Below are 57,671 nucleotides of genomic sequence, written 5' to 3' on the forward strand. Positions count from 1 at the left end.
GACTTGATGCAGTGCGTGACAATGTGGCAAAGGTAAAGAAAGATGCTTATGAGAAAGAACTCGAGGCAGAGAAGAAGATAAACGAAGCTGTAGCGAAGAAAGTGGCGGAAAAGAAAGCTGCCATTGCTGCTGCAAAAGCAGAGGAAGAGGCACAGAAAGCAGCGGAAGCTGCCGCTCCTGCTGAAGGTGAGGCTACAGAAGCACCTGTTGCAGAATAAGTCTTTAGGAGGGATTAGAGTTAAAATTCCCCTGAATAGATTTAGTATAAAACAAGGCAAACATTTGTTGCGTGGAATAATATTCTTAAGGCAGCAGTTGTTTGCCTTTTATTATGGTTCCCGTGAATTTATTGCATATTTGTTTATATTGCATCTGTAATAATTGAATTTATCTTCCAGCGCATTCCGGACACAGTCCCTTGATTACAAATGATGCGGAATGTGGAATAAAACCTTGTGGGAGTTCTATGTCGTGCATTGGTATGTCTTTCATGCAGAATGATTTATGGCATAGCTTACAGTAAAAGTGGATGTGCGCTTCTGAATTATTGCATATTCCTTTTTGAGTGCATAGTTCATAGTTTATAATTCCGCGTCCGTCTTCAAAAGAGTGTACGATGTCGTTTTTCAGAAACAGCGAAAGTACTCTGAATATGCTTGATTTATCCATTGTGGGTAAGGTTTCCTCAATATCGGACAGACTCATCGGACGTGCTTCTTTTATTAGGGTTTTCATTATAAGGATTCTGTTTGATGTCGGTTTCACACCTTTTTCCTCCATACGTTCTGTGATATTGTTTTCTCCCATGTTTTAATTTAAAGTCTGTTATTATTCAAGTAAAAGATAGAACAGGAAACATTATTCTCTTATCTGAGAAATCTTATTGCCGGATATGGCTACAGGCGGGATATCCGGCAATATGATGTGTTGTATGTTTTCAGTTGAAATAATATAAGAAAGTGGCGATACCTTCCAACGCTTTTTTCTTTTGGTCTTTTATTTCTATTGAAAACTTTATTTCAGCCTTCACTGTTCCTCTGAGGTTTGTGATTGAATGCAGGTCTGCCACAAGGCGTATTGATTCTCCTGATTTTACAGCCTGTCCGAATTTCATTTTATCCATGCCGTAGTTCACCATCATTTTCAAGTTGTTCACTTCTATAATCTGATTCCATAGGTAAGGAAGCATGGATAGTGTCAAGTATCCGTGGGCAATTGTCGTTTTGAACGGACTTTCAACTGCCGCACGTTCCGTATCCACGTGAATCCACTGGTGGTCAAGAGTTGCGTCGGCAAAAAGGCTTATACGCTCCTGGGTGAGTTCCACATAGTCTGACACACCTATGTTCTTGCCTAAAAGTGCGGCAAACTCATCATAACTGTTAATTATTACTTTACTCATTTTATGGTTATTATTTAGTTATACCTTAATATTATTGCAAAGTTACGACAAATCTCCGGAATAACCGAGAAAAACGGTAGAAATGACGCTAACCGGCTTGCCGTCAATGCCGTTGCCGGTTGAGCCGGCATTGTAATTAACATCTATTTTCCATGTTTCTGTCTATGTCTCGTTTTTTTGAAGTAATTTTGCATCATATTTATTGTGGCCATATAACAGTTTCTATAAATATTGATTGTTTTTGGTTTGCATAATTATTGTGATATTAAGTTTCAGGAATAAAAAAGCGAGAACGGAAATGCCTCTAAATAATAAAGAAAGCGAATTGCTTGATTACATACGTGAAGGGCGTGAGATGACGCGTGGTCAAAGGCTTAGGCTTATAATCCAGCTTAGCATACCGTCTATACTTTCACAGATGTCGGCTATAATGATGTTCTTTATTGACGCCTCGATGGTGGGCAGCCTTGGTGAAAGACAGGCTGCTTCGGTTGGTCTTGTCGAGTCTACCACATGGTTGTTTGGAGGTCTTACCAGTGCGGCGTCCATGGGCTTTTCCGTTCAGGTGGCACATTTCATAGGTGCCAACGATTTTGACGCTGCACGCCGTGTGTTGCGGCAGGGTATCGTCTGTACATTGATATTCAGTTCCGTCATTTCCCTTACAGCCTTTCTCATACACTCGCGTCTGCCTTTCTGGCTTGGCGGCGGAGAGGATATTGCCCATGACGCATCAATGTATTTTCTTGTGTTTTCAATGGCTGTTCCGTTGCTTCAGTTGTCGAGCCTGTCGGCAAGTATGTTGAAATGTAGCGGCAACATGAAGATTCCGAGCATGTTGAATATTCTTATGTGTATATTGGATGTGGTTTTCAACTATATATTGATATTCGTTGTCGGGCTCGGGGTGATGGGGGCGGCCATGGGAACGTTGCTTGCCCTGCTGACTACAGCCTCGTTGATGTTCTATTTTCTTGTATACCGTTCCAGGCATTTGTCTATAAGCCGTCATGGCGGTTCGTTCATCCCCACCTCTGATTGTGTCAGGACAGCACTTAGGATAGGGGCGCCGATGGGACTTCAGCAGATATTGATGGGAGGTGCACAAATTGTCAGTACGGCGATTGTTGCCCCACTTGGTAATATATCTATTGCCGCGAATACATTTGCGATAACGGTTGAGAGTATCTGCTATATGCCGGGTTATGGTATAGCTGAGGCTGCGACAACTCTTGTCGGGCAGGGGCTTGGAGCAGGGCAGAAAGTTCTGACAAGGAGCTTTGCGCATCTTTCTGTTATGTTGGGTGTGGTCGTGATGACAGTCATGGCAGTTTTGATGTATGTCTTTTCCTACGGACTTATTTCCGTTATGACCCCTGTTGAGGCTATCCGTGAACTTGGTTCTGCCGTTTTGCGCATAGAGGCTTTTGCCGAGCCGATGTTCGCTGCAGCCATAGTGTGTTATGGCGTATTTGTAGGTGCGGGTGATACAGTAAAGCCTGCGGCCATGAATCTTGTCAGTATGTGGGCTGTCCGTTTGTCGCTTGCCGCTGCCTTGGCTCCTGCTTACGGATTGAAAGGTGTCTGGACGGCTATGGCCGTCGAGTTGACATTCAGAGGAGTCATTTTCATTTACAGGCTTTTAAGGGGAAACTGGGCTGATGGAATCATGGCGGATAAAAAGAAATAATAATTTAAAGATAATCGTTATATGAGAGCATTTATTGTAGCATTGGTGTTTGCGATTGCACCGTTGTGTGTCATGTCGCAGGAGAAGGAAGTGTTGTTTGAGACTACGGCAGGTGATATACGTATAATGCTGTATGATGATACACCGCAGCATAGGGATAATTTCCTGAAGTTGGTAAGGATGCACTTTTATGACAGTTTGCTTTTTCATCGTGTCATACCAAATTTTATGATACAGGCAGGTGATCCGAAGAGCAAGACGGCAGAACCTGGTGCGCATCTTGGCACGGGAACACTTGATTATAATATCCCCGCAGAAATACGTTTCCCTAAATATTATCATAAGCGCGGGGCGGTGGCAATGGCGCGTGAAGGCGACAAGACCAATCCTGAGTATAAGTCAGATGCATGTCAGTTTTATATCGTTATAGGTAAGAGAATGTCTTCTGAGGCTGTGCTAAGAACCCAGGAGCATCTTGATACGGTAGCGGCAAGCCCGATAACTCTTACTCCCGGGATAATTGAGACCTATCGTAAGGTTGGCGGAACTCCACATCTTGACGGTACATATACAGTTTTTGGTGAAGTTTTGGAAGGAATGGATGTGGCGGAACGTATTCAGAAAGCCTTTACGGATGATTATGACCGGCCTGTGGATGATATAAGGATATTAAGGGCTACGGTGATCAATGATGATGCCCCGAAGAAATAGAGGGGCGGGGGTAAAATAAAAAGCGGTGAGACATAAATGGTCTTACCGCTTTTTATCGTGGGCAAAGATGGATTCGAACCACCGAAGTCGAGAGACAGCAGATTTACAGTCTGCCCCATTTGGCCACTCTGGAATTTGCCCTTGCCTTTAAAGCGAGTGCAAAGGTATGAATAAAAAAACAGAATACCAAATTTTGTCAGTTGTTTTTTTATTTGACGTTTCATTTTATGTAAAAAAGAGGCATATATTCTTTGATTGGTATGGACGTCAGCTCTAAGTCTGACGTCCATACCAATCAAAGGAGAGATTTCCGCAATGAGGTGTTCTATGTTACAATGAAGAAATTTTATTATTAATATTTTGAACATATATGATGGTGGATATGAGGATAAAAATAATCAATAAAAGGGGAAAATAAAACAAAAATGCCGGTTAGACGGTTAAAAGTAAGTTTAAAATATTCTTTTATATAGAAAAACAATTAACTTTGCAGTCATTTAAAAATAAGGACTAAAATATAACTATCGATTTATTTACTAATATTTTTTTACTAACTAAAATGGCAAAAAGATTTTTGAGTTTTGTTATCCTGTTGGTATGTCTTGGCGGTGTGATACCTGCCAATGCCGCATTCAGGGATATCAAGATTGATTTGACGGACGCTAATTTCCTGACCTCAGACGAGGCTGTTGAAGGGGCGTCATTATCATTTGGTGTTGCTGTCGCAGATGATGGCACACAGACGAGAGTATTAGCCGACGACGCTTCGGCTAATATTGTGCTTACCGGTAATTTCCATACAAGAGAACATGGATGGGGGAATTTCTCGTCCACGGTAGATGTGGAAGGCCCTGTAAGGATATCTATGGGTACTTGTGCGTGGGGCGGTGATGTGACTGTGAAGAATGCCGCCGGAGAAGTGGTTGCGAAATTCAACACTAATACCGGTGCGTGCTATCACAATGACAAGAATGCCAATATCGCCTCTGCATACTACAAAGGCACGGATGCGACCACATTGACAATTTCCGGTGGTAGCTACACTCCTTATATTGCAGTGGAAAAGGTCGATCCGTCGGACCTGGTTGACGAGGCGACTGTGACATTCTCCCTTGGAGATATGACGGCTGAAGGCGATTTGTTGCCGGAAGCTCAGAAAGTGGAGGTCGGCTCAAAGGTTGTGGTTCCGGCCAACCGCACGTTGTATATAGAGGGCAAGACACTTACGGGATGGACTGACGGCACGGCTACATACGCCATAGGAGAAGAACTTACAGTGAGCGAGGATATAACCCTTACGCCTGTGTTTACCGACAATACCGTGTCTGTTGCAGACCGTACGGATGCTGTAACGTTGAAATGGGATTTCCAGAGACAGAACGGTGCGCCGTTGATGAGTTATCAGAACAAGACCGGAATATACGTTACTCAGGCCGTGGTAAATGGCCGGACAATAGACGTTAAGCTCGACTTTGACACCAATAACGGCGGAAAGATAGCCAATGGCAACTGGACAGACTGGTGCCAGATGAATAACGGAACCAAACTTTCCGTTCCTTCGTGCAAGGGTGCGGCCGTATCTCTTGAAGCGTATGAGACAATAACAACCACTACGATAGACGGCCAGAATGATTACACACAGGCCAATACCATAAGCTATATTATTGGCAATACGGCGGAAATAGTCGATATTGTTATTGGCAACGGTTCTTATTATAGATATGTAAGCGTTGTGTTGCCGGTGTTGGCCTCAGGCGGTAAAACATATACGGATGAATATGCAGGCGCGGTATGGAATTTCAATGCAGACAAGGATTTTGTTGCGGCCAATACTGTTGCCCCAGCAGACGGATTCTCTTCTGCCGTAGCTAATATAGGCGATCTTGAAGTGACAGGAACAGGAACCGGTCAGGCGAAGGATGCGGACGGAAATTTAGTGAGATTCCTTAAATTAAAACCGTCAGGCTCTACGAAAGCTGCGGAATGGACCGTGAAGCCGTCCAAGGGACTTGTTTTCACACCTACAAAAGTCAGTGCATATATCCAGCGTTTCGGAACGGATGCCGAGAATGGAGTGACGGTCAGCGCTATTCTTGCTGACGGCACCCAGGAAACATTGGGAACTTTCACCGCACCGCGTGCAAATAAAGACAAGGATAGTGATAAATTTGGCAACAGAGACAATTATACCAATCAGTTTGTTATAGAACTCACAAAAGAGCAGCAGGCAAAGTTTGCTTCTGCCGATGGGTTCACAATGTCTGCCACAGTCGGTGTGGGAAGTACAAAGGAAGGCGGATTCAGCGATGTGCGCATCGAAGGCGTTTTGAACGGAACGGTTGAGAATGTGGCAAGATATACTCTTGCAACTGCTGTGAGTCCAGAGAATGCAGGAACGGTAAACGTTTATCCCGCAGGTACAGAGTTTGAGGACGGTACGGAGATAAGACTTACAGCTAAAAAGAATTTTGGATATAAGTTCGTGAATTGGACTGACGCTTCCGGAAATGTGGTGTCGGAGTCGGAACAGTTTACACATACCTTGAATGCCGATGAAGTGTTTACGGCAAATTTCCAAAAACTCAACACCTATTCATTAGACATAACCGTGTTGAAGCCTGCCAATGGCTATATGGTGACTGCAACTCCTGAACCGGCAATCGTTGACGGAAAGAAAATGTATGAGGAAGGAACTAATGTCACTCTCACGGCTACAGGAAACAAGATAATGACATTCACTAACTGGAGTAACGGTGAGACGTCAAATACCATTTCCGTTCTTATGGATCAGGATATAGCCCTTACTGCGAATTTCTCTGCAATAGACTTTATTGTCGGTTGGGATTTCATTCTAAGGGGTAACGACGGACGTGTGGCTGACTTTGCCGCTGCAGAAAACGATGCCGCATCTTTGATTCTGAGGAATGAGGCTGGCGAGACCAGCGGATGGCTTGACAAGAGTTATGAGGCTGACAATAGCGGTTATGAAGGCGGCCACTGTGCCGTGAACTGGAGAACGACAGGCTTGGGAGACTACTATTGGCAGACGATGGTGAATGCAGAGGCGTTCACGGATATTAAGGTAAGCAGTGCCATGCTTTATAACTATAATGCCTATACGACCTATAATGTTGAGTATTCGCTTGACGGCAATGAGTGGAAACGTATTGGCAGTATAAATATTGAGGGTAGAAAGAACTGGAAAGAGGAAGAGTTCGCACTGCCGAAGGATGCGGACAATAAAAAGTCTGTATACATCCGTTGGATAGCAGACAAGACATCGGATATTGACGGTACTACATCGGATAATGACGGTATTGCAATAAGCAAGATATTTATCACCGGAGCAGAGAACCACATTAATGACGGAAAGGCTCCTGTACTTGTATCCACCGTGCCGGAAAACGGAAACGCTAATGCTTCCGCAAACGGAAAGATCATCCTTACATTTGACGAGAAGGTAGTGGTGGCTGAAGGCGTGAAGGCAACACTTGCTTCTGCGACAGGTTCCGCTAAGATGGAATTAAGCCCTGTGGTATCCGGCAAGACAGTCATATTTGAGTATAAGGGATTGGAATACTCCACGGAATACATCTTCTCACTTCCTTCAAAGAGTGTCTCAGACCTTACGGAGAATTTCAATGAGAATGAGATTACGATTTCGTTCAGCACGAAAACACGTCCGGCCGTAACAAAAGCCATGTATGACTTCATCGTTCCTGACAACGGAGATTTCAAGGCAGCGATAGCGGCGGCAGCAAAGCGTGCCGACACTTCGGTGCGTTTCAGAATATTCATCAAACAGGGGGCATATACAATTCCGGCAAGTGAGACAGAGACCGTCACCGGTTGTGACGGTGTGGCTTATCCGAGTCCTATCACATATATAACTTCGCCTAACATTTCAATTATAGGTGAGGGAATGGATAACACGTCTGTTGTCAATACATTGCCTGATGTTGAAGTTCCCGGGGATAATGGACCTAAGAATCCTATAGAGGGACTTCATAATAATCAGACCATTGACCTTGGCAAGGCTGCGGTAAATACATATATACAGGATATAACCGTCAAGAACGGTATGAAGGATTCACGCGGACGTAACGCGGCACTTGAGGACAACTCAAACAAGACTGTCTGCAAGAATGTATGTCTGCACGGCTATCAGGATACGTACCTGTCGAACAACCAGAACGGACGGTTCTATTTCGAGAACGGACGTCTGCGCGGACGCACTGACTTCCTTTGCGGCAAGGGTGACGTATATTATAATGGTGTGAACCTTGTGATATGCGACAACGGATATATTGCCGTTCCTTCCACACCGAAGCAGTATGGATATATATTCAAGGACTGTGAGATTAACGGCGAGAAGAACGATGTGAACGGCAAGTATACCCTTGGACGTCCATGGGGTGACGGAACTCCGATAGCGCTGTTTATCAATACCAAGATGAATGTCCAGCCGAGTGCGGTAGGATGGAATGAGATGGGAACAGGCTGGCCGAAGAGATTTGCGGAGTACAATTCCGTTACTTCCAACGGCACTGTTATCGACCTCAGCAACCGTAAGAAGACATTTGGCGACGGTCACGAGAACAATCCTGTTCTGAGTGCCGCAGAAGCTGCCCAGATGACAATCGCCACGGTGATGGGTGCTGACGATGATTGGGATCCTACGGCTGCCACAGAGCAGGCTTCGGCTCCGAAGAATGTCAGGCTGGCAGGTAATGAGCTTACATGGGACAACAGCGATTATGTTCTTTGCTGGGCAATTTGCGAGAACGGAAAAGTGATTGCGTTCACAACAGAAAACTCCTATAAGGTGGCTGATACCGAATCTAAGTATTCCGTGCGTGCCGCCAATGAGATGGGAGGCCTTGGCGAGGCGGCCGATGCAACCGTATTGTCCGGTATAAGCAATGTGGAGAATGCGGCCGGTGTTGTCAACACATTGTATTACAACATGCAGGGTATAAGAGTAGACGAGTCTTATAAAGGCACGGTTGTGAAAGTGCAGGTAATGAGCGACGGGGGCAGAACCGTAGTAAAGCAGAACAGGCAATAGAACCTGTTTGTATAATTATGGCAAAAAAGGCATTCGGATGAAAATTTCCGAATGCCTCTTTTTATTAGTTGAAGAACGGTGGTTCTTCCGTCCGCCGACAAATGTTATCGTTGAATACAATTCTTACAACCAGAAACAGACTAAAAACCTTAGAACATTCCTTTCATTAATACTATCCGGTTTTCATTTTTTTCCGAAGTTTGCCTCTGTTTCTATAACCTTATGTCTTTATAGGCCTTTCTCTCAAATTCTTCTTTGTTCTGTAATACGGTGTGTAAGTCGGATATCCGTATGCTGTTTCCTTATTATTATGCGGCAAAGGTAATGGTAATATCGGTATGTCGGGTTTTATGTGTATGGAAAAAGAAAGTAAAGGCCTTTGTTCTTGATGTATGTCAATGAGGACATGAGGGTTAAGGGCAGTCCTGTTGCAGGCATAGTTCTTTGTCAACCATATTGGTCAGTTCAACAAACTGGTTGATTGTAAGCTGTTCGGGACGCTTTGTCATAATGTCGTGAGCGAAGAAAGCGTCGGCTGACGGCTTTCCGGGGAATATCTGCCGCAGGCTCACGCGCAGCATCTTACGCCGTTGGTTGAAAACGGTTTTCACTACTCTTTTGAACAGACTTTCATTGCATCCGAGGTCGGTCACATCGTTGCGTGTCATTCTGATGACGGCGCTTTTTACTTTTGGCGGCGGATTAAATACATTTTCGTCAACGGTAAACAGATATTCCACATCATACCATGCCTGTATTAGTACGCTTAATATTCCGTATGCCTTGTTTCCCGGCTCCGATGCCATACGCAATGCCACTTCACGCTGTATCATTCCAGTACAGCATGGTATAAGTTCCTTATTGTCAAGCATCTTGAAGAATATCTGTGACGATATGTCATAAGGATAGTTTCCTGTAAGTACGAACCGGCGTCCTCCGAAAATGCCGCTAAGGTCCATACGCAGGAAATCTTCTCCGATTATATTGTCGTTGAGGCTTGGAAAGTTTTCACGCAGGTATTCCACCGATTCCGTGTCTATTTCTACCACTTTCACCTCGCGCTGTTTTTCTGTAAGATATTGTGTTAGCACGCCCATGCCCGGCCCAACTTCCAGTATGGGGATGTCCTTACATGCGTCTACGGTGTCTGCTATACGTTTTGCAATATTCAGGTCTGTCAGAAAATGCTGGCCTAAATTCTTCTTTGGTCTTACTTGTTTCATATTATTGATGATGCGGCTGTCGATTCCCGAATGCAGCTTAGCTTTTGCAAAGGTAAAAAAAGAAACCGATGCCGCCAAATTAATTATGTGCAAAAGCAAAGGGCGGTGGAATTGGCATCGGATTCATATATAAAAAGCGGACTGCCGTTCACCTTGCGGTTGCGGACAGTCCGGCTTCCTCTTTCTATTAATATTTGCTATTCTATAATTCTGGTCTTTTGGAACTTCACTATGTTTTGGTTGCGTTGCAGCAATGATACCTGTACATTGTGAATGCGCAGACCACCGCCCCATGCCGCTCCGTTCTTTACATTGTCCGTGACGTCTTGTTCTATGATGTTTATTCTTGTGCATTTCTCTGGTAACGGCGGATATATGTCGAAACTGCATATCCATTCTCCGGAAACGCCTTTTATGTTGTAGCTCATGTCCATCGGTAGTCCGTCATAAGTGCCTTTTACATAATATCTTTTGCCTGTTTCCGCATCTTCGATGTAATCGCCGGATGTTCTCTGGAAATAATGCATGTCCCATTGCAGTTGTGTGAGGCTGGCCACAACGGTGCATTCCTTTGTACACCAGATGGCGACAGGGTTCAAGGAACCGTTCCGGTTTACCACCGGTGGCGCCACAGCTGTCTCGTTGCCGTATATGGGAAAGGTGTATTTGTCTTCCTTGTTGTAATTTGCGGGATCTTTTATTACTGATACTTTTGGGATAACGGGCAGTGTCTTGTCATACTTGATTTTATCATTACTGATGGCTTTTGGAGTTGTGCATGAGGCCGCAATCAGACAGCCAAGCAGAAAAATGTTTTTTATTCTCATATCTCTTCAATGTCTTTAATATTTATAATCCTATATTCACTCCCGGTCCAATTGTCCAGGTGCCAGAATCTGATGTGTTTTACATTGTCGGGCAACGGAGGGAACTCCAGTGTCACCGCCCATCTCTTTCCTTTCATGTTGGTTACAACAAATCCGTCTCCTCCGAATACGGCAGTTTCGTCCTTGACGCGGCGTGCCTTGTAATGGTCGCCTGTTTCCACGTCTTCTATGAATGTCCTGTTTTCTTTTCCTCCAATCTTGTACAGTCCGACATTGTCGCGGCATGTGCAAATCAGCGTTACGTATGTGCAGTCATCGGTACGTTTGATTCTCACTCCGTTTTTTATTGATGACTGTCCGGTATATTCCGGCATGTCGTTGTATACAGGAATGTTTTTCTTTGTCTTCGTCTGTCTTACGTTCTTCACCGTTTCCATGTTCTTTGCCGTTTCCATATTCTTGGGCATGTCGGCATTCTTGCTCTCAGTCTGGCTCGCATCCTTTGCCATTGCTGGCTGTGCTTTGGTTTGTGGGATTTCTCTCTTGGCCTCTTTTTTGCTTTCCGGCACGAGCCTGCTCTCTACCGTGTGTTTCACGGTTCTTGTAATCTTCTCCTCTGCTGTTGTGATGGCATTCTCTACTTTTTCTATTGCCATAGGCTTGGCAAAGGCGGTTATGGCAAGTGCCGCCACAGGGATGGCGCACAGAGCCTTGAGCATCATCCATCTGTTTGTCTTCTTGTTGTACATCATTATTATTCTGCGTTTTAGTGAACTGTGGTTGAGACAGTTTGTGAACAGCTGCAGACGTTCACCAACGGCCTTCATCACAAGTAATTGTTGATATGTTTTTGCATCGATGCCTTTGTTTATTACAGCCTGGTCCGCTTCAAACTCATGAACAGCCCTGAGGTCACGGCCCAAGAACCAGATGAAGGGATTGAACCATTGCATTATCTTCATGACTCCGAGTAGCATCAGATCGTATGTATGCCCGAGGCGTATGTGTTCCTGCTCGTGGGTCAGGATATATGTGCGGTAGGTTTCATAATCATTTACCGACATTACAATATATTTCAGTACGCTGAACGAAGATATGTCGTTTGTCTTCAATATGATAGTGTTGCCGTAACAGTCTGTATGCCGCAACCCGCCGCGCATGTAGCGCAGGAGTGTCACAAACTGTATTGCCGCGATACACAGCATTATCACCACCCCTGCCAAATAAATTATGACAGCATAGACCGCCCATTCGTGATGTTCGGGTGTGTCTGCAATATCTTTGACGGATATGGCGGTATATGTGAAATCACGTTCTATTTGGTACAGTCCCTCGTTGACAACTGTAGGGGTCGTGGTTGTCAATTGTATGAGAGGTATTGTCAGTGCCGCCGCCATTATGCCGACAAGCATTATGCGGTTGAAACGGTGGAATGTCTCCTTACTCAGAAAAGTGAAGAAACAGCAGTATAGCATTGCCAGCGTGATGGCAGATTTGAATATGAATATCATAAGCGGTAAATAAATTAGTGTGATGTTGTCAGGAACGGCCGTTACTCCTTATCATATTCAGTATCTGTTCGATGTCCTCATCCGATATATCTTCGCTTTGTGCAAAGAAATGAAGCATGGCTTTCGCGGAGTTGCCGAAGAGTGTGCTTTTTGTCTCCTGCATAAACAGAGAGGTGTATCTCTGTCTTGTCAATAGCGGGTAAAAATAGAAAGTCTTGTTTCCTGCCTCGGCTTTCCTGTAATTGATGAATCCTTTTTTAGTAAGTATTTTAAGGAACGTGGCAATGGTGGAGTAGGCGGGTTTGGGGTCCGGATACTTCTCTATAATGCTGTGCGTACTCATTGCATCCTCACTGTTCCAAAGAATGTTCATGATTTCCATCTCGGCACGTGTCAGTGTCTTTTCCTCACTGTTTCGTTTCATATTATCTAAATTTTTAGTTTATGTATTTAATGTTTTAGATATTGTACTCCAAAGATACTATGAAAAATGAAACCTCTGCAAGAAATTTACTAAAAACAAACGGTAGTATGAAATCTTTTAACTTTTATTATTAGATATTCTTCATGCTTTCTTAGATATTAAGTTTTTGTGTTCCATATTCTGTTTATCGGAGGATCTGGTTGGTGATAAAGGAATGTGTGGCTTTACAGTGTCCGGTATGATGCGACAAGCCGGACAGGTGTGTGTCTTATTTAATATCGAAATGCAGTGCCGTTATGCTGATTCCATAAGACTGTCGGTGCAATAAAGTGTACAGCCGTGAAAAACCTTTGTTTTTATTTTGCTCTTATTATGATTTGCAGTATCTTTGCAGATGATATGGAATTGAAGAATCTTACGAATAACTTCGCCAAAGTTGTATTACCGTTAACGTTGGGAGGCGCGATACTGTATTGGATGTACCGTGGTTTCGACTTCAAGAGCGTAAGGAATGTTCTTTTCAATGAAATGGACTGGACATGGATGTTGCTGTCTTTCCCTTTCGGAATATTGGCACAGATTATAAGAGGATGGAGATGGAGACTAACACTGAATCCTGTCGGTGAGTATCCGCGCCTTTCGGTCAGTATCAATTCCATATTTCTTTCTTATGCGTCAAGTCTTGTCGTTCCGCGTATAGGCGAGTTCACGCGTTGCGGGATATTGAAGAGGTATGATGATGTTTCCTTCCCTAAATCCTTGGGAACTGTTGTCACAGAGAGAGCCATAGATTCTTTGCTTGTCATGGTTGTGGCCGGCATTACACTGTTGTTGCAGTTCAGGGTATTCGGTATATTCTTCGATGAGACAGGCACAAGCATAGACAGTCTTTTTTCCCGTTTCTCACCTGCCGGATATGCCGTGACCGCTCTTTGTGGAGCGGTGGCCTTAGGATTTTTTGCGTTCCTTCTTAAGAGGCTTTCTATATATAATAAGGTGAAGACCACCTTGAGCGGAATATGGCAAGGCGTGATGTCGCTGAGGAGAATGGACAATGTCCCGTTGTTTGTTCTGATGACGATAGGTATATGGGCATGCTATTTCCTGCATTATTATCTTGCGTTCTTTTGTTTCGGCTTTACAGAGAATCTCGGCATGGCGTGTGGCATGGTCACATTCGTCGTCGGGAGCATAGCCGTCCTGGTGCCGACGCCCAATGGCGCGGGGCCATGGCATTTTGCCGTTAAGACAATGCTCATACTGTATGGCGTGGCGGATGAGAAGGCGCTTTATTTCGTTTTGATAGTACATTCCGTGCAGACAATGCTTGTTGTCTTGCTTGGAATATGGGCATGGGTCGGTTTGATGTTTACCGGACGCCGTGTCGCAGCAAGAGATATGACCGTATCTTGATATGATATGATTTCAGGATACAGAATGATAAGAACACTATAAATATTAAGCTATGAGTGAAATTAAAAACTTAAAACCGGAGTGTATATGGCGCAATTTTCATGCGCTGACACAAGTTCCCCGTCCGTCGGGACACCTTGAAAAAGTACAGGACTTTCTTCTTGACTTCGCAAAAGGAGCAGGAGTAGAGGCCTTTAAGGATGAGGCTGGAAATATTGTTATGCGGAAGCCTGCGTCAGAAGGAATGGAAAACAGAAAGGGTGTGATACTTCAGGCCCACATGGACATGGTTCCGCAGAAGTCGAAGGCCAGCACACATAATTTTGAGACCGACCCGATAGAAACCTATATAGACGGCGAATGGGTAAAGGCAAAGGAAACCACACTTGGCGCGGATGACGGTATCGGTGTCGCTGCCATAATGGCTGTCATGGAAGACAGGACATTGAGGCATGGTCCCGTTGAGGCTCTTATCACCGCTGACGAGGAAACCGGAATGTATGGTGCCAACGACCTTCCCGAGAATGAGCTCAACGGAGATATTCTTCTTAACCTTGATTCCGAGACATGGGGAAAGTTCGTAATCGGAAGTGCCGGAGGTATTGATGTTACAGCCGAATTGGGCTATAAGGAGACAGAGACGGATGAGTCTGACGTGGCTGTGAAGATATCGTTGAAAGGCCTGCGCGGCGGACACTCCGGTCTTGAGATTCATGAGGGACGCGGAAACGCCAACAAGCTCATGGTGCGTATCGTGCGTGATGCCGTTGCCGGATGTGAGGCTCGCCTGGCCACATGGCACGGTGGCAATATGAGGAATGCTATTCCTTTTGAATGCGAGACGGTGCTGACGCTGCCGAAGGAGAATGTCGAGGACATAAAGGAGCTTGTTGCCGGTTATAAGAGCGTTTTTGACAATGAGTATAAGGGCATAGAGAGCGGCATGACCCTCACCGTGGAGGAGACAGAGGCGCCTAAGTGTCAGGTTCCGGAAGATATTCAGGATAATCTTATAGACGCTATTTACGGTTGCCACAACGGTGTGCTGCGTATGATACCAGCTATACCCGGTGTGGTCGAGACATCATCCAATCTTGCCATAATAGACATCGCCGATGGCAAGGCAGTGTTGAAGATACTTGCACGCTCTTCAAGCGAGAGCATGAAGGAATATATTGCAAACACGCTTGCCGGCTGCTTCAATATGGCCGGAATGAAGGTTACGCTCAGCGGAAGCTACAGCGGATGGGATCCGAATACAGACAGCGAGATACTGAAGCTTCTGGAGAAGGAGTATAAGGAGCTGTTCGGAAGCGATGCTGTAGAACAGGTGGACCATGCAGGTCTGGAGTGCTCTGTGATATTGGGAAAATATCCCGGACTCGACGTAGTCTCCTTAGGTCCTACGCTGCGTTCACCGCATACCACAACCGAGCGTTGCCATATCCCGACGGTAGAGCCGTTCTGGATGTTGCTGAAGAAGACACTTGAGGATATTCCTGTTAAGTAAAAGGTAATGTTATATACAGGATAAACGGTATACATCCCGGGAATATGAGGAATAACGGCTGTGGCCCTGTTCTTTATACCCGAATACATCATTATACGGGCGGATATGTTGTTAAGCACATGTCCGCCCGTATTTTATCATCAGCAGATTCAGAATGCTGAAACGACACGTTCCCAAACTTTAAAAGGCCCGTCCGCAAACTCGAAAGTGCCGGTTCATAAACCTTCCGACTTAAGTCGGAAGCTTTTCAGACAGGCACTTTGCGGTTTGCGGACGCGTCATTTCCGGGAATAGGTCGACATGCTTTTAGCTTTATTACTATATCGGTTCACAATATCACCATTTCAGGTTTACACTATTCCTGCCGTAGGTTTACTTCCTGTTTTAATTCCATACAGGTGATTGGTGCAGGTCGCAGACCAGAGGTTTTCTATGCATGTGAATAAGATGACTTACGTTTACACGACAATCCACGGCATTGTCCTTGTTGCGGTTGCAAATAAGGCAATAACTGTCGCTTAAATGTTGAAATCGAACATGATTGAAAGAATTTATCAATTATTTTTGCTCTTTTTGGTAAAATTTTAGTAAATTTGTCGCGGCTCTCAAGTCTGTGGGCAAAGTCGGGTTATCGATATTGGCAGACAGACAGCCTACGCCGGGCTGAAAGCAGAGAAGTCCGAACGACTTTCTCGGCATTAAGCGGGCTATGGGTGGGAGAGAGCCAAGACATATTGAAGGCGTTTACTCGACGCTGTGTTTGAGACACACTGAAATCTTCCAAAACAATCAGTATCAAAGTCTTGAACGTAGCAACGGTAGATGTCCCGGGTGTGATATATCCGACCCGTGGAGACCTTGTAAGCACGGATTGTACCCCGTTGGGAGTACGGTGATAATGTTTATATAGGTCTCTTAACGGTAGCGATAATTCATATCGGCGTGGGCTCTGACGTTGTCTGTTCAACTTTGATAGGCAGTGGAAGAGCCTCAGTGTGTGGGACGGACAACAGGACGAACCACGCTTTTTTTATGTCCATAACTGAGTTCTGTCTAGAATAAAGTTAGGTCATCGATATGAATGTAAATGGGCATGTATCTGGTGATATAGACACCCATGGAGGCGGTGAAAGACCTCCCTGCACCGGGCTTACCCCCGATGTCCTCCCCGAAGTTCAGAAGCCGGTTTTGGCAGAGAATTCACAAACAGGGGTGTCCACCAGAAATGCACTGTCGGGAACAGCCCTTAAAACCATCAAGAGAAAACTTAAGGATGTTCCACATTGGTATGCTCTTCGGGTCACATACGGACGTGAGAAAAAAGCATACGATTATTTGGATGGAAAACATGTGGAGGCATATTATCCGACAATCACCACCATCAAAATCGTTGATGGAAAAAGAAAATCCGTTGAGGAATCTCGTCTTCCCAATATATTCTTTGCACGCGGAACAGAAGAAGAGATAAAGTCATTTGTTTACGACAACGTAAATCTTCCGTATCTCCGTTTTTATTATCGTCATTTCCACGAAGGGACACGAATTGTCAAAGAGCCTCTTGTCGTTCCTGATTATCAGATTGAGAGTCTTAAAATAATGTGTGCTTCTGAAGCGGAAGACATCATCATTGTACCATCTGATGTCTACAAATTCAAGAAAGGTCAGACGGTGCGTATCATTGATGGCGCATTTAAGGGAGTCATAGGAAAGGTTGCACGTTACCATGGACAGCAGCGCGTGGCAGTTATCATTGACGGTCTATTAACAATCGCATCTGCTTATGTGCCAAGTGCGTTTTTGGAGAAAAACGAAGAAAATTCATAAATTTATGGTTGCATATCCTAATAATCATCATAAACTTCCAAAAGAATAGGAATGTTGATAAGTATCTTAACTATAATGAACGTCATTACTTTTGTGCTTTACCGGCACGACAAGCAATGCGCTCTCAAAGGAAATTGGCGTGTTGCAGAGATTACACTACTTTCCTTCTCATTCTTTGGAGGCGCATTAGGGGCTTATATAGCAATGCATGGTTTTAGACATAAGACACAGCACAAGAAATTTCAGATTTGTGTTCCTCTATTCTTAACCATTCAAATCATACTATTGATAATAAATTTATAAAAATTATGACTATATCACTAATTGCAAACACAGGCATTCAATTTCTGACTTCGGACTTTGAAATTAAGGTAGAAGAAAGTTTTGTGGATAAAGATGGCAATTTCATCAGTCCTCTTTCTATTAAGGACGAGAATGATTTTGATATGCCTTTAGTATTCCATGAGAGTTATAACATCATGGATGACGTTTGGACTTTAGAGATGGCTGTAAGTTTCTCTGGAGGACAAATAGTTAGACTTGATGAGTTAAGAAAGCATAAGCCAATACCTTATGTTTATATGAACCTAGCAGGCAACGAGTGTCTTGTTGATGAAACCAAGATTGACTTTAGTTCTCTTGACGTTCTTGATGAAAAGGATTGCTATAGTGACTATTGTTTCGCAGGCTCAATAACAGAGCGACTTAAAAAAGGCGAATGTCCTTTGGACGCAATTGAGAACCAGTGGTTACCTATGCCTATGTTCGAGAAAGATACTATGGGAAATAGCGTCTTTGGTCCTACTGGTTGGTGTAGAATGAAACTCGTTCCTGTTTCCAGGGTAAAGAATATCAGACGTTATCATATTGTATGGGCATTTGACACTACATCTGTTAAGAACGACATGTCAGGTGTGAAGCCTTTCTTCTATGATGGTGAAGGAGAAAAACAATACTCTATCAGTAATGACATCTCTCTCCTCTTCAACTTCTTCTCACCCAAACCATACGATTGCGAGTGGGTTGACGAATATATTGCTTCTCTTATTCACGGCAACAAGGAAAATACCGAATTGGTATCAGCAAAGGGAGAGGCATCACATTTCAGATATATAGCTTATTATATTACTATTGTATCATATCTCCAGAAGATGGGATTGACTCCTAATGTAATACTCTATTCTGACGAGGAAGAGTCAAAACCTGTTGACCTCGTTCTTGATATTGGTAATTCTCGTACATGTGGTGTGTTGTTTGAGGATGCTGACTTTACAAAGGTTGACATGCTTCAGCTTCAGGATTTGTCAGAACCTTGGAAGGTTTACAAAAAGCCTTTCGATATGCGTCTTGCATTCCACCACTGCAAATTCGGTGAGATGGATATACCAGATCAGTTCTCTTGGCAGAGTTTCCTGCGAGTTGGCGACGAAGCCATCAAGTTGATTTACAAGTCACGCCCTGCAAATGGTGTAGCACAAAGAACAACGAACTATTCAAGTCCAAAGCGCTATTTATGGGACAACAAGCAGTTCGATGGACAGTGGGACTTCCTCACAACCGAAGAAGATGATAATTCTTCTTTAAACCATTATATCAATATTAAGGGACTATCTGAACAATTTGATAGCGATGGCACACTTCGTAGAAACAAGAATGGTGGCATCTTTAGTTCTTTCTCACGTCGTTCGCTGATGACATTTGTCATGATTGAGATTTTCCAGCAGGCCAATTGTCAGATCAACAGTTCACAGTTCCGTGAAAAGCGTGGTGATGTAAACATTCCTCGGAAGTTGAGAAGCATCATCATCACCTGTCCTACCGCTATGCCCAAGGAAGAGCAGATAATTCTCCGCCAGTGTGCAGAGGACGCATACATTTCACTTTTGCGTTGCAAAGATCCAGACTTGTATTATCAGCCATACGACCCGGAAGAATGGAAGGGTAAGATTCAGATTATTCCTTCAGTAAAGGATTTGTCTGTCAATCCAAACAATCCTGCCACTCAGCGTATAAAGACCGAATGGGGATATGATGAAGCAACATGTTGTCAGTTGGTATACCTGTATGCAGAGGTCGCTCAGCGTTATCTAAATCACTGTGAAGATTTCTTCAACCTTTATGGTCATGTACGTAAGGATCTTGCTAACGATGGTTATAACCGCAAATCATTGACAATCGGCTCTATCGATATTGGTGCTGGTACTACTGACCTTATGATCTGCTCATATATGTATGATGACAAGGGGGTATGCAAACTTACTCCAAAGCCCCTTTTCTGGGATAGCTTCTATTATGCAGGTGATGATTTGCTTGAAGAAATAGTTCGTGCTGTTATCATCGAAGGTCAGAACAAGGGCATAGGACAAGTTTATGAAGGTCCAATTTTTAACGCCATCTGTTCAAACTACATGGCATTGTCTGATGAAGATTTTGTAGAAGCTCTTAACCTCAAAGGCAAGGTTAGCCTTCACAACCTCTCTGATGCAGAGAAGAGCGATATTAAATATATGTACGCGTCGCGCGAGACATCCGAACGTATTCACAATTTCTTTGGCAAGGATAAGGCTTTGATGGATTACAAGGACAGGATTATGCGTCAGGACTTCAACGTTCAGGTATCTGTACCTATGGGGCTGAAGATGCTTGACATGTTGAGACTTGGCAGAAAGTCTATGCTCTTGAAGTATGAGGACTTCTTCAACGAACTACAGCCAGCAAGTTTCATTCTTGAACATTTTACTAAGCATTTCAGTCTTGTTGCTAATGGTAAGACATACGTTGATTTCGATTTCAAGAAAATCATTTGGAACTTTGACACAGAAGTACTTTCCAAGATTGTCATTTCCAAGATTGAGCCTCTGATGAAACAGCTTGCTATTGTGCTCAATACTTACAACTGTGACATCGTTCTTCTTGCTGGCAAGCCAACATCGTTGACTGCAATTACTGATTTGTTCTTAAAGTATTATCCTACATCACCAAACCGTCTCATTCGTCTGAATGATTACCGAGTTGGCGAGTGGTATCCTTTCGCAGACGGCTTAGGTTATTTCAAGGATCAGAAGTCATTGGTCGCCATCGGTGCCATGATCGGTTACATGTCTTCTAATGGTGGTATCAATGGTTTCCACATGGATATGACGCATCTGAAGAAAGACATGGTATCAACAGCCAATTACATGGGTCTATACAATGCCGTCAATCAGAAGGTTGCAGAAGCAATGCTTACACCTGATCAGAATACTGCAACATTCGAAGTTCACGGATTTCCTCTCTTCATTGGCTGCAAACAGCTTGTATCACAGTTCTACCAGGCACGTCCATTGTTTGTTCTTGATTTGGCAAAGGACGTTGACCTCCATACTGTATCACTTCCTCTCAAGGTCTCTGTTGTCAGAAACTATTCTCAAGAGAAAGAAGTTCTCAAGATTGTTTCTGCTGTAGATTCCATGGGAAAACCATTCTCTGTGCAGAAGCTCAGATTTGGAGTTCAGAGCCTTGCAAGCGATGGTGCTTATTGGCTCGACAAGGGTGAGTTTGTTTTGAGTATTAACGGATAATATAAGGAATATAACGATGAATGATATAATCGAAACAAAAAATCAGGAACTGATACAGAATGTAACAAACCAGATTAGTTCCATCAACAACTTCATAAGTTGGGCAGATAGTCATCTGCAGCAAAGTCGCCGTGAAGAAACGTTCAAGAAGTTGGTTAATGTTCGTAGGCAGTTGAAGAGACTTCGCTTTTCTCTTGAAAGCAATCCTGCTATTGCTGCATTTGGTGAGAGCCAGAAGGGTAAGAGTTATGTGATAAGTTCACTGCTTGCCCGTAAGGGTCAGCAGTTTATGGTCAACGACCCTAAAACGGGTGAGACATACAACTTTGTAGAACAACTCAACCCTATTACACGTGACACAGAGGCAACAGGTGTGGCTACTCGTTTTACAAAGACATACGAGGTGCCGAATGATAGCTTCCCTATTATGGTAAAGGTGCTTTCTATTGCAGACATGCTTCAGATTCTCTGTGACACCGCATATAATGATGTTAAGTCGCATTCTGTTATCGACCGTGAGGACATTGACGAGTTCATGATTGCTCAGGAACGTCGTTACAAAGGTTCGCCTAATGTACAGGATGTTCTTGACGAAGACGATATTATGAATGTTCGTGAGTATGTAGAGGAACATATTGGTATCACAAAGGCCAAGGAACTTCTTGATTCTCGTTATTTTGATGTTCTTGCTCGTATTATTCCACATATACAGCCACGCGAATGGCCACAGTTGATGTCAAAACTTTGGTACGACAATTCCGACATTACAAGTTTGTTTATAAGAATGCTTCAGGGCTACGAAACTCTTGGATTCTCAAAGAAGGTATATATTCCTATTTCTGCGCTCTTGAATACCACCACAACTTTGATGAGTTCTCTCTGCCTTCAGAAACTGGATGTTGCATCACCTACAACAGGTAATGTGGATCCAAATATGGGTACAGACCTTCTTACTGAAGACAAGAAGGCTGTAGGAGGGTTCTCAAAGAGCGTACTTTCTTCAATTGCGGCTGAAATTGTATTCCAGATTCCTGAGGAAACTATCGCAGAGGAGCTTATCTATAATACAGAAGGCATACTTGATGACGGAAACCGGCAGAGATTGTTGTCTAAAGGTTGGAATAAGAAGGTTAGTAAAGAGTTCCTTAATACTGTTGACATATTCGACTTCCCTGGTGCTCGTGCTGCCCTTGAACTTCAGGAAGAACAGATTAAGATTGAGCTCAATAATAAGATGATGCTCCGTGGTAAGGTTCGTTACCTTTTTAATAAATATAGTGATGAAAGACTTATCAACGTTTTGATGCTTTGCCATGACCACATGCAGAATGGTCCTACTGTAATGCCAGGACTCGTGGAGCAGTGGATAAAGCAGAACATGGGTGCGTCCGTTCGTGAACGCACAGCCTTCCTTGACAAGAGTATCGTATCACCACTCTTCATGATTGCTACAAAGTTCAATATGGATATGAGTCATTCTGTACAGAGCGGTGGTGACGATCAGATTGAGAAGCGTTGGGAGGACAGATACCAGAAGGTACTTTACGAACAGGTACTTCAGGCAGACAGTTTAAGTTGGTTCAAGAACTGGACAGAACGAGGTGGTTTCAAGAACACCTATCTTCTGCGTGACTACAAGTGGTCTGGCATCAATGGCAATCGCCTATTTGAAGGTTTTGAAACAAGCGGAGTTGAGACAACAGAGATTGACACCACATTCCATCAGCAACTTCGTCAAAGCTTTATTACCAGCCCATATGTAAACACTTTCTTTGAAGATCCTGAACTTGCTTGGGATGCAGCAGCTACTATGAATAACGATGGTGCTACACGAATCATCGAGAATCTTGGAATTGTTGCTGCCAATGCAAAGGAAAGTCGTTTGTACAAGTACATTTCTGAGGTTAAAGGACTTCATGCTCAGACATTGCAACTAATGGTTGAATACTACCATGACGAAAATGATGAAAATGTTCTCCAGAAAGCAATTTCACGCAGTGGTGCTATCGTTGCAGAGTTCGATGTTGTATGTGGTAAAGACAACTACTTCTTCGGAAGAATGATTCAGAACCTTCAGGTAAGCGAAAACTACGTATTTGACTTCTACTATAATCAGTTGAATAACACCAAGATGATAGTTGAACGTGATATGAAAGAGTACGACTTGATTCTTTCACGTTGCCATGGCAGAATCTCGGCTTCAAACTTATACGAGGATAATCTTGAAATACTTCGACAAGAGTACCACTATCCAACAGTTTTGGATTGCAAGGAATTCTTTGAGAATGTCAAAGGTGTCTCTCTTGAAAAACTGTTTGAATGCAACTTTAAGCAGAAGAGCAATTCAGAGCAGTTGGCAGAAGGCATCATTGTTAAGTGGATAGAAGATGTAAAAGCTCAGAAAAACCTGAAGTTTTATGAAGCAGAAGGTTGTAACACCCTTATTGTTCTTGACATGATTGAAAACATCAAGGCTGTTGTTGATACAACCAATCTCATTGGTATCATAGCAAAGACTATCAGCCCATTCGTTGACGCAATCAATGTTCCTCACCAGATTTTGGATATGATCGCCGATACTACGGCAGAGATTATCAATGAGTTCGTGGTAACATTCGGTTACAACTACTACTCACCTGAAAAGATTGCAGACCTCAAACTTATCAATGAAAAGAACAACCTCCATCTGTCATTTGATTATGGTATGGCAGATAAGGTTCCGATGTCAAATGAAGAGCTTTCAGACTTGTTCGATGACATTCGGCCTACAGAAGAGAACACAATGCTTACATCTCTACCATCGTTTATCAACTACAACAAGTGGATTGATTTGCTTCTGATATCATTCATCGCTTCATACAATGTGCCAAATTATGATATAGAAGCAAACCGGCAGTTGGGAATCCTGCTCAATTCATATAAAGAACTTGCTTGATATTATGGATATACATCGTTCGTCGATAAAAGACTTTGTAATGCCAAAAGTAAAGTCTGTCATTGTGATAGACTATTACGAGGGCATACAAGGCATGTTGGCATCCCGAGGAGATTTTCCATACGATGACTTTCTGGCAAATCCAAGGATGCGTACCCAAACTGAGATTGTCTGGGCAACAGACGTTTTTTCCAGCCGTCCGTCATTGCTATGCGACATCAAAGGAGAGCTCAAGGACAGGTATTCTTATGCCCTTAAGGAACGAATAAATGCAATTGAGGCAATTATTGAGTCATTAAAAACAGAAGACGGAGGTGTAGCATTAAGCGAACTTCTCTCAAAAGCCATTTCTTATATTGACGAACGTTCTGTATATTGCGGTGACGGCAACATCGTAGTTGTCAACTGGGGACTTATTCCAAGAAGACCAGACCTTGATTCAGGTAGCATCTATCGTAGTGGAAAATTTGTTGGCAATTGGGGGAATTTCCAACCAGTGCCACAAGTTCTTGAAAAACCGAACATCAAGGAAGAGCCAAGGGGCAATGAACCTGAGGTAAACGTGGAGCCCGTTATTTCTGTCCCTCCTGTTTCTGCCCCATCTCCTGTAACGGAAGAAATTCCTGTTGTTGAACATGAAATTCCTGTAGAAAGCGCTCCAAAAGAAACTGTTCAACCTGTATCTCCACAGATTGTGACACCTCCACCTATTGTACAGGCTGATAAAGTGGAGATTCCAAAACCTACGGAGAAAAAGGAAGAAGAAAAGAAAGAAAATCCTGAGAAACCTGAAGCATCTATACAGGATAAAGAGAATTATGATAACAAAGATACTGGCAAAAATGCCAAGAACACTAAAAAAGAGGACGAATATAATTGGAAGTCATTCTTTAGTGGATTATGGCAAGGATTAAAGTTCTTCTTCCGTAAGATCTGGTGGGTTTTGCTGTTGCTATTGTTACTTTTTGCAGTTCTCTTTTTCTGCAAAGGTTGTCAAGGTCCGATTTCTCAAATCAATCCTTTCTATAATCCTTTGCCAGAAAATCCAAGGATTCTACCTATTGAAAGTGGTGCTGTAGGAATGAGTGCAGACGGAATGACGCAGATTGCTACAGACCGTTTGAATATCATGCTTGAAAAAGAGAATGATAACACTATGTTGGAATGGGCAAAAGCCTTTAAGAAGGAATACAGTGGCGAAAATTACGAAATCTTCTACTATAATGAAGAATTCTATAATCTTCAGATCAAAGTTCCATCAGCAGAACGCGAACAGATAAAAAAGGAGATAAAACAAAAACTAAGTGGATTCTCATTTGATGTGTTCGACGAAACGGTTTTTAATACCGAGGCAGTTTCGTTCAACGACCCGGAGTTGTCTAATGAAGCACATGCATGGTATCTCAACGCTATTGAAGCTATAGATGCATGGAATCTCACGTTAGGAGATCCTGATGTTATCGTAGCAGTTGTTGACAATGGTTTTGATACAACCCATCCTGAATTTCAAGGAAAGATTATTCGACCATTTAACGTGTTAACCCAAAATGCAAACCTCCGTCCTATATTGACAAAAGACGGAGAGGATGCTCATGGTACTCATGTTGCAGCAACAGCCGTAGGTAATTGTAATAATGGTCAAGGACTTATGGGAATTGCTCCAAAATGTAAGTTGATGCCTGTTCAGGTTGGAAATGACAATCCAGAAGGATGCATGAGTAATCAGGCTATCATTGAAGGAGTATTATATGCCATTAATCAGGGAGCAGATGTGGTGAACGTGTCATTAGGCATGTACACTTCAGATACCGTCAAGGAAATGTCAGAAGGTCAGCAATTAAACTATATAAGTAGCTCCATGAAACAAGAGGAACTTATGTGGGCAAAGATTTTCGAGAAAGCAAAGCAACGCAATTGTATTATTGTTCTTGCTGCCGGCAATGACAACGTTATATCTGGAATCGATCCCAAAAAACGTAGTAATGAATCTATTCGAGTTTCCGCTGTAAACACAGAACAAACAAAGGCAAAATTCAGCAATTATGGTGTTTACCCTAATCTGAACAGGATATATTCCACAATTTCAGCACCTGGTGTGGAAATATTCAGTGCAGCACCTCATGGAAAATACACGAACATGCAAGGCACTAGTATGGCAGCTCCTATTGTTACAGGCGCAGTTGCATTGATGAAGAGTATTGATAGGAATATTACCTTAGAGCAAGCTGTGAAATTCATGCAGGAAACAGGCAAGAATGTAGGAAGTTCTATTGGTCCTATGCTGAACCTAAAAAAAACTGTAATGCGAGCAAATGGTTAGAATGCTCCTGCCGAATGTGAGGAAATTGCAGAAGAAGTAAAGCGACTGCAAGCAAAAATTGATAGTTTGGTAGCTTTATGTCCTGATGCGGGGATACCTGCTGACACATTAAAGTATGACAAAGCTGTAAAAGATAATCACGGATTAGACGGACTTTGGAAATCCACAACCAGTTTGGTGTCTGTTTCCGATAACACACCTATAGAGTTGTATATGGAGTTCAAAAAGTTGAAAGGAACTCTGATTATCGTGAATAAAAGTTCAAGATATACTGCGCCATTAAAGGCAAGTATCAAAAATAACAAGATTTATATTATTCAACTTTCACCAGCACGAGGTGGACAGGATTCATTTCTTGCATATAAATATATATGTAGCGCAGACCGAAAAGGCAATCTTGTTTGCAATGCAACAAGTTCAGAAAATTCAGTAAGTTTCAATCTTGTAAGAGTTAAATAGAAATAAATAACAAATAAAAAATAAATTATGGCTAAACAAAATTCAGACAATTTGCCTATTGGAGACATTATTTCATTTATCTCCATCGTTTTCCTCGGAATCGTAGTATTCTTCGGAATGAATTTCATGACCTTGGGTAACAAAATTCCAAGTGTCATTGTAGCAGTTCTTCTTGCAGTCCTTATGACTGTATTTGTGTTCTTCGCAGCATTCGCCAAGTCACAGAACAGGAATCAGGAGAACTGGAGCAAGGTAAAACTTGCCATGGTAGGACTTTACATTGTAGCATTGATTCCATGTTACATCTTCTCTGCCAAATTCTGTGAAATTCAGTTCGGACAGGATGAAATCGTAAAGAAAGTAGATGCAAATGTGTCAGCAATCAACAAGATGTTTGACAGTTATGCTAAGAATTGTGATGCTCGTGCTAATGCATACGGTTACCAGTTGAAGGCATATTCCAGTAGTCTGGAAGGAAAGTTTAAACTTGTATCACTGCTTGGTCTTAAGAGCGTGGAAGATGTGAACCAGACAGCGATTAATCAGGCTACAGAAAGTTTCCTTTATAAACTTAAGGGAAATGACTATCAAGCATTAGAGGCAGAGAAAGACGCCTTGGTTCAGGGATGCACAGAGAATTTCAACAACTGGAACATCATGTCTGTTTCTCAATATGCATCTGATTTAGGGAATGTACAGGAGAAATTCTCTAACGAGCTTCAGAATTTGTATGAGAAGAGTAAGAACTCAACTGAGAAGGATATCCCAGAGTTCAATGCCGCTCAATTTGCAATTGATTCAAATATTGCAGAAATTTTCAAGTCGTTACCTGTTTTTTCTGTTGGTGGTTTGCTTATTATGCTTGTACTTGGATTTTTAGGTTTTGTCAAGTTCATAACAGCTCCCAATCCAACAGTAAAGCCAATTGCAGCTGGTGACAGTTCTTCAATTACAGGAACAGGTGGATTCATTATCCATTAATTTCGATTTTATTGTCAAACTTTATATCTATATTAGATTATTATGGAAGAATATGAATTGACTCCCCAACAGATAAATGCCGTATATTTAAGATGTAACGCCATGCCCTTTGACCAGCTTTTGGGATTTTGCCTTAATCCAATGTCTGGTATAACTATTGAAGGACTAAGAGGCGTTAACTATAAGCAAATTGACCGCTTAGAGCAGGCTTTCAACGATCAGGCAAAGGAGAAAATCTGGGAAGCAAGTCAGAACTCAATGAGCAGCTTGATGGATTATATTTCTAAGATTGAGCAGGGATTATTCTCTGATACATACCTTGGTGATGCAAAAGTTAAGTTGGCAAAACTGGCAAAATTAGAGGTCCAAGATGAATGGGATAAATTGTCAAACTCAACTGACGTAAACGCCATTAACGACTTTGTTAACAAATGGGAATACATAGAGAACTTCATCAATCGTAGAGGTGGGAACTTTGATAGTAATGAGCTTGATGATGCACGTAACAAGATTGAAATTATCGCAAATGGAACAATTGTTGAGGATTTCAACAATCTGAAAGCAATCGATGATGACTATAAGCGTGTAACAGAAATTAATGCATTCATCCAGAAGTATGCAAGAAATTCCAGTAAGACCGCAAAGGATTATATTGACAAGGCATCAGAGTTATTACAATGGACTCAAGAAAACATTGCTTCTCGTGAAGCATGGTATAAAGCCAAGGAAAGCGATACAATAAAGGATTATGTAAGTTTCATAAGTCAATATCCTTCCTGTCGTTACCGCGAAGAAGCTGATGAGCGTATCAAACAGATGAAGGGTGACTTGCTGACAGACATCAAGCGCTTCCCATTCAACTACAAACGTGAAGACATGTTTGAGTATATCAACAGCAAGACACTTACGTACGATGACCTTGTGACAAAGAGCTATATACTTACAGACAAGGGTTACAACCATATCATGCGTTATCCTCACCTGTGGGATGAACAACGAGCACTTCCTGTATCAAGTCTTGAAAATCCACACAGCCAGGAAGGTAATACGGATATTTACTTCTTTGGAGTTCCTGGTTCCGGTAAGACTTGTGTTCTTGCAGGATTGATGAGTCTTAGCGGTCAGCTTGGCTTTGACTTCGATCCAAGAGGTGAAGGTGGCGGTGGTCCATACGCTACAGAGTTATGCAACTATGCTCGTTCAAGCATGTTGCCTCCAAAGACCGACCAGACTTTCATACAGGTTATTGACTGTACCATAGATGATGAGGAACATAACAGCCATAATATTTCAATTATTGAAATGGGTGGTGAGAAAACTCGTGATTTTGCATTCATGCAGAACGCTACAAGTCTTGAGGATCTTGGTCCTGGTGCAGCGGGTTTGTTGCAAAATGACAATAACAAAGTTCTATTCTTTGTTATTGACCCAACCAATGAGAAGTATGTGGTAATGGATGATGGCAGCGAACAGTTGATTAAGCAGGACAACGTCCTTAACTGTGTGGCATCACTTCTTGCGAAGAATGACAAACTGATGAAGAAGGTTACTGCTATCCATATCATTCTTACTAAGAGTGATACACTTGGAGAATACGCTGATGCTCATGTAATCGAAGACAGACTCACTCAGCAGGGATATAAAGCAGTAATGTCACGCATTAAAAAGATATGTGAGACTTATGACATCAACAAAGCTACAGGATTCCAGGTCGGTTTGTTTCCATTCTGCGTAGGAAAGTTTATGCCTGGCGATGTTTATACATTCGATGAAACAGATTCTCTCAAGATCCTTCGTGTAATTCAGGCAAACACAACAGCTGTCCGTCAGAAAACATGGGGAGAGCGTTTAAAGGAATGGTTTAATAGTTAATCTTTTTCAATACAATAATGAATATAAGTTTATTAATTTCAGGAAATCTGACAGGTTTTGGTAGATTTTTCACTTCTCCAGCAGCCAAAGAGCTTCTGGGAACAGATAAAATAGACCTTGACAACCACAATCATATAAGCTTCCTTGGAGATAATGAGAAAGCTTACTCCATAACATTCGCACAAAGATATATTGCTATCAGTCTATATACGCGCATACTCGATTCATTCAGAAGACCGGGCGAACTTGTCGTAACTCTGCTGATTCCAAGAAATCAGATCATTGTGCCTAATAGTGGTTCCTCTATTGGAGCAGTTTATTCTCTTCTCAACAAGGTCTGTGACAAATTCTTTGAAAAGAACTTCCAGGATGGAATGATCAATCAGAATCCTGTGGTTCTTGGTCAAGATTACTACTCTGAGATTCTTGACAATTACAGATTAAAGCCAATGAATATGAGGGAGGTTAATCTTAACCCTTCCTCTATGAAGAAGGTCGGCTATGTAAAAGCACAAGAGACGGATATTCCTAAATATCTGGACACACCTTGTCGCGAGAATTACAATGATCATAATCTTATTATTATCGCCCAAAGCGCTCCTGCAGGAATTGACGAAGAGCCAGAAGAAGTAATCCTCTACAGTATTCATATCAAAAATAATGGTGCGACACTTCCCGGTCGTGTAAAATTGACCTCGCCTATATACAAGTATCAGGCGCAGGCTGGTGAAAAACCGTTCCCTATTCAGGGCTCTTATAAAGATGCCGTTGAACATTTGTTGGAGCCAAGAATCACTGCTCGTATGATGCCAAATGATGTTGTGGAGATTTCGTATAATTTCGAAAAGGAAGAAAAAACGGTAAACTTTATCTTCCTTGATAAGAACACAGGTGCGCCAGTCTCCATTGATGCAGTTCAGCCATCGGTAGTTATTGATGGTGCAAAACTTCCAATATCATCAGATACATTTACATTCAGAGGATCTGAAATATATGTTTCTAAAAAAATTGTCTCTGATAATTCGAGCTACACAATCAGCAAGAGAAGCGAGATTCTTGATCTTTCTCGCATTGGCAATAATCAAGACTTGAAAGTTTATGTGGAACAAGGCTTTGCCCTTTCGATGAACTTTGATAGGCCATACGATATTAGAAAAAATGTAGTTTTCATTAACAAACTCAATGGACAAACCGAGTCGGTTGAGGTTGCAGATAGAAAAACCGTACATCTTTCTGGATCTGTATTAGATTGGGAGTTTTACATTACCTCTGACACCTATTGTGCACCACAACAACCAATTCGCATTGTAAATGGTAAATGGGTGATGCCAAAAATGGAGGAACAAAAAACTAATATTAATACTCCTCAAGCATCCACATCCATATATAGCAGCAATCATACCGTTGCAGTTCAAAAAAAGGATAGCAGACATGATAATTATAGTATTTCTTTAACAGGAGGAGAAACATCAGACCACACAACTTCCCACAATAGAAAGTTAAGTTACAAGAAACTAACAATGATAATTGTTCCTCTCTTATGTATTCTTGGAGGAACTGGATATTTAGTATTGAAGAATCAAGGTAAAAATGACAACAAAAATGAAGGTGAAAAGGGCATAGAACGTCATGCTTATGGAGCCTATATCTGTTATTACGATAATACAGATGATGAATCAAAAAGAGATACATTGACTGATACTCAAAAAAAACAGTTACCTCTAATCATTAGTTTCCTAAAAAAAGATAGTAATGCGGAATTAGACAAAGACAAGTACTCTATCACAGAGACCAGTATGAAGGGTAAGAATGAGACTCTGTATCTACAGAAATTCACCAATACAAACATTAACAATGCTTGTGAGGATTTTATAATAAGAGTCGAATATGTGTATGGTAAGGATAGTATCAATCTCGTTGATCAAAATATTCATATTGAGAAAAAAGAAAATAAAAACCTTATGGATACAATTGGGGTGAATTTGAAAATTTTCATGTCGCAGCTTGGTTACTTTGAAAAGTTAACTGAAATTAAAAATAAAGGAGGATTTGCAAAAGATAAAGATAAGGCTGAATTCTTGGAAAACATACAAAAAATAGAAGCTAATGACATAAAAAATCTCTTGAAACAGATATGTCAAAATATTGATATTAAACGAGAAGTATCAACTCTTCCAACACCCAACGACATCATAGAACCTGAAGATTTATCAAGCGTAGATTTTAATTGGGATAACATACAGAAATATGAACGTTTTGCAGAACAAAAACTATCCGATGGAAAGACTGTAAAACAAAGAATTGATGCTTTGAAAGAAGTAAAGAGATGGATTAATGATAAACATGGTGCACAACGACCTCGCGTTACAGATCTTTCAAATGAACAATCATCTGCCATTGTACTTGCTTTTGGGCAGAGAAATTCATTAACAATACAGCTAGAAACAAAAGGATACTCATTTAATTCCATAGCTGAGTTTAAAAAATATGTTGATTCTAAATTCTAATAATGATAAATAGAAAACATCAAATATTCATATGAAGTATATAAAATTGTTATTCATAGCACTTGTTATTGTTGGTGCTGTATCTTTGTTACTGTTCATTACTAATAGCAGAGGTGAAGGTAGTAAAGCTGGTGTACAATCAAGTATTGCAAAGAAGTTCGAAACAGAGATCATTGATCTTTGCAAAGACGGCAAGTGGAATCAGCAATCATACAAGAATCTCGAAAGCAAGATAAATACATTTGCAAAAGATGGAAATCTACAAATTGGAGAGAAAAATTCTCTTTGTTTGTTTCTTTATACAGAATCTTGCAAGTCTCTATTTGAAAGTGCAGATAAGATGTTTAAACAGACATCTTATCCTGCCAACAAAATAACTACTTTGGAAGCTTCATTAAAATTTCTTGAAGGTTTAAAAGCAGGCAGCAACAGTAATCTCACACAAGGATTAAGTATGTTCTATGAATATAAAACTATACTTGCTTGCTGCTCTTTCAGTTCTAAAGCATCGTATTCAAATCCTCTGAAAAAATTTAGTGCAGGAACAGCAGAGTCAATGAAAGGACGTATCCAGAATATGAAGTATTACAAATCGCATTTCAGCAACAATCCTACAATCAGAGCAAAGATAGATAATCTTGCATCTAATTTGAGTCGGGCTGAGTCAGAATATTATATGAATCTTGAAAAATGTGTAGAAGCCAATTTCTACAAAATCAAGAAAGCTTCTTCTGAATGGCAGGCTCTTGAACAGGCAGATAAAGACTATGAGAGATTTAAGACAATCTCGACTAATCAAGCTGCAACCTCAAAATTATACAATTTTTTAAATGGTAATCACTAAAAATGAATATGAAAAATATAATATTATTTGTTTTGTCCGTTTTTTGCATTAATGCAAATGGTCAAGATCTTCAAGTTGATAACTTTAAAACAAGTTTGAGTCATTATGAGACACTTAGTAAACGTCTTTTAGAAGAGATAGATTATATAAAGAAGCATGACAAAGAACTGAACATGAAAGCAGAGCCTAAGACTCGAGTTATGAACTTGGTTATCAATATTACTAAAGAAATAAATAGTAACGATGCCAAAAATAAACGATTTTATGATAAATTGAAAGAACTAAGAGATTCGCTTGGTTCAACCCAACCTAAATCAACAGTAACTCCAACAACTGAAGTAAGTTCTCCGGTTCACAATCAAATCCCAATTATAAGGGAAGAAAATCCGATTGAGACAGAGAATAATGGTAACATTCGAAAAGAGGATGTAGAAAACCCATATTCAGAACCTTTGAGAGATGTTCGTGGAGCCAATTATTTAGATAACTATCTTTCTCAGTACACGTTGGCTGAAATATACGAACATCGTAATGAAGTAAAAAGGGAGATGAGTAGATATAATAATCCCAAAAGGGATGCTTATACTTATGTCATCGGCCTTTTTGAAATACAGTACCAAATATATAATAGGAATCATATAAAAGATTTGCTTGCAAGAATTTCTACCGTACAGGCTAATATTTTAGATAAGCACAAATCTGAATTAGAAGAAGAAATCATAAGAGTTAACGACTATCGTTATGCGACTAAAGAACTCCAACGGCTATTTGGTATTATCGACAATCCTCCTTCATTCGGAACTGATGCTACAAGTAGCAAATGGGAAGATGATAGCTCCGTAGATATAAATCAACTGAGAAAGTATTTAGAAGATAATAAAGAAACGGAATACGTGTACAAATTTAACTATACAAAAGACGAATTTGAAAAATATCTAAACGGAAATGCTGATGCACGAAAAAGTATAAAGTCCCTAATCGAGGAAGCATTAAAAAACCAATAATATTATGAAGCAACTCATAAAAATTAAAAATAGTGATTTGAGTTTCAAATTGAACTTGAATTACAATAATGTTTACTCGCGTCTTAAGATGCTACTCGGCAGTAAAGCTTCTTTATTTGCCGACATTACAACCAAATCTACTGGTACTACGTGGTATTCAGAAGATGACGCAGAGTACATTAGCCTTGATCAGGCTCCAAAGGGTGAAGCAAACAACCTCTCAAATGCTTTATCAAGCGAGGTTGCTGCTGTACGTAAAGAAATGATGGCCGATTCCGAGTTGTCGAAGTATGTGGATGACATATTAGAAATTCCTGACAACAGTTTCGTATTTTACAGAGTTTTGCCAACCGGTGGATATAAATTCGTGTTGACAGGTTGGGGATGCCGTTTCATTCATCAGAATGCCACTGTTCCTAACAGCGGATTCATTAAGCGTATTTCGCACGAATTAGAGTTTCCAGAGGAGAAAAAAACAACAGACTCTGGCAAACCATCAATAACAGAAATTCTAAAAGGCATGGGCGCTGCAGCTGGTGCTGGAACAACAGAGAAACCAGAATATGGAACAACAGAAAAACGTGTAACTACCAACCCGGATAATTCTGGTACTTCAAGTTCCTCTTCTGATACCCAAACAACAAGTGCGTCCACACAATCTACAGGAAAGTCAAAAGAGCAACCAAAACACGAAGTCAAGAGACAAAAGGTTTCTGTAAAAGTACTTGACCAGAACAACAGTGGAGTTAAAGGTGAACCTGTTATCGTAAGAAGTTCTTTGGGTGATATGAACTTATCAACCACTGATGATGGTGTTGCCAATATAGGAGAACTTTCTTACGGAGAAACTTTCTCTGTGGAATTTCCTAATCTGCAAGGTCACGTTGAAAGAAGTTTTGAGGTAATACCTGGCGTTGACATATACGATGCCTATATCAAAAAACTCATTAAGTATTCTCCTGTTCTATTTGTAGAAGATCAAAATGGAAATGCCGTTCAGGACTACAATGTTAAAGTAGTAGTCAATGGTCAAGATTCCATCTTCAATTCAGGTATGGACGGTGTTGTTCAACTCCCAACCATGCAGGAAGGACAAAAATTCATTGTCATTGACACAGCAAACTACGCAAATACCGAAGAGTACAATATCACTCAGGCTGAGGCAAAAACACCATATCATTTCCATATCAAACGTGCTGAAAAGGCAAAAGTGGGTATTACCGTCTTAGATAAGTCCGGCAACCCTATACCAAAGGCTACTGTAGATTTGGCAATAGGTGACACTCCATGTCAGCAGATTACAGCCGATGATGGACGAGCAGAATTCCCCGGTGACGTTTTTGTTGCTGGTGACATTCCTGTCAATCTAACTATAAAGGGAAAAGGACAGATAAAATCGAACCTAAAGTATTCACCTGATAACACAGAATACACTATCCAATTGCAAGACAAGAAACCTGGTGGTGACGGAAAAGGTTTTAATTGGAAATGGTTAGCACTTATCCCATTACTAGTGCTTTTGGCATGGGGTGGTAAGGAATTGTATGACAGGTTTACATACAAGAATCCTACTATTGCAAAAATGGAAAAAGGCATAGTGCTCATTAGAAGTGAAGAATATTATTCTATAGATCTTGGTTTCGACAATAAAATCAAAAAAGGTCAGGAAGAATTACGATATTATTTCACCTATGATATTAATGAAAATGAAATAACAGCCTTGTCCATGCACTTAGAAGAAATTCCTCTTGAAGCAAGAGTTGGATGGGGTACTGGTTTTATTGTTTCAAAAGATGGACTAATTGCGACAAATAGACATGTAGCAGCTCCTATTCCTCCAAAGGGTGTAGAAAATATGCTGAAGCAAATTTTTATAAAAAACAAGCAAGAATATGAACATAAAAAGAACGAATTGAACAATGTTCTTAACCAGTTAGGTACACTTGCAACACTTCAGCCAGGTCCTGCAAGAGATAAATACATTGAAACTGCGAAAGAACTTGACGAAGTACAGGAACAAATAGATATTCTCGATCAAATTATTCAATTAGGTAATTATTCCCCTACTCCCCATTGTGATATTTCTGTCGCTTTTGTAAATACAATAATTGAAAATCCGTATTCAAAAGAGGATTTTAAGGGATGTACAAAAGTCGCTCAAGCAGAGACTGAAAGTTATTCAGAAAAGGATGTTGCCTTAATAAAACTGAAGGACTCCAAAGATCTACCTCAAGACTTTCATGTATTTACTATTCCAAAAGAAGATATTTTAGATAGTGATGTTCCTCTTGGAGAATATAAAATTACAGTACTTGGATATAATGCTGGACCTAGTCTCGCAAATATAAAAGGAGGTATTCATCCACAGCCACAACCTGGTGTGGTCATCCAAAATGATGATCCTTTCCGTGTAACTTATAATGCAAGCACATTAGGAGGTAGCAGTGGTTCTCCAGTAATAAACGAAAAGGGAGAACTCGTTGCAGTAAACAATAGTGGTGTAAGTATAAAGCAAGGATTTAATTTTGGAATAAGAGCAAAATACCTTAGGGAAATTCTTGATGACTACGAAAGTAAACATGATAAAAAATAAAAGAATTATATGAAAAAGTTTATTTTATTTCTATTCGCTGCACTCTTAACTTGTAGCATGTATGCACAAAACTACAATTCCGCTCAGGAGAATATGCGTAACCAGATTGTAAACTATCTGGCAAAACAAGGCTATACAGCCGAAAAACAAGACGATGGTCTTAAGTTCAAGAATGAAGGAACCAACTATTACATTGAAATCAGCAAAGAGGATGTATCTCCTATGTACCTCAGACTTTGTCGATATGTAAAGTACTCTGATTCTCTGAAACAAGAAACTGTAATTAAGCAGTTGAAGTCATATAATACAAAACTTGGCGTTAAGGTTTGTTGTACGGATAATGGTATTGTAATATCCACAGAAATGTTTGTTGCATCATCTACAGACTTTACTGATATTTTCCCAATACTGTTGTCACAGATTAAGGCGACTTACAAAACAATCAACGAATAATCATGAAGAAGATAATGTTATATATGCTGCTCTCAATGGTATCAATGTCCATGTTTGCAGCCGACGAATTAAATGAGAAGCAAAATGCTTTCCGTCGCGAAATTCTGACGACTCTCGGCAAAGAAGGATTCAATCCTGACAGAGATGCGAATGGAGATATTAAGTTTACGTACGACAACACAGTTTATTTTGTGTCAATTGACAGTAGATGGACAGATCCATTCATGATTACAATTTACAATGTTTATGACTATTCGGGTAATTATTCCAGTGAAGTGATGAATAATAGCATTTCACTCGTAGGTCAGTTAAAGACAGTAAGATTGTTCTGTAGAAAGACCTCGTATATGTATCAAACAGAAATGTTCTGCTCAAACACAGCCATCTTCAAGGTTGTATTTAAGAGCGTGTTGGAGCAACTAAAGAATGCACGCACGGAAGTTTCAAACATCGTGCGTTCTGGTATCGGTGACTTAAACATGACAACAGAGCGTGATAAAATATTTGAACGTGGCAAGAAATTCTATGAAAACGAAGACTATGATAAATCGTTTGCTATTTTCAAATTATTGTCAAATGCAGGTTATACTCCTTCGTATCGCTACATGGGCGAATCGTATGAGAATGGTGCCGGCACTGTTACCAACTCAGACAAAATGGTTCAGTACTACGAGAAAGCTGTTGCGGAGGGTGATCATTGGTGTTCTTACAAACTTGCTAATTATTACTACAGCAAGGAAGATTACACAAAAGCATATAGCATGTTCTTGAAATGCGCATCTAACGAAAACGAGAACAAGTCTAAGGCTATGTATATGCTCGGCAATATGCAGGAAAATGGACGTGGTACAGAGAAAAGCATCAATCAGGCAATCCTGAGTTATAGAAAGTCAGTACAGTATTCTACAGAATTGGAATGTGATGCAAGATTGGCATTGATGAACCTCGGAGAGCAGGTCGAGAAACCTGAGGATTTTGTTGATGCATCTAAAACTATGCTTATGGACTTCTCAAGCCCAGCTAAAATGTATAATGCAGGTCTGGAGTATGAGCAGGGATTAAACAAGCGATTTGTATCTCTGCCAAAAGCCTATGCCCTATTTAAGGCTGCGGCTGATAGGGATTACACTAAAGCATTCGTAAAGATGGGTGAGATATACCGAAGCAAGTACTACCCATTGAATGATAAAACCAAATCTGAAAAATATTATCAGAAAGCATTCAAGGTGTTCAGCCAAAAGGCAGAAAATGACGGAGAGGCAGCTTACGAAATAGGAAATATGTACCAGAATGGCTTAGGTACAAGCGTTGACACAGAGAAAGCCAAATACTATTTCAAAATAGGTGCAATAAAGAATAACACGAATGCATCTTATGAACATGCATTAATATGTGTTAGCGACCTTGAATATGCAGATGCTTTCAAGTATTTCAAGCAGGCGGCAGAAGGTGGACACACTCTCGCTATGTACAATGTTGCCAAACAATACGAAGAAGGTGTTGGAACAGAAATGAACAAGCCAAAGGCTATTGAGTGGTACACTAAGTGTATAGAGAAGAATAGTTCTGTATATGATGATGCTCGTAAGGCTTTGAAGCGTCTTGGGGCTAAAGATGACAAATAAAGAGTATATGAACCATAGCCTAAGATAGGGTAAAGTATATCTTTCTCAAGTTCTAAGACTATGGTTCTTTAATTATTCAATCTTAACGTTGGTTATGGATAAAAAAGAAAGAGCAAATATTCTTTCGCTATTTCTGAAAGCAGCTCTATCCGTAAATGTCTTAGTTATAATCATTGGACTTACAATGTTGTTTGTGACTAATGACACCTATGGTGTGTATGCTTCAAGCATTTGTACAATCTCGGCCTTATTTAACTGCATAGGCTTGATCCTACTCTTACGATGGAATTATAGTGGAATTTTCCCTATAGTTATAGCATCAATTGTTTCTACGGTATCTATCTCCATCACTTGTGCAGGTTGGTTGCAATACGCTTTTGGAACTTTTGGATTGGTTATTCCATACCTTGCATTAGGTATGTATCTATTCTTGTTGTTCTCATTGCTGTTTTTTAAGGCAAAAGGAAAAACAGCATGGCAACAAATGGAAGCAGGATTCGACTACAAACATTTCAGACACATTTATCAGTTATCAACAGTTATAATTATAGCAATAGCTATAACAGCATATTTTGTTATGCCTAATCAACCGGAAGTAAATATTGATTCAGAAGATGAAATTTCTCATTTAATTGAAAATGTCTCACCAGAAAGACTTGATGCAGCTGATGTGACAATTGAGGAAGTTGTGTCTTTCGAAAAACAATACAATGATGCCAATGATGTAAATAGTCGTGACAGAAAAGTCACAAAAAGGATCTTTGCACTAAAGCATCTGCTGCTGAGTGGGCTAATGCCAGAAATCCATAACCGAGAAAACCTTGTTAATATCTGTATGGTTCATGCTGGAGAGTTCTCCCCGGAGCAACAAGCAATTATTGATTGGTATTTAGCATTGGACATTTCAATCCAAGATGAATGGAATATCTGTAATAAAGCAATAAGCATAAGTGATTTCAAAAGTAAAATCGAAGAACGAATAAAATAAGGTTTATGAAAAAGAATATTATATCGGTGTGCCTATTGGGTGCAATATCATTAGTGGCTTCATGTGATGGAAGTAATGAACAGACCTCATCTGTTGAGAAAGAACGAGATTCACTCTTGACCGTTAACTCTCAACAGCAGATGATACTGAATAATATGACATCAACAATGGCTGAAATTTCTATGAGTCTTGACTCCATTGCCATTCAGGAACGAATGATTATACGAGGTGTTGACGAGTTAGGCAATCCTCTTAATAAGAAGAATCTCAAATCAAAGTTAAGTTCTCTGTCCGAAATAATAAAAAAACAGAGAGAGAAGATGGCTTCAATGGAGGCAACTATGAAGGCAGACAAAACTGCAATGGGACAATTGAAGAATATCATTGCTTATCTTAATGCTTCTTTGGAACAAAAGGATTTGGAGATTCAGAAACTACGTTCAGAAATCGACAGCAAGAATTTCAACATCTCACAGTTACGTACCCGCGTGACAAATCTAATAGATACCGTTACAACTGTTCAGAACGAGAATGCAGAGCAGAAAGTACAGATAGCCAAGCAGGACGCCTCTCTTAATGAGGTATATTACATTATTGGTACAAAGGATCAATTAATTAATGCAGGTGTGGTATCTAAGACGGGTACAATAATTAAGAAGACTAAGGTTAATTTTGCTTCTATAGACAAGAGCGTATTAACAAAAGCTGACCGTCGAAATCTTAAGAACATTAATATAAACGGTAAATCACCAAAGATCTTGAGCGAAGCACCAAAGGACTCCTATGGTCTATATAAGGATGGAAATAGCAGTGTGTTGACAATAACTGATAGCGAAAAATTTTGGAGTACGAACAATAGAATACTGGTTATCCAGATAAAGTAAAATGTCTTACAAGGCAAAACTTGTCATTACTGCTGCTTGCATCGTGTCATTTCTTGGAGGATTCTGTTTGACGCCTCTTGAACATTTTATTAAAAATATCGATCTCAGCGGTGTTACAGACTCAACATTTGTTTCCTCAAGCGCGATTAAAAACCTTGACCTAAATACTCCTGAAGATGGTTACAATGCTTGGATATCACCAAAAGGGAATCTCTACATGGGAGTCTGGGAGAAAGGCAATCTCCGGTATGGTACTTTAATAACAGAAAAGAGCGTTTACGAAGGTGAACTGTTAAATCTCTCACCTCATGGATATGGCATTATGTACTATAATAATGGCAATATCTACAAAGGTAATTGGAAGGTCGGGAATAAAGAAGGTATCGGTCTGAAACACAATTATGATGGCAGCATGTTCTTTGGGCATTGGAGGGCAGGTCTCTTCAATGCCCCAAAGGAAATAAACCATAAGGTCGAAGACTTCGTTTATGGTATTGACCTGTCTAAATATCAAAATTCGAAAGCAATAAGTTGGAATAATCTGGCATTGTTCTCTGACGCAGAAGGTGAAGTATATGCCCATCCCCACGATGACCACCAATACATGCATCCTGTAACTTTTGCTTTTATTAAAGCTACACAAGGAGTAAATACAGATCCACATTATGATAATCACTTAGCAAATGCCAAAAAGTACAAAGTCATTGTTGGAGCATACCACTTCTTTACTATAGATGATGACGTAAACTCTCAAATAAATAACTTCATAAAAAACAGCAAATGGGAGAAAGGTGACTTGCCTCCAGTGCTGGACTTAGAGAGTGAATACAGAGATCAAGATGCATACATAAAAAAACTTCGAAAATATGGAGTGAAGAAAATGCAAGATGATGCTCTTAGATGGCTTAAGGCAATTGAAACATGTTATAATGTCAAACCCATTATATACACTTCAGAAGTATGGAAGAAGAACTTCTTGAATAATAGTGAGTTTGAAAACTATGAGTTTTGGTTATCAAGATATTATAACGTAAAACCTGCTTCATTTAATCCGTGGACCTTTTGGCAAAGAACATGCGATGCTAAACCTAATGGATATAACAGCGTTGTCGATGTTAACCAGTTCAATGGTACCTACCATAGCTTCATGCTATACAGAAGCGCCTTAAATCACAAAATCAGATGAAAGAAAATATAAAGAAATTCATAGATGCCCAGAACGCACCAGGGTTCTCTGGTTACGCAAACGCACAAAAAGAATTAATTCAAGGTAAAAAACTATCTCATTGGATATGGTACGTTTTCCCAAAACTAAAGGCTATAAGTCAAGATAGTCCATACGAGAGGCAGTATGGTATTGAGAGCCTACAAGAGGCAAAAGAGTATCTTGAAGACTCTACGCTGAGATCTCGACTTGAAGAAGTTTGTATCATTCTTCTAAAACATCAAGGAAAGACTGCAAGTAGTATCTTTGGCTTTGCTGATGCTGGTAAAGTAAGAGCCTCAATGACTTTGTTCTATCTGGCAAGCAATGATGACATCTTTAAGCAGGTTCTTGACAAGTATTATAATGGAGCACCTTGTCAAGATACGTTATATGCCCTAAATATGTCCATGCCACGTAAAGGTGGCTTCGATGCACATAACGATAATCAAAAAGATAGATATAGAGATTGCAAGCCACATTCTACTAAGAATAACGTCAGAACAAAAGGAAAAGTTTCTGGTACAACAAACAAAGGCAAGAACCCTTCAAAAGCAAGAAAATTCAAGAAGGTAGCGATTTTATTAATTGTTTTCGTTGTTATTATCGGTGTTTTTGGAGGAATCGGATATGGTGCATACTCAATGCTTATAAAAGGTCAACAAAGGAATCAAGAAGAAACACTTGCCCGGAATTCTTTTCCTGAGATTGCAGAGGAATCAATAAAAGAAAAAAATCTAATCATAACTTTAGTCACCTCAGATAACGTAATTATTGACAGTGAAGGTTTAGGTAAATACTTTATACAGACTTCAGCACCTTTAAGTGGGAACACATGTTTGATGGATACCGTAACTAACACCTATAATCTACAATACACAAAAGACAACATCAATGAGGATATATCGTTTAATGTTAGTATTGAAGGTTGTACTATCGGAGAAAGAATATTTTCTTATCAAGGGCTGGACGATACAAAAGATGAAATAAATGAAGAACTTAAACTCTCTGTGAGTAGTATAGATTTGAGAATCTATGAAGAGCTTGCTTGGTATGTTTCTGTAAATCAGCAGGTGGCAGAAGCTAAATATCCAAAATACATCGATAGGATCAAATCCGTTAAAGACGAGAATTTCGCCGCTCTGTTAACAAGGAAACTTGAAACTATTGGAACAATAGGACTTCAAGCAGGAAAGTCAACGAAAGAAGACAATGATGCAATTCCAGCGGAAATTAAAAATGGCATCATGATGACACGTCCGATCTCTATGTCAATGGCGAATAACTTAAATACCGAATATAGACGTATCATTTCCGAGTATAATCGTTGGGTTGTAGATGTATATAGAAAAGATAGGCGAAATATAATTCGGAAACAATTGGCATCTTGTAGAACATTCACAGATTTACGCCATATAATTAGAAAGTATGAAAAAGACAGTGAAAGATAAACGAGCTTGTTATCTTCTATATTGTTTGTGTTTCTTATTGATGATGTCTTGTAATACCACAAAAACAGGAACAAATCAACGTATAGAATACACAAATATTACAGATAAGGTATCCTTATCAAACTATCAAACTATCAAACATACGTTGCGCTATAGAGAGTATGAAGACAATGACGACAAAGAGTTGATTTCTATTCGTATAGAAGCTAATGATACAATACCATCCTGGTGTTTTTCAAAAAAATCAGCATTGACAGATGTAATCCTATCGGATCAAGTCTCAATTGTTGAGGAAAATGCTTTTTATGCATGCAAGAATCTTAAGTTTATAAATCTTGATAATGTTATACGTTGTGGTGAGAATGCGTTTAAAATGACGTCTTTGGAAACAGTTAGTCTAAAGACGTGCAAGTATGTTGATGATTTTGCATTCTCAAATTGCACGAAACTCAACGCAGTTTACTTTTCATCTGCGATAAAGAAAATTGGCGATTTTTCTTTCTATGCAGACTCTTCCATGGTATCCATTGAGATACCAAACGGGGAGATCGGTAATAGCAGCTTCATGGGATGTGCAAACCTAAAAAAGGTGACATTAGGTAAGGTAACACGCTTAGGTGAGGCATCATTTATGGGTTGCTCTGCTTTAGAAGAAATATTTCTATCACAAGGGATAAAGGCAATAGAACCAATGACATTTCTGGATTGTACCAACCTCAACTCGATTTTTTTACCAGAAGGTATTGAATATATAGCAGAAAATGCTTTTCATGGAACAGGATTGAAGAAAGTAACAATCCCTCGCTCTGTAAAAGAAATTAAAAGCCAAGCGTTTGCTAACTGTGAATCTTTGAAGACTGTATTTATATGTAACAAGAATACGGTTATTAGTTCTGATGCGTTTAATAATAATGTAATAATTGAATACAAACAATAACGATTATGAAAGGTTCGTGGATTTCACCAAAAGTAAGAGAGAGACATACCGTATGCAATATACTCTTAGTTGTTTTTTTTTCTCCATTAATTATTCTTGATTTCTTTGGGCTGATTATGTGTTCGATAGATTGCAGTCTATATTCTATAATATATGGACTATCAGGAATCTTGGCACTAATAGGAGTCTATGGAGTTCTATTGCGCAACAAATGGAACGGTTTATTCTTAGGCGTGCTGGCATTTTTCTCAATGTGTGCTGTTATTATTGCCGCTGTAACTTATGATGATAGGTCATTACATGATTATATTGATGGAATAAGCAAGGAACAAGCAATAGGGGAAGGTTTAATTGGTTCTTTTGTGATTACCTTTATTTCAACGCTTCCTATACTTCTAATTCTGTTAATTAGTAAGAATGGGGTATCTGCAATAAAACTTTTAGAAGGCGGTGGTATCATTACCAAATGTGGCATAGAAATCATTGTTTCGATTTTGATGTGCTGCATTGTTATTGGAACATTGAAAGGTGCATTATAGAACGATGAATTCACAATCTTTGAAAGTAAAAAGGGATATGCCTTTCTAATACATGTAAGGGTGTTATACCCAAAGGTGAGATTCTTAGAAATATTGAGTATAGGATAATATATTGATGGTTACTTTTCGGTAGAATCATTCATATAATTTCTGTTCCCTAACTAAATAATCTCAGAAAGAAGCAAAGCATTCTCATAAATTTATAGAAGGCTCAAGTCTGTATTCCAAAAAAATCTACAATTATGAAAATTCTTAAAACAGTAACAAAGGACCAAGTCCACTTGTTGATGGACTTTAACTACAACAATGTTTATGGTCGTATTAAATATGTATTAGGCGAAGATGCAGTATTGTTCTCTGATATCCATATAAAAAAACCAGAGGTGCATTGGGTTGTAAGGGACGATGCAGAATATGTTGCGTTTTCAGAATTGCCATCTGAAAAAGTGTCTATGGTAAAAAAATTATTGAGTGAGAAAATCTCTTATGTTAGAAGTGTTTTATCAGGGGACAGTCTTATAGGTGATTATGTTGCCAAAATCACAACCTACCCTTCTGACGATTACGTTTTTGTCAAAGAATCGAATGGTGAACTCAATGTCGTCATTGCAGGTTGGGGGTGTAAATCGTCTGCTCAGGACAATAAGGATGTGTCACATATTGAAGATTGTGCGGAAGAGTATTTTGGAGAACACGTCTCTGATAATGCGAATATGGAGCCTAGTAATACAAGCACTGTTGAACAGGGGGCTTACAATAGCAGCCATGTTGGTAACAAAACTTCTTTTAGTGTGCAAACCAATAATGAGCAACAAGAATTAGTATGTCCAAAATGCATGACAACTTATCCTGCAGGTTCTACATTCTGCCCTCGCGATGGTGAGAAACTTACCACTTCAAATAACCTCGCTTATTATTGTGAGAAATGTGGCACAAAATACAACTCAGATACAAAATTCTGTCCAAAAGATGGAGGCACTGTTGTTTGTAGAATAGCAGGACAACATTACTCTCAACAATTTGATACAAATGTTTCATTTGAAAAAGCATCTTTGGGTTCACGCTTTTTAGCATCATTGCTTGATGGACTTATTTGTGGTGTATTGGCTATCCCTGCAATTGTTTTATATGCAATTGGCCTTTCAAATGCTACCCATAACTATGATTATTATGAAGATGGCAAAGCTGGTGGTTACTTCTTTTTTGCCTTTATCTTATATCTTGTTCCTTTAACATATACCTTCATAAAGGATGGACTTGGAAATGGTCAAAGTTGGGGCAAGAAGGCTATGGGACTTAGAATAATTAAGGTGAAGGATTGTTCAAAGTGTACAAAAGGTGCATCTGCATTAAGAGCTTTGGTTAGTACGCTTGTAAGTATTATTCCGCTTGTCGGTTGGATTATAGAACCTATTATGGTTTTGACAACATCAGATGGTCGTCGCTTGGCAGATAAGGCCGCTGGTACAATGGTTGTAAACTCATAACAAAATAAAAATATGAATTGTCCAAAATGTAATCGTGAAAATGAAGATAGCGCTTTGTTTTGTCGCTATTGTGGTTCGTCTTTGAAACCAATTGAAAAGAAAGATTCAAATACCTCCAATGTAATTCTCCTTGTTTGGATTATACTCATCGGTGTGTTTAATATAGGAACTTTTCTTTACACAAGATTCTATAATAATTGGTATGAGGAAGGACGAGGAATCTATGTTGCAATTCAGATAATGCATAATCTTATAATGATACTTCCATCATTAGCCATCAAAGATAAGACCTTAAAAATTATCGGATTTCTTATCTCTATATGCCTCATTATATGGTGGGTAATCGGGAATATTCAGTTCGCAATGCAGAGCTATTAAATGCTTACTCATATATCCCTGCTAATAGTTTCGCTACCGAGCGTTTTGCAATGGAAACTTATAATCCATCAAAAAATAATCTACGGACGGCCGTAAGAGGTGTTATAACTCTTCCATATATTGAGGATTTGAAAAAAGATGAGGAAGTATATGCGTTATATAGAAATTTTATAAGTAGCCCTTTATTGAAAACAATTAGACTTTAGACGTGGATTTCCTGAAATATCCCGATAGGCTCTATACGATTATGAGGAATGGACATAATACTGTTTCCAATGAAGATAAACGAGATATATTGGAAAGACAAATATCTTGCTTAGATGATAATATTTAAATCTTCTTAGAATATAGTATAAACAACTTCATGATAAACCATTAAGAGAAGTTACATGTTAAAATTCTGTGATATCACGGATTTCTGTAAAACATAGGATTTGGATGATTATGTCATATGACTTGGATATTTATATATGGAAAAAAATATTTTTAATACTTATTGGAAGGAAAGGAAAAAAGGTTTTTTTAAACCTAAAGGCAAAAGGATTGCACTGGAAGCACTTATTAAAATTGTCAGGTGCAATAAAAAAGATACAAGACTTAGAATATTGGATATTGGGTGTGGAGATGGGTATATAATTAATAAGTTATCTAATAATTTTAAAAATTTGTCAATTGATTTTTATGGGATAGATAAATGTAAAGAAATTATAGAAAGACAAGAAAATAAGAATATAAGCAATAGGCATTGCAAACATTTATATGTTAGAAATATTTTACAAGAAGGATGGGATAATGATATCGGGAGCTTTGATATTATAATATGTATAAATTCATTACATGAAATTTTCACTTCTTTATATATGGATTATCAACAAGATGCTTATATTAGATTAGAAACTATCATATCTTGTATTGCAAGACATGTTGAAGATAATGGTATTTTATTGATATTTGATGGTATTGAAAATTCTAATCCAAATGAATGTGTAGAGTTTTGTCTAAAAAATCAGATAAGCCAAATGGAATTTGATATTTTTAAAAAAGAATACAGTGGAATACGTACATATTTTGATGAACGTAATGGTATAATTTATTGTAAAATGAAGGATTTTACGAGGTTTATAACAAAAAAGCGTTTTTTATCATCCCAAACTTGGGAAATAGAAAAAAATGAAACTTATCAGTATTATACATATAAACAATTCTTGGCTCTCCAAGAAAAATTGAATTTGCAAATTATTCATAGTGAGACTTTTATTTGTAATGAAACTTTATGGCATAAGGATATAAAAATGATAAAAGGTAGATTTCCTATGGAATGTGCCTGCATGATATACAAACGATTATGATAGATGATATACAAAAGAGATTAGCAACATTGGTGACGTTCTGTACACTGATTTGTTATTTGTTTATTAAGTTTAAGATTCACCAAAAAGTTAAAAGGTTTTTAATTGAATTGACCCTTGTATATAAATGGATACCATTTCTTGGAAAATATTGGGCAATTCACAAATCTGGAATTAGGACATTTTTCGCTTCACAAAAAGATATAGAAAAATATAGACGTTATCACAAAATAGAAGATTACATTAAAAAGAATACATATAATTCTTTTACATATTTCGGAATATGGTTGTCGAATGAAGAAAAACGTGTTGAATTAGAAAGTATTATTAGAAAAATGTTAAATGAACCAAATATTGATATAAAATTATATTTTCATAACCCGGAAATTTCTTTAGAATGTAAACGATGGTTGTCTGAATATTATGACACGGAAAATATACAAGAAAAAATAAAAGAGTGTGTTGACGGTTGGATAAAATTCAGGACTTCAATAGAAGAAAGAACAAAAAAAGACAGATTTCGCATTTATTTGCATAATTGCAATATAACTTTTTCTGCTTTCTTATTTAATATAGATTCAAAAGAATGTAATAAAAAGAAAAAAATAATCTTTTATGACCAGAAATTGTATATGCAGTGTAAAGAACAATCTATTTCAATGGAAATAGGCTATAGTGACAAAAAAGGTTCTCTGTATCAAAGGGTTTTGGCTATATGCAAAAACGTTATTAAATCAGGAGTTATCGAAGCCAAAAGGTTGGAATGAAGATAGCAGCAATGAAAATGGCTTTCATTCTGTTCAGGCATGGCTTGACTATTCTCTTTGCCGGCTGTATCTGCACTCTGTTGATTTTTATGTGTGTAAATGCACGGTATTTGAAATAAAATGATTACCTTTGCAGCCATAAAATCAAAAATAACATTAAGTATATGGACGATTACCACGCGGATTGTTTTAACTTGTAGGTTTTAGGGTTGCTCTCACGGGCTAATCCTTTTACCTGTTTTATAAACGGATTGGCAAATGAGAACATACTGGAATACAAACGGAGGGTTGAGCACCATCAAGGAGTGGGAGCCCAACTGTTGGATACAAGTGACTTGTCCGACTGAGGAAGACCAGCAGATGCTGGAGGAGCGTTTCAACATACCCGATTATTTTTTATCAGATATCAGCGATACCGATGAGCGTGCGCGTTACGAATACGATGACGGATGGATGCTCATAATTTTGCGTATACCTTATGTAAAGGAGGTGCGCTCACGCACTCCATACACTACAGTGCCGCTTGGTATAATACATAAGCGCGATGTCACCATTACAGTGTGTTATTACGAAACCAACATGATGATAGACTTTGTGAGCTTTCATCAAAGGCGCGGTGTGGGATTTACCGATTATGTGGATATGATTTTCCGTCTTTTCCTTTCTTCGGCCGTGTGGTATCTTAAGCGTCTTAAGCAGATAAGCAGTCTGATAGACAAGGCAAAGCGTAATCTTGACAAGGAAGTGAACAATGAGTCGCTTATCAGTCTCAGCCGTTTGCAGGACTCGCTCACATATTTTGTTACGTCGATAAGAGGAAACGAGACACTGCTGTCGAAACTTAAGTTCAAACTTCAGATAGACGAACTTGACGCTGACCTGATAGAGGACGTGAATATAGAGATGACACAGGCAAGGGAGACTACAAACATATATTCCAATATTCTTGAGTCGACAATGGATACATATTCGAGTATTATCAACAACAATATGAATACAGTGATGCGTACGCTCACGTCTGTATCCATTCTTATGATGTTTCCGACTCTTATTGCAAGCTTGTTTGGCATGAACCTGATAAACGGCATGGAGACAAACCGTTTCGGATTCATCATAGCGTTGATACTGTCGGTCGGCATATCGGCTTTGTTCTGGTGGATTTTCAGACATAAGCGTCTTATTTAAGGATGGTTATAAAAAAATAGGATAAAAATTAGGCCGTTACAGAAATTTTAAGTAAGTTTGTGCCTGAATTTGTACTGAAAAACGAATCATAGACTAAAAAGTTTAAATGATGGACTCTCAAGAAAAGGCCCTTGAAATGGGCATGACAGAAGAAGTAAACAATGTTGAAGCAAACGCGGTTGAACCACAGAATGCCTCACAAGTTGAAACACCGGCCGGTGCAGATAATGCCCAAAGTGATACGGGGGCAAATATTGAAAGACCGGTTTACACGTCTAAGAAAGACATACTGGCAAGAGTTAAGGAAATCGCCCATGGCGAAGATGTGCCTGAAAAAGGGGAAGTGGATTATCTCAAAACCGTTTTCTATAAGTTGCATGTCGCTGAACGTGAGGCGAAGTTGAAAGCCTATATAGACGGTGGCGGTGATGCAGAGGCCTATCAGATAACTCCTGATGAGGACGAGGAGTTGTTTAAGGCCGAAATGGGCTTGATAAGGGAAAGGCGTGCCAGGGCTTTTAAGGAACAGGAAGAGGAAAAAGAGGCGAACCTGCAGAAAAAGCTTGACATCATTGAAAAGATAAAATCTATGGTCACATCTCCTGAAGAGGCCAATAAATCATATAAGGAATTCAAGACACTTCAGGAAGAATGGAAAGAGATTAAAAACATTCCGGCAGGCAAGGCAAATGAGATATGGCGCAGCTATCAGCTGTATGTGGAGCAGTTCTATGATCTTTTGAAGCTTAACAGCGAGGCACGTGAATATGATTTCAAGAAAAATCTTGAAAAGAAGACACAATTATGTGAGGCTGTGGAGAAACTTGCAGAAGAGAGTGATGTTATAAGTGCATTCCATCAGTTGCAGAAACTTCATCAGGAATACCGCGAGACGGGTCCGGTAGCCAAGGAACTCAGAGAGCAGATATGGGGACGCTTTAAAGCTGCTTCAACAGTAATAAACAAGAATCATCAGCAACATTTTGAACAGTTAAGGGCAAAAGAAGAAGAGAATCTTGTGAAGAAGACCGCGCTTTGTGAGAAAGTAGAGGCAATTGCAGCGGAGGAAAATAAAGGTTCGGGTGATTGGGAAAAGCATACCAAGGAAATCATAGAGGTTCAGGCAGAGTGGAAGACTATAGGCTTTGCTCCACAAAAGATGAACGTGAAGATTTTTGAGCGTTTCAGGTCTGCATGTGACGGATTCTTTACAAGTAAGGCGGAGTACTATAAGAATATGAAAGAAGCCTATAAGGCGAATGCGGATAAAAAGCGTGCTCTTGTTGAGAAGGCAAAGGAATTGTCTGAAAGTACTGAATGGAAATCAACTTCCGACAAACTTATGGCCCTTCAGAAAGAATGGAGGACAATTGGCGTTGTGCCGAGAAAACTTGGTGACCAGCTATGGGAAGAATTTAATTCCGCCTGCAATAAATTCTTCGATGCCCGTAATGCGGTCAATGCAGGACAGCGCAGCGAAGAACATGCAAATCTTGAAAAGAAGCGTGAGGTAATAGAAAAACTTAAAGCCATTGTGGCTGACGCAACTGAAAATGTGCAGGAAAATGTTCATAAGCTCATTGAAGAATATAATTCCATAGGTCATGTTCCTTACAAGGAAAAGGACAGGATATATGATGAGTATCATGAGGTTCTTGACAAGATTTATAAGGAACTGAACATAAATGTGGCACGTAGACGTCTGTCTAATTTCAAGAATAAGATAAAGAATGTGGCAGAACAGGGTGGTGGTGCGCTTGACACCGAGCGTGCGAGACTTATGCGTCAGTATGAGACGATGAAGAGCGAGATTCAGACTTATGAGAACAACTTGGGTTTCCTTAACGCATCAAGCAAGAAAGGAAACAGCCTTATTGATGAAATGAACCGTAAGGTGCAGAAGTTGAAAGATGAGATGAATCTTGTGTGTGAGAAAATCAAGGCTATAGATATGCAGAATAAATAATAAGGTACGTTAGGCGTACCGCTCAGATTATTCCGGAACTGTCTTTATGATATGGTTCCGGAATTTTTTATGTCTTTGTCATATTGCTATTTACTGCCAGGCGGAAAATATGTGTGGATTAGGCAACTATATAAAAATATGACACGGATATGTCAGTACGTATTAAATGATGCTTTTATATATTTTTTCATATTGTCGCGCCACTTTTATATAGTCATGATGTTTTGCTACGTATTCTATGCTTTGACGTTTGAGTTCAAGAATGCGTTCCTTGTCTGACAATATGAGTTCTTTCAGCGCATCATATACGCTGTCTTCATCCGGATGCACATTTATTATGGGGCGCAGTTTGTTTTCGTTCAGTATTGTATAGTTCTCCTTTTCACCTCCACCGATGCAGATAATTCCTTTTGACATAGCAAGAAGTGCGTTCATGGCCGGTGTGTAGCTGTAAAGCTGGTCAAGAATGGCATCGCTCCTGTTCATTTGATTCTTGTATTCGGCAAAAGGTACGGACTCCACTCTTTTGAGTACGGCTTTCTGTGGATATTCTTTTGTAATGGCCTCGGCTGCTTTCAGCATAATGTCTGTTCCTTTATACTCGCTTCTTGTCTTGTTTATTCCGATGAAAATGTGCAACCGTCCGTCTGTATTGACGAATGGCACCACCGGTTCTGTCTTTATCGGCATGGGTATGAAGAATGTCTTTTCAGGAAAATGTCTTTCGTAGCAGGTCTGATACTCATACAGCCCTGTTATGATGGCGTCCGCATCACCGGCAATAAGTCTGTTGAGCCTTTCTTTGGAAGTGCCAAGCCAGTCTTTCATTTCTCTTACGGCATCAGTATTGTTTCTTATTGTGTTTCCAATATTGAAGTCGCTGTATCGTAGTGGTTTGTCGTTTACACATGTATTGACCCAATACCAGTCCATGCCCAATCCGCAAAGAACTGTTCTGCGGTTGTGCTTTTTAAGATAAGAGTATATCTTGAAAATATGTTCTGCTTTCAGTTCTAAAAAGATGGGGTTGATGAATTGCACGATGTCGTATCCTTTCATCCTGTGAAGGTTGGCAAAAATCTTCAGTGCCAAAACCATGCCTCCCGCTTTTCCCGGTCTTCTTGCAAAGTCAATGTCGCGCGGATAGTTTTTCCAGAAGTCTCCGTTTGACGCTACGGTCACTTCGTGTCCGAGTGAGCGCAGGCCTTCCGCGAGCGTAGCATGTACGTTGCTGTATTCTCCAAGTAAAAGTATTCTCATTTTTACTTTTATTCTTTCTGTCTTTCAAATAAAGGTTTTCCTGACTGCCTATATGTGTTTTGCCATTACAGGCAATGTCCGGAGCATCAGTCTTAGCCCGGTGCTGCTTTTGCTCATTTTGCGGAACCAGACATATTTCTTGCTGTATTTCCTGTCTGGAAGAGGGTATAGTCCTTTATCGGCAAGCCTTTCTATCCTCTGCATAAGTTGTTTTTCAGATTTTGTCAGGACAATAGTGTTGTATATGTAGTCCATTGTGAGCTGTGCCGTTCTGCGTTGCAATGCCAGACTGTCGTGTGCGGGCAATGCTGCAGATTTGTCAAACAGCTTTATTATAATGTTTTCCATATCGTTCAGTCTTTTTATGATATGCCTATTGTCACGTTTTGTCATTATTGACTCTTCGCGCTTGCGGTAGTAATATGCTTTGGCGTCCGTGATATATACATTTTCTGCGCGGAGCATAAGGAGTGGTGTGAATTCCTCATCTTCGTGATATATTCCGGGTGTGAATTTCATGTCTTGTATTATGTCACGTCTGAATATATATCCCCATGCCGCAGCATTGAGATTGTTGTTGCGCATGAATACGGCTCCGTCTATAGGTCCTTGCATGTCGCTGGAAGTGGCTTTGACGGGTTTGTCTGTGGCATCAAATTTTACTATGTCAGGATTCTTGTACCTTACAATGTCGAGGCAACTCTCGTAGGCCACGGTCATGAGACGGTCATCACTGTCAATGAATTGTATATACAGGCCGGTGGCCATTGTCAGGCCGGTATTTCTTGCAGAACTGAGCCCTTTGTTTGATTGGCGCACATATATAATGTCATCGCGGAAATCCTGTAAGTCGTTTATCGGGCTATAGTCCGATCCGTCGTCGATTATTATTATTTCACGTTCGTCTTTTGATAATGATAATTCCATAATGCTTGATACACATTCTTTCAGCATGTCGCATGGAAGATTGAAATATGGAATAATAAAACTTACCAAAGGTTTGTTTGTTTTTGATATACAGTTCTTCATGCCGGTATTGATATGGGATTATTGTTGGATTTCAAGGCTCAGCATGTGCCGCCTGTCTTATATGAAAGGATAATGCATACATGGCGCAATAAAGCTTGCTTCAAATTGCCGGATGCCTCTTATCTTATGCAAAGATAATGCAAATAAGCTGAAGGACAAAATAAATATGAAAAAAACACACAATAATAAGTGGGGCATTTCGTTATTTCCTAAGTAAGAATGACAGAAATGAGTAAGAACAGTTATCGCCATGTCTTGAAATATACGAGCCTCTTCGGCAGTGTTCAGGGGTTAAGTATCGTGGTAGGGTTAGTGCGTAATAAGATAACGGCATTATTTTTGGCACCGATGGGTATGGGATTGTTATCCATATTTTCCTCTGCATTGAATTTTGTCTCCACGTCAACAAATCTCGGCATTCCGTTTGGTTCGGTAAAACGGTTGGCTGAGGTGTTTGAAAACGGTAATGATGACGATAGGCGGCATATTGTCTGCGTTGTGCGGACGTGGAGTCTTGTTACCGGTTTGTTTGGGATGATTTTATGTGCGGTTTTAGGTCCGTTTTTGAGTAAATGGCTTTTTGATTTGGATGATAGACATTCTTTCTATTTCTTTCTGTTGGCCCCTGTTGTATTGATGAATGCCGTTACCGGAGGTGAGAGTGCAGTCTTAAAGGGGGCGCGAAATCTTGGGGTATTGGCCAGGATACAGATAAATACGGTTGTTGCGGCTCTTGTGGTGGCTGTTCCTTTTTATTATTTCATGGGTATAAGGGGTATTGTTCCTGTTTTGGTTTCGGTGGCTTTTTTCTCCATGATATTCACTCTATTCCATTCTTATCGTCTTTTTCCACCGGAGTGGAAGTATGGAAAGGATTTTATTGCCGGAGGAAAGTCAATAATAGATATTGGAATTGTTTTTGTTATTACCGGAATCGTGGCTACCGGAGCAGAAGTCTATATCCGTTCGTATCTTAAGGTGAACGGGGATTTGGATGCTGTCGGACTTTATTCAGCCGGATATATGATGGTTGTCACCTATGGCGGTATGATTTTTTCAGCGATGGATACGGATTATTATCCAAGGCTTTCTTCTGTATGTAATGATTTTGCGGCCATGAATATTATGGCTAACCGTCAGATGGAGGTTTCCATGTTGCTTGTTTCACCGATGCTTGTTATTCTGATAATCAGTCTGCCTGTTGTCATTCCTTTGCTTTTCAGCAGCCGTTTCTCCGCAGTGATTCCGATGGCTCAGGTTGCGGTGTTCTCGATGTTTTTCAAAGCTATGTCGCTTCCTCTTGCCTACATATCGCTTGTTAAATCGGATATGATTGCATATCTTATAATGGAAATATTATTCAGTGTTGTAATGGTGTGGCTTGTGATGTTTTTTTATGGCCTTTGGGGGTTATGGGGAGCTGGCATAGCATTGTCAGCATCGCATTTATTTGAGTTGGCGGTGATATATCTTTTTGTGTTTTTCAAGTATCATTATGTTCTTTCCCGTAATGTGTTGCGTTACATTGCTGTTTTCCTGCCGATGACTGTAATTGCATATATTATAACCTTTATTGATTGTTGTTTGTGGTATTACTGGGTGTCGGGAACATTAGTTTCTATAGCGGGTGTCATGGTGTCGTTTTTCGTTTTAAAGAAAAAGTTGAAATCTGTGGATAATATCCGGGTAGGCTCTTGATATGGTGTGGAGACGGTCGTTATAAAAAACAAAATGCTTCCACTTCCCAGTGAAAGCATTTTTTCAATAGGTATTAGTCCCTTTAAGGTAAAAAGATTGTATTCAGGATAACGATTGCAAAGATAACATGTTTTTTTTATATTTCCAAATATATTTTAATGTTTTATGATAAAAAGATAAAACAAATTGCGCCATAAGGGATATTATTCCTTTATGGCGCAATTGTTATCGTTAACACCGTTATTTGTCATCTCTATCTTATTCTGTCTGCTGCTTTAACCAGCTTCTCATCTGACATTATGGCCTTGCGTGCCAATAAATATAAACCACCGGATATAAGTGGAAAAACAGCCGGAAACTCGAACGAGAATGTCTTGAACAGGCTTGAGGATTCCTCTGTGCCTACATATACTTGGCTGAATACGAAATATACTACATACCATCCGGCTATCAGCAATGTGTTGAACACACAAAAGCGTGCCTGAGCTATTCGGTTATTGTACATGAATATGGAATATAGTCCTGAGGCGGCAGACATGAGAAGTATGGCGAACATCGGCCATACCCGAAAATCATGCAAGCCTTCTGCTCCGGTAATCCAAAGGTTGTATTCCCTGAAAGCAGACATGTTCATGTCTTCTCCGGTTGTGAATGTGCCAACGGAAAGGCTCAGACAGCATACTGAGAATACTACGGCAAGCAACAGGTATACTGTTTGTATGCGCTGAATCATAATACAGAATAATTATAATAGGATTTTATTTGATGTCGTCACCTGCCTGTTGTTGAGTTTGTGCCTCACGCCAGTAAATCTTATCCTCAATAAACTCCTGAGTGCTGAGTAGGGTCGGTTTGGGGAGCTTTTCATAGTAGCGTGAAATCTCTATTTGCTCACGGTTCTCAAAAACTTCATCCAGTCCGTCGTTATAAGACGCAAACTCTGCAAGTTTTTTGCTCAGGTCTTCCTTAATCTGAACTGAAATCTGATTAGCGCGTTTTGCGATGATGGCCACACTTTCATAAATGTTTCCTGTTTCATCACAAAGATCCATGATGTTGCGGGTCACGGTATTTACCGGTGCCTTTGATTTCTTGTAATCCATTATTTTTTATATTTTTTGAATATAAGATGTTTGTTTTCTAAAGTCGGTCCTATTTATATGTCAGGCAGTCTTCTACATGTCAGTCTTTTGTGAACTTCTTACATTTAGCGATGTATTGCTCTGCAAGTTCCTTGTCTTTGCTTTCCGGAAACTCGTTAATGAATCCGTAGCATTCATCCTCTGCATCACGATATCGCTCAAGGCGTTTTGCCTCAATGCTTTGCTCTGCCAGTTTGAACTTGCTTTTCATGATAAGCAGTGAGAATTCCTCACGCATGCTCATATACGGGTATGTCTTAAGGGCGTTTTGTGAGGTAATGATACAGGCTTCATAGTTGGAACCACCGTTTATGCAATTAAGGAAGTATCCTCCAAGGTTGTAATAAAGCTTTGCGGAAAGATATTCTTTTTGTACCAGTTTGTCCTGTAACTCAAACAGTTTCTTTGAGGCACTTTCCTTTAATTTAGAGTCTGGATAGAAATCAAGGAACTGCTGATATGCATTGATCGCGCCTATTGTTGGTGTCTGGTCAAGACGTGGTTCGGGTGTGCTCATGAAAAGAGACTGTCCGATATAGTATGCCGCCTGTTCCGCATATATTCCTTTGGGATAAGAAGAAAAATATTTTTTGAATGTTGCGGATGCGCTTTCATAATCGTTGTCGCAGAATTCAGCCATTGCAAGCATAT

The 57,671-nt window shown here is 39.9% G+C and carries 44 protein-coding genes and 1 tRNA gene (2 of these 45 cut by a window edge); 33 read left to right on the forward strand and 12 right to left on the reverse strand.

Going from position 1 to position 57,671, the window contains the following annotated elements; all coding sequences use genetic code 11:
- Window positions 1-218: the 3' end of a 30S ribosomal protein S16 gene (locus HPS56_RS02340; protein WP_172273281.1), read on the forward strand. The gene continues 337 nt to the left of window position 1, outside the view; 218 of the gene's 555 nt are visible here — the last part of the coding sequence; its start codon lies off the left edge, out of view; it ends in the stop codon at window positions 216-218.
- Window positions 219-387: 169 nt separating this feature from the next.
- Here the strand turns inward: HPS56_RS02340 and HPS56_RS02345 are convergent, their stop codons facing one another.
- The gene (locus tag HPS56_RS02345; RefSeq protein ID WP_172273284.1) at window positions 388-807 is read right to left on the reverse strand and encodes a Fur family transcriptional regulator; all 420 of its coding nucleotides are present in this window, start codon (window positions 805-807) and stop codon (window positions 388-390) included.
- A gap of 130 nt (window positions 808-937) precedes the next feature.
- Window positions 938-1,402 carry a MaoC family dehydratase gene (locus HPS56_RS02350; RefSeq protein WP_172273287.1) on the reverse strand — a complete coding sequence of 155 codons (465 nt, stop codon included), beginning with the start codon at window positions 1,400-1,402 and terminating at the stop codon, window positions 938-940.
- Window positions 1,403-1,700: 298 nt separating this feature from the next.
- On the opposite strand from HPS56_RS02350, the gene HPS56_RS02355 reads away from it, so the two are divergent.
- A complete protein-coding gene (locus HPS56_RS02355; protein WP_172273290.1) occupies window positions 1,701-3,092 on the forward strand; it encodes an MATE family efflux transporter in 1,392 nt (463 codons plus the stop codon).
- 21 nt (window positions 3,093-3,113) lie between these two features.
- Entirely contained in the window at window positions 3,114-3,803 is a 690-nt protein-coding gene (locus HPS56_RS02360; RefSeq protein ID WP_172273293.1) for a peptidylprolyl isomerase, read from the forward strand.
- A 58-nt stretch (window positions 3,804-3,861) separates the two neighbouring features.
- On the opposite strand, the gene HPS56_RS02365 is transcribed toward HPS56_RS02360, so the two are convergent.
- Window positions 3,862-3,944, reverse strand: a tRNA-Tyr gene (locus HPS56_RS02365).
- Between the two features lie 418 nt (window positions 3,945-4,362).
- On the opposite strand from HPS56_RS02365, the gene HPS56_RS02370 reads away from it, so the two are divergent.
- Complete coding sequence (locus HPS56_RS02370; protein WP_172273296.1) at window positions 4,363-8,871, forward strand: pectinesterase family protein; 4,509 nt, start codon at window positions 4,363-4,365, stop codon at window positions 8,869-8,871.
- A 413-nt stretch (window positions 8,872-9,284) separates the two neighbouring features.
- Here the strand turns inward: HPS56_RS02370 and rsmA are convergent, their stop codons facing one another.
- The 4 genes from rsmA to HPS56_RS02390 all read right to left on the reverse strand — a co-directional run bounded on the left by rsmA (window position 9,285) and on the right by HPS56_RS02390 (window position 12,856).
- Window positions 9,285-10,094: a 16S rRNA (adenine(1518)-N(6)/adenine(1519)-N(6))-dimethyltransferase RsmA gene (gene rsmA, locus HPS56_RS02375; protein ID WP_172273299.1), complete on the reverse strand. Its 810-nt coding sequence runs from the start codon at window positions 10,092-10,094 to the stop codon at window positions 9,285-9,287.
- Window positions 10,095-10,291: 197 nt separating this feature from the next.
- Complete coding sequence (locus tag HPS56_RS02380; RefSeq protein ID WP_172273302.1) at window positions 10,292-10,921, reverse strand: hypothetical protein; 630 nt, start codon at window positions 10,919-10,921, stop codon at window positions 10,292-10,294.
- Window positions 10,918-12,432: a M56 family metallopeptidase gene (locus HPS56_RS02385; protein WP_172273305.1), complete on the reverse strand. Its 1,515-nt coding sequence runs from the start codon at window positions 12,430-12,432 to the stop codon at window positions 10,918-10,920. Before HPS56_RS02385 ends, HPS56_RS02380 begins: the two co-directional genes overlap by 4 nt.
- A gap of 28 nt (window positions 12,433-12,460) precedes the next feature.
- Window positions 12,461-12,856, reverse strand: a complete 396-nt coding sequence (locus tag HPS56_RS02390) for a BlaI/MecI/CopY family transcriptional regulator (protein WP_172273308.1) — start codon at window positions 12,854-12,856, stop codon at window positions 12,461-12,463.
- A 399-nt stretch (window positions 12,857-13,255) separates the two neighbouring features.
- Between HPS56_RS02390 and HPS56_RS02395 the strand changes: the two genes are divergently transcribed.
- The 28 genes from HPS56_RS02395 to HPS56_RS02530 all read left to right on the forward strand — a co-directional run bounded on the left by HPS56_RS02395 (window position 13,256) and on the right by HPS56_RS02530 (window position 51,891).
- Complete coding sequence (locus HPS56_RS02395; protein ID WP_172273311.1) at window positions 13,256-14,269, forward strand: lysylphosphatidylglycerol synthase transmembrane domain-containing protein; 1,014 nt, start codon at window positions 13,256-13,258, stop codon at window positions 14,267-14,269.
- A 52-nt stretch (window positions 14,270-14,321) separates the two neighbouring features.
- Complete coding sequence (locus HPS56_RS02400; protein ID WP_172273313.1) at window positions 14,322-15,779, forward strand: aminoacyl-histidine dipeptidase; 1,458 nt, start codon at window positions 14,322-14,324, stop codon at window positions 15,777-15,779.
- A 1,077-nt stretch (window positions 15,780-16,856) separates the two neighbouring features.
- Window positions 16,857-17,603, forward strand: coding sequence for a UpxY family transcription antiterminator (locus HPS56_RS02405; protein WP_172273316.1), 747 nt, complete (start codon window positions 16,857-16,859; stop codon window positions 17,601-17,603).
- A 75-nt stretch (window positions 17,604-17,678) separates the two neighbouring features.
- Window positions 17,679-17,906 carry a DUF1294 domain-containing protein gene (locus HPS56_RS13495; protein ID WP_353477693.1) on the forward strand — a complete coding sequence of 76 codons (228 nt, stop codon included), beginning with the start codon at window positions 17,679-17,681 and terminating at the stop codon, window positions 17,904-17,906.
- A gap of 5 nt (window positions 17,907-17,911) precedes the next feature.
- Window positions 17,912-21,163: a virulence factor SrfB gene (locus HPS56_RS02415; RefSeq protein ID WP_172273322.1), complete on the forward strand. Its 3,252-nt coding sequence runs from the start codon at window positions 17,912-17,914 to the stop codon at window positions 21,161-21,163.
- A 16-nt stretch (window positions 21,164-21,179) separates the two neighbouring features.
- Window positions 21,180-24,098, forward strand: a complete 2,919-nt coding sequence (locus HPS56_RS02420) for a virulence factor SrfC family protein (RefSeq protein WP_172273325.1) — start codon at window positions 21,180-21,182, stop codon at window positions 24,096-24,098.
- 4 nt (window positions 24,099-24,102) lie between these two features.
- Window positions 24,103-26,418, forward strand: coding sequence for a S8 family serine peptidase (locus tag HPS56_RS02425; protein WP_172273328.1), 2,316 nt, complete (start codon window positions 24,103-24,105; stop codon window positions 26,416-26,418).
- A 66-nt stretch (window positions 26,419-26,484) separates the two neighbouring features.
- On the forward strand, window positions 26,485-26,877 hold the full coding sequence (locus tag HPS56_RS02430) for a hypothetical protein (protein ID WP_172273331.1): 393 nt from the start codon (window positions 26,485-26,487) through the stop codon (window positions 26,875-26,877).
- A gap of 27 nt (window positions 26,878-26,904) precedes the next feature.
- Complete coding sequence (locus tag HPS56_RS02435; RefSeq protein ID WP_172273334.1) at window positions 26,905-27,858, forward strand: hypothetical protein; 954 nt, start codon at window positions 26,905-26,907, stop codon at window positions 27,856-27,858.
- A gap of 270 nt (window positions 27,859-28,128) precedes the next feature.
- Entirely contained in the window at window positions 28,129-29,730 is a 1,602-nt protein-coding gene (locus HPS56_RS02440) for a hypothetical protein (RefSeq protein ID WP_172273337.1), read from the forward strand.
- Between the two features lie 17 nt (window positions 29,731-29,747).
- Window positions 29,748-32,237, forward strand: coding sequence for a hypothetical protein (locus HPS56_RS02445; protein WP_172273340.1), 2,490 nt, complete (start codon window positions 29,748-29,750; stop codon window positions 32,235-32,237).
- Window positions 32,238-32,268: 31 nt separating this feature from the next.
- Entirely contained in the window at window positions 32,269-33,081 is an 813-nt protein-coding gene (locus HPS56_RS02450; RefSeq protein ID WP_172273343.1) for a hypothetical protein, read from the forward strand.
- An 8-nt stretch (window positions 33,082-33,089) separates the two neighbouring features.
- On the forward strand, window positions 33,090-34,085 hold the full coding sequence (locus tag HPS56_RS02455) for a hypothetical protein (protein WP_172273346.1): 996 nt from the start codon (window positions 33,090-33,092) through the stop codon (window positions 34,083-34,085).
- A 4-nt stretch (window positions 34,086-34,089) separates the two neighbouring features.
- Window positions 34,090-36,678: a trypsin-like serine peptidase gene (locus tag HPS56_RS02460; protein WP_172273349.1), complete on the forward strand. Its 2,589-nt coding sequence runs from the start codon at window positions 34,090-34,092 to the stop codon at window positions 36,676-36,678.
- A 57-nt stretch (window positions 36,679-36,735) separates the two neighbouring features.
- The gene (locus HPS56_RS02465; protein WP_172273352.1) at window positions 36,736-37,131 is read left to right on the forward strand and encodes a hypothetical protein; all 396 of its coding nucleotides are present in this window, start codon (window positions 36,736-36,738) and stop codon (window positions 37,129-37,131) included.
- Window positions 37,132-37,133: 2 nt separating this feature from the next.
- Window positions 37,134-38,756: a tetratricopeptide repeat protein gene (locus tag HPS56_RS02470; protein WP_172273355.1), complete on the forward strand. Its 1,623-nt coding sequence runs from the start codon at window positions 37,134-37,136 to the stop codon at window positions 38,754-38,756.
- Between the two features lie 94 nt (window positions 38,757-38,850).
- Entirely contained in the window at window positions 38,851-39,744 is an 894-nt protein-coding gene (locus tag HPS56_RS02475; protein WP_172273358.1) for a hypothetical protein, read from the forward strand.
- A 5-nt stretch (window positions 39,745-39,749) separates the two neighbouring features.
- Window positions 39,750-40,628, forward strand: coding sequence for a Cbp1 family collagen-binding glycoprotein adhesin (locus HPS56_RS02480; protein ID WP_172273361.1), 879 nt, complete (start codon window positions 39,750-39,752; stop codon window positions 40,626-40,628).
- 1 nt (window position 40,629) lies between these two features.
- Window positions 40,630-41,814 (forward strand): GH25 family lysozyme, encoded by a 1,185-nt coding sequence (locus tag HPS56_RS02485; RefSeq protein WP_172273364.1) that lies wholly within the window; start codon window positions 40,630-40,632, stop codon window positions 41,812-41,814.
- Window positions 41,811-43,283, forward strand: coding sequence for a DUF1810 family protein (locus HPS56_RS02490; RefSeq protein WP_172273367.1), 1,473 nt, complete (start codon window positions 41,811-41,813; stop codon window positions 43,281-43,283). Before HPS56_RS02485 ends, HPS56_RS02490 begins: the two co-directional genes overlap by 4 nt.
- The gene (locus tag HPS56_RS02495) at window positions 43,261-44,220 is read left to right on the forward strand and encodes a leucine-rich repeat domain-containing protein (RefSeq protein ID WP_172273370.1); all 960 of its coding nucleotides are present in this window, start codon (window positions 43,261-43,263) and stop codon (window positions 44,218-44,220) included. The genes HPS56_RS02490 and HPS56_RS02495 overlap by 23 nt, the downstream gene beginning before the upstream one ends.
- 5 nt (window positions 44,221-44,225) lie before the next feature.
- Window positions 44,226-44,759, forward strand: a complete 534-nt coding sequence (locus HPS56_RS02500; protein WP_172273373.1) for a hypothetical protein — start codon at window positions 44,226-44,228, stop codon at window positions 44,757-44,759.
- A 242-nt stretch (window positions 44,760-45,001) separates the two neighbouring features.
- Window positions 45,002-46,246, forward strand: coding sequence for an RDD family protein (locus HPS56_RS02505; protein ID WP_172273376.1), 1,245 nt, complete (start codon window positions 45,002-45,004; stop codon window positions 46,244-46,246).
- A gap of 12 nt (window positions 46,247-46,258) precedes the next feature.
- On the forward strand, window positions 46,259-46,624 hold the full coding sequence (locus tag HPS56_RS13500) for a zinc ribbon domain-containing protein (RefSeq protein ID WP_172273379.1): 366 nt from the start codon (window positions 46,259-46,261) through the stop codon (window positions 46,622-46,624).
- A gap of 470 nt (window positions 46,625-47,094) precedes the next feature.
- Window positions 47,095-47,973: a class I SAM-dependent methyltransferase gene (locus HPS56_RS02515; protein ID WP_172273382.1), complete on the forward strand. Its 879-nt coding sequence runs from the start codon at window positions 47,095-47,097 to the stop codon at window positions 47,971-47,973.
- The gene (locus tag HPS56_RS02520) at window positions 47,970-48,740 is read left to right on the forward strand and encodes a hypothetical protein (protein ID WP_172273385.1); all 771 of its coding nucleotides are present in this window, start codon (window positions 47,970-47,972) and stop codon (window positions 48,738-48,740) included. The genes HPS56_RS02515 and HPS56_RS02520 overlap by 4 nt, the downstream gene beginning before the upstream one ends.
- Window positions 48,741-48,998: 258 nt before the next feature.
- Window positions 48,999-49,925 carry a magnesium transporter CorA family protein gene (locus tag HPS56_RS02525; protein WP_172273388.1) on the forward strand — a complete coding sequence of 309 codons (927 nt, stop codon included), beginning with the start codon at window positions 48,999-49,001 and terminating at the stop codon, window positions 49,923-49,925.
- A 106-nt stretch (window positions 49,926-50,031) separates the two neighbouring features.
- Window positions 50,032-51,891: a DUF349 domain-containing protein gene (locus tag HPS56_RS02530; protein ID WP_172273391.1), complete on the forward strand. Its 1,860-nt coding sequence runs from the start codon at window positions 50,032-50,034 to the stop codon at window positions 51,889-51,891.
- Between the two features lie 162 nt (window positions 51,892-52,053).
- Here HPS56_RS02530 and HPS56_RS02535 read toward each other — a convergent pair whose 3' ends face one another.
- Window positions 52,054-53,151, reverse strand: coding sequence for a glycosyltransferase family protein (locus HPS56_RS02535; RefSeq protein ID WP_172273394.1), 1,098 nt, complete (start codon window positions 53,149-53,151; stop codon window positions 52,054-52,056).
- 48 nt (window positions 53,152-53,199) lie between these two features.
- Complete coding sequence (locus HPS56_RS02540) at window positions 53,200-54,180, reverse strand: glycosyltransferase (protein ID WP_172273397.1); 981 nt, start codon at window positions 54,178-54,180, stop codon at window positions 53,200-53,202.
- 228 nt (window positions 54,181-54,408) lie between these two features.
- Between HPS56_RS02540 and HPS56_RS02545 the strand changes: the two genes are divergently transcribed.
- Window positions 54,409-55,878 (forward strand): oligosaccharide flippase family protein, encoded by a 1,470-nt coding sequence (locus HPS56_RS02545; protein ID WP_172273401.1) that lies wholly within the window; start codon window positions 54,409-54,411, stop codon window positions 55,876-55,878.
- Between the two features lie 253 nt (window positions 55,879-56,131).
- Here HPS56_RS02545 and HPS56_RS02550 read toward each other — a convergent pair whose 3' ends face one another.
- The 3 genes from HPS56_RS02550 to HPS56_RS02560 form a co-directional block, all read right to left on the reverse strand.
- A complete protein-coding gene (locus tag HPS56_RS02550; RefSeq protein ID WP_172273404.1) occupies window positions 56,132-56,611 on the reverse strand; it encodes a DUF4293 domain-containing protein in 480 nt (159 codons plus the stop codon).
- A 25-nt stretch (window positions 56,612-56,636) separates the two neighbouring features.
- The gene (locus HPS56_RS02555; protein WP_172273406.1) at window positions 56,637-56,981 is read right to left on the reverse strand and encodes a DNA-directed RNA polymerase subunit omega; all 345 of its coding nucleotides are present in this window, start codon (window positions 56,979-56,981) and stop codon (window positions 56,637-56,639) included.
- Between the two features lie 79 nt (window positions 56,982-57,060).
- A protein-coding gene (locus HPS56_RS02560; protein ID WP_172273408.1) for an outer membrane protein assembly factor BamD crosses the window boundary here: on the reverse strand, window positions 57,061-57,671 show its 3' portion. The gene runs 214 nt beyond the window's last position; only the last 611 of its 825 coding nucleotides appear in the window; its start codon lies beyond the right edge, outside the window; it ends in the stop codon at window positions 57,061-57,063.

The sequence above is a fragment of the Xylanibacter muris genome, from assembly GCF_013166605.1.
Taxonomy (GTDB): Bacteria; Bacteroidota; Bacteroidia; order Bacteroidales; family Bacteroidaceae; genus Prevotella; species Prevotella muris.

Bases quoted from the DNA above. Each gene is read 5' to 3' on its own strand.
- HPS56_RS02520 (WP_172273385.1), top strand. From the start codon at position 47,970: ATGATAGATGATATACAAAAGAGATTAGCAACATTGGTGACGTTCTGT.
- HPS56_RS02530 (WP_172273391.1), top strand. From the start codon at position 50,032: ATGATGGACTCTCAAGAAAAGGCCCTTGAAATGGGCATGACAGAAGAA.
- HPS56_RS02545 (WP_172273401.1), top strand. From the start codon at position 54,409: ATGAGTAAGAACAGTTATCGCCATGTCTTGAAATATACGAGCCTCTTC.
- HPS56_RS02440 (WP_172273337.1), top strand. From the start codon at position 28,129: ATGGATTATATTTCTAAGATTGAGCAGGGATTATTCTCTGATACATAC.
- HPS56_RS02500 (WP_172273373.1), top strand. From the start codon at position 44,226: ATGAAAGGTTCGTGGATTTCACCAAAAGTAAGAGAGAGACATACCGTA.
- HPS56_RS02480 (WP_172273361.1), top strand. From the start codon at position 39,750: ATGAAAAAGAATATTATATCGGTGTGCCTATTGGGTGCAATATCATTA.
- HPS56_RS02445 (WP_172273340.1), top strand. From the start codon at position 29,748: ATGAATATAAGTTTATTAATTTCAGGAAATCTGACAGGTTTTGGTAGA.
- HPS56_RS02555 (WP_172273406.1), bottom strand. From the start codon at position 56,981: ATGGATTACAAGAAATCAAAGGCACCGGTAAATACCGTGACCCGCAAC.
- HPS56_RS02540 (WP_172273397.1), bottom strand. From the start codon at position 54,180: ATGAAGAACTGTATATCAAAAACAAACAAACCTTTGGTAAGTTTTATT.
- HPS56_RS02345 (WP_172273284.1), bottom strand. From the start codon at position 807: ATGGGAGAAAACAATATCACAGAACGTATGGAGGAAAAAGGTGTGAAA.
- HPS56_RS02355 (WP_172273290.1), top strand. From the start codon at position 1,701: ATGCCTCTAAATAATAAAGAAAGCGAATTGCTTGATTACATACGTGAA.
- HPS56_RS02425 (WP_172273328.1), top strand. From the start codon at position 24,103: ATGGATATACATCGTTCGTCGATAAAAGACTTTGTAATGCCAAAAGTA.
- HPS56_RS02495 (WP_172273370.1), top strand. From the start codon at position 43,261: ATGAAAAAGACAGTGAAAGATAAACGAGCTTGTTATCTTCTATATTGT.
- HPS56_RS13500 (WP_172273379.1), top strand. From the start codon at position 46,259: ATGAATTGTCCAAAATGTAATCGTGAAAATGAAGATAGCGCTTTGTTT.
- HPS56_RS02390 (WP_172273308.1), bottom strand. From the start codon at position 12,856: ATGAAACGAAACAGTGAGGAAAAGACACTGACACGTGCCGAGATGGAA.
- HPS56_RS02550 (WP_172273404.1), bottom strand. From the start codon at position 56,611: ATGATTCAGCGCATACAAACAGTATACCTGTTGCTTGCCGTAGTATTC.
- HPS56_RS02460 (WP_172273349.1), top strand. From the start codon at position 34,090: ATGAAGCAACTCATAAAAATTAAAAATAGTGATTTGAGTTTCAAATTG.
- HPS56_RS02455 (WP_172273346.1), top strand. From the start codon at position 33,090: ATGAAAAATATAATATTATTTGTTTTGTCCGTTTTTTGCATTAATGCA.
- HPS56_RS02435 (WP_172273334.1), top strand. From the start codon at position 26,905: ATGGCTAAACAAAATTCAGACAATTTGCCTATTGGAGACATTATTTCA.
- HPS56_RS02505 (WP_172273376.1), top strand. From the start codon at position 45,002: ATGAAAATTCTTAAAACAGTAACAAAGGACCAAGTCCACTTGTTGATG.
- HPS56_RS02475 (WP_172273358.1), top strand. From the start codon at position 38,851: ATGGATAAAAAAGAAAGAGCAAATATTCTTTCGCTATTTCTGAAAGCA.
- HPS56_RS02465 (WP_172273352.1), top strand. From the start codon at position 36,736: ATGTATGCACAAAACTACAATTCCGCTCAGGAGAATATGCGTAACCAG.
- HPS56_RS02395 (WP_172273311.1), top strand. From the start codon at position 13,256: ATGGAATTGAAGAATCTTACGAATAACTTCGCCAAAGTTGTATTACCG.
- HPS56_RS02360 (WP_172273293.1), top strand. From the start codon at position 3,114: ATGAGAGCATTTATTGTAGCATTGGTGTTTGCGATTGCACCGTTGTGT.
- HPS56_RS02385 (WP_172273305.1), bottom strand. From the start codon at position 12,432: ATGATATTCATATTCAAATCTGCCATCACGCTGGCAATGCTATACTGC.
- HPS56_RS02380 (WP_172273302.1), bottom strand. From the start codon at position 10,921: ATGAGAATAAAAAACATTTTTCTGCTTGGCTGTCTGATTGCGGCCTCA.
- HPS56_RS13495 (WP_353477693.1), top strand. From the start codon at position 17,679: ATGAACGTCATTACTTTTGTGCTTTACCGGCACGACAAGCAATGCGCT.
- HPS56_RS02535 (WP_172273394.1), bottom strand. From the start codon at position 53,151: ATGAGAATACTTTTACTTGGAGAATACAGCAACGTACATGCTACGCTC.
- HPS56_RS02420 (WP_172273325.1), top strand. From the start codon at position 21,180: ATGAATGATATAATCGAAACAAAAAATCAGGAACTGATACAGAATGTA.
- HPS56_RS02405 (WP_172273316.1), top strand. From the start codon at position 16,857: ATGAATGTAAATGGGCATGTATCTGGTGATATAGACACCCATGGAGGC.
- HPS56_RS02515 (WP_172273382.1), top strand. From the start codon at position 47,095: ATGGAAAAAAATATTTTTAATACTTATTGGAAGGAAAGGAAAAAAGGT.
- HPS56_RS02525 (WP_172273388.1), top strand. From the start codon at position 48,999: ATGAGAACATACTGGAATACAAACGGAGGGTTGAGCACCATCAAGGAG.
- HPS56_RS02415 (WP_172273322.1), top strand. From the start codon at position 17,912: ATGACTATATCACTAATTGCAAACACAGGCATTCAATTTCTGACTTCG.
- HPS56_RS02470 (WP_172273355.1), top strand. From the start codon at position 37,134: ATGAAGAAGATAATGTTATATATGCTGCTCTCAATGGTATCAATGTCC.
- HPS56_RS02485 (WP_172273364.1), top strand. From the start codon at position 40,630: ATGTCTTACAAGGCAAAACTTGTCATTACTGCTGCTTGCATCGTGTCA.
- HPS56_RS02370 (WP_172273296.1), top strand. From the start codon at position 4,363: ATGGCAAAAAGATTTTTGAGTTTTGTTATCCTGTTGGTATGTCTTGGC.
- rsmA (WP_172273299.1), bottom strand. From the start codon at position 10,094: ATGAAACAAGTAAGACCAAAGAAGAATTTAGGCCAGCATTTTCTGACA.
- HPS56_RS02450 (WP_172273343.1), top strand. From the start codon at position 32,269: ATGAAGTATATAAAATTGTTATTCATAGCACTTGTTATTGTTGGTGCT.
- HPS56_RS02490 (WP_172273367.1), top strand. From the start codon at position 41,811: ATGAAAGAAAATATAAAGAAATTCATAGATGCCCAGAACGCACCAGGG.
- HPS56_RS02400 (WP_172273313.1), top strand. From the start codon at position 14,322: ATGAGTGAAATTAAAAACTTAAAACCGGAGTGTATATGGCGCAATTTT.
- HPS56_RS02350 (WP_172273287.1), bottom strand. From the start codon at position 1,402: ATGAGTAAAGTAATAATTAACAGTTATGATGAGTTTGCCGCACTTTTA.